Genomic DNA, 57,671 nt, shown 5'->3' with positions numbered 1-57,671 from the left:
ATGTTCCAATTGCAACACTTCTGATAGTTTTTGCAGCATTATTTCGTCCATCAAACATTGTTAGTAAGACACCCATAATTGCAAGATTTGATTCTGTATCTGCACGAAGTGTCTCAGCTACTTTAATAAGATGGCTTACACCAGATAATGCATATGTGTCTTCGACACCTACAGGAATGATCACATAGTCGGTGATAACAAGTGCATTTGTGAGAAGTGTCCCCTCAATAGTTGGTGGGCAGTCAAGGATAATATAGTCGTATTCTTTAAGTGCTGCTTCATCCAATGCTTGTCGAAAGCCAAAAAATCGTTTGATAGAATTAGATAGCGTTCCTACTGTTGCATATACGTTAAGATTTGCAGGGATAATATCTAAATTTTCATATTTTGAGCTTACTGCAGCTGTAGAGAAAGAAAGACCTGTAAAAAGGTTAGCCACAGTTCGTGGTTGTTCATAGGGTGAGATTGTTCCTAGTGTAAGTGATGCATTTCCCTGAGGATCACAGTCTACAACAAGGACACGACGTTTACGTTTTGTAAGACAGTAAGCAACATTTACAGCACTTGCTGTTTTACCAACACCACCCTTATGATTTGCAAAGGCAATAACTTTAGCGAGCATTAATGTCTCCGTAGCTGAACAGTATAAATGTATTTCTCACATGATAGATAAAAAAAGTCAAGAATTACCAGAAGAAAATGTTGTTAGATAGCTTGAATATGAGAACGTAATAAGCTATATATTGTCTGGGTATAGATATTTTTTTTTTTTAAGATATCTATTAAGTATAGAAGTATCCTTAGAATAAAAAGGAATATATATAATATATAATGTTAAGATAGAGGGGGAATAGAAGAAAGTATTTTCTATATAGTAGAAAGATATATCTTTCTTTATGTAAACTTTTTTTGAAAAGATATCTAACAGGCCAGAATTAGTTGTAGCTATATATAAAAATCGTTGCTACTTATCTAGTGTAGATAGTTGAATATAGCTAATAGAGTAAGGATTAGATCGGAGATAATAGTAAATGAGTTCTTTTTAGAGCATTTTTTCTTTGACGAGATAGTTATGTTCCTTGATGAATGTAGAACATGTTTTTAGTAATGAAAGGTGAGGTTAGAGATGGCAAAAAAAGAGGAATCTCCTCTAGCATTACAAAAGAAGAGTACTAAAAATAGTCAACAGATTAGCGCATCTTCACTACATCTTTCCCAAGTAGAGCTTGAAGCATTACGATCATATAATACTATTTTGGCTGTTCAATATGAATCTTGTCAGGAGCACCATACAGAGCTCCCTCCACTACTTGAAGCTGTTATTCGTAACTGGAAGGCTTCAGGATGTCCTACATTAGCAGATATAGGTAGAACACCAGTTGAAGCACCTCAATCTATGTTATCAGTAGCAGAAGCTCAGGGGAGAGAAACCACCAAAGCTGTTGCGACTATTGTTAAAAAAACACCCCCTGAACAAGGAAATCTCTTAGTTTGGTGTGGATATCCTACAAGTATTTCTCGTGTTTCTCCTTTTTTCCCTATGAATAATAAAGAAAAAGGACGAAGAGATATTATTGTAAAGAATTTAAAGGCATCTATTCAGGATAAGTCAAAAATTGTAGAGTCATCTTGCTATCTCATTAATGAGCTTGTTTCTTCAGGTCCATGGGGTGAAATCATATATACAGGGCCAAAGTTGAGTATAGAAGAAGAGGATGCTCTTATGGCTCTATTAGCTATTATTGAGATGGGAAAGTTAGATCGGACACCAACTCGTAAAACTCAAAGACAAAATGATGATGATATGGAGCAGCTTGTGGATGATCTCCCACCAGCTAAACTTTCGCCAGAACAAACAGCAACATTGATTGGTAATAGTAAGAATACACTTCCTCTTTCATTTACATATAGAGGTCCTGTTCTTCCTATTTTACGTCTTATGGGTCATAAGCGGCCAGGAGCAAATCATTATGAGAAGCTTATTACCAGCTTAAAGAGTTTAGCCTTAGGATCGATGCAGCTTTTTGTACGTGAAAAAGGTGAAGACCTCCAATATGATCTTTCTCAAATTATTTCTAACTTACGTCTTCGACCAAAAGATAGAGAAATTTCTGTCACTGTAAATCCTTTTTTCTATCAAATGTATTTGGCGAATAGTCTTACATGGATCAATATTACAAAGCGTTTCCAAATTAGGGGTAGTATTGCTAAGGCAATGTATCGTTTTTGTCAGTCTCATAGAGATAATCCTGTCTTTCGTGGTAATATTATGACATTAGCTTTAGCGTTGAATATGGATCCTCATGTTCCTTTAAAAGAGACACGTCGACAGATTCGAGAGGCTATTGCAGAGCTTGTTGAAAAAAAGGTTCTTGAATCTACAAGTCTTCTTTCACGTACAAACCTTGTATTATTAAATAGAACAGCAGAAGCATTACCTTCTAAGAAGAGAATATCATCACAACACAAGTAATTATGATGGCTCATTACTGTTAATACTAGTCTGGTTACAATTAATGACAGTTAGTAATAATAGCATACTATCATTAGCTATATCTAGTTGTATTAATTTTTTTTAATAAAAAATTATTGATAAAACTAGTTAGATATTAATCGTCTATGACGATTTTTTGATATGTAAAAAGGTGGACATTTTGCCGAAGGATGTCAGTATATATACTAAGTGTTATAGTAATATTTTTCATATATTATGAATCAGATGGTAAAATTCGTCTGTAATTATCTGTTAATGACACCTTATTGCTCTTAAAAACAACTAGTTATAATAACTAACTGTCAATAGATGACTAAGTAATACATTATCTTTATTAACGTATCATTAACTTTAAAAATAGAGCAAACTTTTTTATTCATAAAGAGAAAGAATAGATATACATTTTTGCATATCAAAATTCAATAAAATAAATTATTTTAATAAGTTATTATGTCTTAGTGGTTATTTTGACGAACAATGTCAGTATTTAATCCTTCTATTTCCTAATGACTAAAGGAAATAGTTTGTTCTGTTTTTTATTAAAACAACACTTATGGAAGTATCCTTAGTTATATCTATTGGTGCATCAGGTATTATTAGGTGTCATTATTTATTAGTGTATTTTAGTTTTTTTAAATTTAATTAAATAAATCAAATGATTATATTTGAAGAGTGGTTATTTTGACGACTGATAAATGTCATCTTTTTTACAGATAAAAATAGTTATTGATTGTCATTAGTTATCATTAACTGTAATAGATAGTTCTATTATGAACGTATATGTTATATCTATGTATTATTAATAGGTAAATATGTATTAACTATTACATACACTATACGGTTAGTGATAAAAAGAATGTAATTAAAGAAGTTTTTGGACAATATTGTCACTAGAGAGTGAAAGGTTTTTATACAAATATGAATAGCTAAAAGGGCGCATTATCAAATAACTTGTGAGGTGAAAAACATTTATTTTTAGTTATAGCTAATAGATATGGGGATGTTCTTTCAAAATAGGTGATAATAGATTTAGCTATTGTAGCTTCTAAAAAACAATGGATATGTTTTTGTTTAGAGTATAATGTTGTATTTAGTTATGACAAATTATATATATATTATGTGAATACTAATAGTTATTATATAAATGATAAAAAGTAGTGTTTATATCTGTAAAATTGATATTTTTTATTGTAAGAACTACATGTTAAGATAAAATTTGACTTCTATTTTTTTGTGACTATTATCATTTTAAAGAACAATTCTAATAAATTAGATATTCTTTTGCTATATGTTTTATCTAGAGTTGTTAGGTTATTTATATCCTTCCTTACTTGTGTTGTTTAACGATAACAACATACATCAATATAGCTAATAGGTATCTTTAATATTTACTACATACTAGTCTAAATGTATTTATCCCTATCTAAAAAAATATGTTTTTTAAAGGGTTACTATTCTTAGGTTAATGCCAGATTATTAATGATAGACTATTATTTTTGTATTTATAATTATAGATAACGACGTTAGATAGTATAATTCTACAGTCATAGCCCTGAGACCACACACACACACACACACACACACACACACACACACAATTTTACTTCAGTCTAATACTATTTTTATAACGAGGTCCGTTTTGACTACTATCCCTTTAGCATATTTATCATATATCCATAACCCATCTTTTTCAACGAATATTGCTACTAGCTTGTGTTCACTACAAGAAAGACAGGCACAACTTTTAATTTTTAAACAGGATATAACGACTATAAAAAAGTGTTTGGAAACCGTAACTGTTGGTAACCCTCTTACTATTGAATTACCAGGTTTTCCTGAAGAAAAAAATGAAGATGAAGAGCGTCAAAAAAGAAGGATAGAAAAGGAGCAAATAAGGGAGGAAATAAATAGAAGAGAAGAAGAGAGTAAAGAGATGGAAGATAAAAATAAAGAATATCAAGAGAACAACATAAGAATAGAGCAGCCAATGGTAGAAGTAGATAACGTGCAAAAAGAACATAGACAACACGAAGGAGAATATCTTCATATTCGAAGACAAAACTATTTAAGGTTATGCAATGTTGATTTGGAATATTTGATTCATCAAGTAGAGAGTAAACAAAGGCAAAAAACACTTTTATATGATATACATGATGAATTACAATATTCTATTTTACAATAGTAATAAGTTGGTACAGAAAAATAAATTTATACATACACACACCAGTAGATGGGATAGCAGTTTATACAAATAGAGTAATATATAATAAATTCATATTTATTATACTATATGTATAGCACACAATTATGTTCTAATATGAAAAAAATATTTGTATTATATAACTATAGTATTTAATAATACATTAATTAAAAAGTTATTAAATATTAAAAAGTCTATAAAAATATTATATATATATATTAATATATTATAATTAATATATATTTAATATGTATATTTTGATATATAATTCTAATATATGAATATTAATATGTTTATATTAAAGTATAGATTATATTTATAAATAATAAAATATTAATATTTTTCTATCATAAGTATACAATAATATCTTAATTATAATTATTTGTATAAATTTATATTAATTTTTATATCAAATCTAAATATACATATTTTAAATGTAGAAAAAAATACTTTATATAAGTATATAATTTTATTATATGTATATACTATATTTGTATTATATATTTAATAAAATATAAATAAACTTTATACAATTAAATTTTATAATTATAAAAAATGCAGTACAAAATTTGTATTGCATTTTTTTTAATTATATAAAATAATACTTTATTTTTCTTTTGTGAAAAAATATTGATTAAAGAATATATAAAATATAAAATATATTTTAGTTATATATATATATAGTAAGGGAGTAGGTAATATTATTAAGTATAATTATCTTCTACTATATAAATGTTTAATATTCATACTATAGAATAAGTAGTTAATAAAAGGATAAAAAATGAAAAACTACTCACTAACTATGTGGAATATATATAAAATAATATATATTTATACAGTAGTTATTAGCAAACTATATTTTTATTTTAAAAGTAACTATCAGTATGGCAAACGTTTATTTTTATACTTTCCTATACAGCTGTTAAGCACAGTTAAAAGGTTTCTTATTGTAGCGACATTAGTATGTTTTTGTATTCTTTTTTATAGTAATGAATCTTTTTCTATGAATGGAAGTGAAGAAGAGCGTCAACCTTTATTAAGTTCAACGTCAACAACAAGTTCTTCCTCAACAAGTTCTTCTTCCTCTGGAGCTAATGGCTATTATTCTTACCCATCATATTCACAACCACAATCTACATATCCTGAAGTAAGTGCAGCAGAGGCAGGAACTGCATGTGGTTGTGGTAGTGGTGCAATAGGGTATTCTATGCTGGCAGTTATGAACCCAAGTATGAGTTCATTATGTGGACCAGCTGGGTGGGTCTTAAGTTCTGTAGGTGGTGCATGTGTTGGTGCTGGAGTTTCATTAGCATGTTATTTGTGTGGTTATAACAGATGGATGGGGTGGGAGGATCATAGTACTAGTAACTCTATAAGGACTGGAGGAGAGGGAAGTACAACAATGTATGGTTCTACTGGAACTCATCAACATAGAGAGCCAGAGTCCCCAGATGAAGGTCCTTCTGTAAGTTTCCCTCCTGTAACTGTTCATCAACCAGCAAGTCCAGGTAGTCCAGTTGTTAGTCAACCAGGAGGTAGAGGTCGAAGCTCAAGCTATCTAACTGCAGAAGCATCATTATTAGGACAAATGAGCTCATTACATAGCATGCAGTGTTTATTGAGTAATGGTTCTGAACAAGTATTGACTACATTACGGATGTTGCTTTTAAAAAATTATTCTGATAGCTCTAAATCCCAGGACTTCTCTTTTTTTAAAAAGAATTATATCAATAAAGACAAGGGGAAAGTAGTATCTGTCAAAAGAAAAAGAGGTTCACTATCTACAACAATAGATGTGCCATCCTTTTTACCCTATCGTTTTTTTTCATCTATAAAACCTCAGGATATACATAAAAGAAAAGTATGCTCTGGCCAGATAGGTGTTCTTTTAGACTTCTCTCCAGGTTTAACTTGTGGTTTTGCTTATGACTCCAATAAAAAAGAATCAAAAGAATATAAAGGGATACAACTAGGTTCAACAATAGGTTCAGTGAAGTCTAAAATGGAAACAGAAGGCCTTTCTGCTATTGTTGCTTTGAACCCAGCAAATGCAGGGGTAACAGGTCATTTAGTAAGTTCTTATAATTGGGGGAAAGTAAAGAATACTCGAAAGATTATTCATAAGGGGCAAGAGATTATTACTAAAGGCTCTCCTAAGGTTAATCTTCTGGGTGGATTAGTACAACTAGGATATAATTTTTTTTTATTGAATCAAGTGACATTGGTTCCTTATGTTGAATGTATGTTTTCTAGTGTCAGTTGGAGTTCATATAAAGAGCAGTATTCTCCAGGTGCTTGTAAGTTTGGGAAAAATAAAGAGCAGATATTAGAAAAAAGTATAGGCCTACGGAGTGACATAGGGGTATCAATGAATTCTTCAATGCAACTTTGGGTTGCAGGTATATCTGGATATAGTAAAACAAATAGTTTGATATCTTCTTCATACTTGTCTTCTTATTACAGACATAACCTTTCTACCTATGCTAAGAAGTACCAGTATATTAGAACAGAGCTGGGAGTCTCTTATGATGGTACATTTTCAGATAATGTAAGCGTTAGTCTGAGTGGGCTTTTTCGTCTTAATAAATGGAGTAAAGTTGATAATCAGAATATAGTCGCTCAAGTACAATATACGTATTGAAGTAATAAGAAAATATATACAATAAGATAATTAATACATACTATTTTATAGCTACAAATAGTTATATATGTATATATTGTAGCAACTATCTATCTTTTATTAATTTTATATAAAAGATAGATAGTTGCTTTATATTATTAAGATATAGTATAGGTATTATATAAAATATTCATTTAGAACAATAGATTAAGAAAAAATTTACTATTTTTTATAATAATTTACTATTTTTTATAATAATTTACTATTTTTTATAATAGTGTTTGACGTTATATATTTTTTATAATATAAATACAACCTTGAAGTATATAGTGTCTATCTTGTTATGAATATTTATTAGGTGAATAGAACCTCTCTATTTATTAAAATCAGTATCACACAATTATATTAATTATATAAACATGTTGTAGCAATTGTTACACAATATATCTATATATTAATATTAATTATAATAGGCTATTTTAATTTATATTAGGATCTTATAATAAATAATATATTTATTTTTTATTGTATGAAGTCCTTATCTTTTATTCTTTCTTTATAAAAATCTTATTTAAATAATAAAATCATAACATAATTCTTTTAGAATAGTTTTTATAGTTCTCTATGTTTAGAGTATTGATAGAAGGTATTATATGCTTTTTAAGTTATTTTGGATTACTATAAGTAATGTAAAAAAAATAATACAATGCTTTTCTTTTATATTGTATATATGTTTTTGTGTTGAAGATGTTTTTGCTATGTATAATAATGAAGAATGTGGTGTATCAAATGCACAAAGTGTGTTAGAAAATCCAGCAGTTGCTCATCCTAATACAAGTCCAGAGTTTTTTATAATAACAGAAGATTTTGAGAAAACAGAAGAAGAGGAAAATACAGGATGTTGTCCTACGATATCTAGTGAGATGTATTCTGAAAGTTGTCCTAATCCATTTTGTCACCCTTTAGAATTTTATGGGACAATGAGAAGTTTCTTTTCAGAAGGGTGTCATGCTCAATGTTCTAGTTTTGAAACAGTTCTTACATCAGGATGTATAGTATTTCAATGGGTTGGGAATCTAATTTCTTCATTATTTTCAGAAGAAGATTCTTCAACTGGAGAATGTCAAAGAGAGAAATCATGTTATGAGGAAGGTAACTTTGTTAGTACTCCTGTGATAACCCCTCCTAATCCATTAGGCCAACAGGGAAGTTCTTCACGTTGTTCAAGTGGAAGTAAAATTTTTTCTTCATCATCTGGTCCTATTAAAGAAAGTGTTTTTATTAGTTCAGGCTATAATTATCAAGATCAACGTAATGCATTAGCCAGTATGCGACATGTACTTTTAGATGTGTCTACACAACTATCTATGACATTAAGGGACTTAGTTTTAAAAGGATATCAGGAGAGACTTAATACAGGTGAAGCATATGCCCTAACATACAATAGGGGTGCACGTCTTACAAGAAAGCCAGTAAAGCAGATGAAGTATTTCAGTACTTCTGGAAGTAGCATGCGACATTTTAATGTTTTTCAAGCATTAAAATTGTATCAAGCCAATGGTAGTATAGATAGTCAGAAGTATAGTATTGAAGATAAGATATCTCCAGAACAAGTAGGTTGTATAGTAGATATTACTTCTAATGTATCGTTAGGAATTGTGTATGGTCATCAAAAAGGGAAAGTTAAAGAGTATAAAGGAAACGTTTCGTCAGCATTAGGAATATTAGGTACTACATTAGATGTAGATAGTTTCTCCACGATGGTGATGTTTGATTTAGATAAAGTAGGTATTATGGGAAGTCTTTCAACTTGCTATGGTTGGGGTAAGGCAAAGAATATACGAAGATTTTCACGTGGAGGAAAAGAAGTACATACAAAAGGATCGTCAAGTATTAGTTCTGTAGGTGGACTTATCCACATAGGATATCCTATAGACATACGACATGGTGTATCTATGACGCCATATATTGAATATATGGTTTCAATGGTACAAAGAGGTGGCTATCAAGAAAAGCTAGGATTATTACCATGTTCATTTACTGATGATATGAAGATTATTCATGAAAAACGTATTGGCTTATGTAGTAATTGGAAGCCGACTCCTTTAACGTGTCTTCAAATATGGATTGCAGGTACTTCTGGAATGCAAAAGACAAAAGGAGTGTATTCTACTCTATCAGTTATACCTAACCAATATATGTATACGGTATCTTTTCCTGTCCAAAAGGAACAGTATCTACAGGCAGAGTTTGGATTATCCTATCAAACTGCTTTAACAGAGACTGCCCATTTTTATGTAAATGGAACATCATATATTAAAAAAGTACAAAAAAACTATGGGGGGCAACATGTTTTTTTTCAATTACGCTATACATTTTAATAGAATATATTGTGAGAGTTTTCATAGGGAATGTTGTAAAAACTAGTGGTATTTTATTTTTGATTTTTGATAGTGTAGTATAATTTAGTTTTTTACATCTTATCTTTTACCTTATTCTATAAGGTATTCTACATCCTCTTATATCTATTATTATTATTATTATTATTATTGCTTTTAAATTATTTATCTATTTTGTTTAACTATTAGATATTATAAATCTATAACTTAATGAGGAATTTATATATTATAAAGTGTTATAAAAAATTAGTGATATTTTATTTTGATTTTTGACAATGTAACATAGTTTGTTTGTTTATATCTTATCTTTTATATTATTCTATAAAGTATTTTATATTACATTCATCTATTATTATTGTCTTTAAGTCCTTTATATTTTTTATTTAACTATTATATTGTATATTATTAATACAATAATCTACTAAGGTAGTTTTATATTATGTTAACGATATTTATATACTTTATTCTTATTTTTTTATTCTTTTGTAGAAGATATACTCATATGTATATGTATGAAACTTATTGTATTAAGAGTTTAACATGGGATATGTATGGATTTTATAGTTGGCTAGTTCAATATAGCATAAAAGTTTTTTCTAGAAATAAAGTGTTTATCATTTTTTCCTCTTTTTTATGTGTATATTTGACAGCTGGAGAAGCCTTCTCTATTTCTAGTATTAAAAGGGGTTATAATTCTCCCTCCCCACCCCCTCCATCATTAGTAGATTTATCGTTAGGAGATTCTCAGGATCTTGGCTCAGACTCTTCATCATCAGGTTCATTGTTAGGAAGTTTTCAGGATCTTAGTTCAGAATCAAGTTTTGATGATGGCCATAATCCTTCCCCACCCCCTCCATCATTAGTAGATTTATCGTTAGGAGATTCTCAGGATCTTGGCTCAGACTCTTCATCATCAGGTTCATTGTTAGGAAGTTTTCAGGATCTTAGTTCAGAATCAAGTTTTGATGATGGCCATAATCCTTCCCCACCCCCTCCATCATTAGTAGATTTATCGTTAGGAGATTCTCAGGATCTTGGTTCAGACTCTTCATCATCAGGTTCATTGTTAGGAAGTTTTCAGGATCTTAGTTCAGAATCAAGTTTTGATGATGGCCATAATCCTTCCCCACCCCCTCCATCATTAGTAGATTTATCGTTAGGAGATTCTCAGGATCTTGGCTCAGACTCTTCATCATCAGGTTCATTGTTAGGAAGTTTTCAGGATCTTAGTTCAGAATCAAGTTTTGATGATGGCCATAATCCTTCCCCACCCCCTCCATCATTAGTAGATTTATCGTTAGGAGATTCTCAGGATCTTGGCTCAGACTCTTCATCATCAGGTTCATTGTTAGGAAGTTTTCAGGATCTTAGTTCAGAATCAAGTTTTGATGATGGCCATAATCCTTCCCCACCCCCTCCATCATTAGTAGATTTATCGTTAGGAGATTCTCAGGATCTTGGCTCAGACTCTTCATCATCAGGTTCATTGTTAGGAAGTTTTCAGGATCTTAGTTCAGAATCAAGTTTTGATGATGGCCATAATCCTTCCCCACCCCCTCCATCATTAGTAGATTTATCGTTAGGAGATTCTCAGGATCTTGGTTCAGACTCTTCATCATCAGGTTCATTGTTAGGAAGTTTTCAGGATCTTAGTTCAGAATCAAGTTTTGATGATGGCCATAATCCTTCCCCACCCCCTCCATCATTAGTAGATTTATCGTTAGGAGATTCTCAGGATCTTGGCTCAGACTCTTCATCATCAGGTTCATTGTTAGGAAGTTTTCAGGATCTTAGTTCAGAATCAAGTTTTGATGATGGCCATAATCCTTCCCCACCCCCTCCATCATTAGTAGATTTATCGTTAGGAGATTCTCAGGATCTTGGTTCAGATTTATCGTTAGGGGATTCTCAGTATCTTGGTTCAGACTCTCCATCGTCAGATTTATCGTTAGGGGATTCTCAGTATCTTGGTTCAGACTCTCCATATAGTAGCGATTCTGGTGAGGAAGATAATTCCTCTTTTTCTTATACTCATGATGGGATAAGCCGTCGTCCTTGTATATTATCAGAGTTTGATGGAGTAAATAGTAGTACAAGTAGTATAGATACAGTGGTAGTTACTCAGCCAAAAGGATTTTCTGAAAATCATGCATGTTTAGATACAGTAAAAGCAGTTTGTGTTGGGGCAACAGCTGGAGGAGCCATTGGTTGTGGTATTGATTGGATTTGTAGTTGTCTTGGAATAAGTTCAAATGTGGGTTTATACAGTGCTTGCGGGACTTGTGGCTGCAGTGTTGGAGCAGGTGTTGGGTGTGTTATTTGTTGTGTAGGCCATTATTGGAAGGAACTCTATAAAAAGGATAGGTTGTGTTTAGCCTCGCCTAATTCTGTGCTAGGCAAATGCGATAGTCATACAGATAGTAGATCAAGTGAGGGATCATCAAGTGAAAAGAATCATTCTACTATAACACAGACACAACAATGTAGTAACACAGAAAAAAATAAGTTGCTTGGTGTAGATAAAACTACAGCATTTTTGCTTCCAGGATATAACTATAAGGGACAAGTTTGTTCTTTATTTGGAATACAACATATGTTGCTAGATACGTCTAAACGTATTTCCACTACAGTAAAAATGTTAGGCATGAAAGCATGTAGTTCTAATATAACAGCTAATGAGCATACTAGATTTGGGTCACATTTTCGGCGTTTAGCTTCTAAAAAGTCAAAGCATATTTTTTCTGGAATAACTAATAACATCCCTTATAGAATAACTACATCATTAGATAGTTACTGTTCAAATATGGAATATAAAGCAGCCTCAGGGCAGATGGGAGTTCTTTTTGATCTTTGGCCTACACTGACTGCTGGATTTATTTATGGTCGTCATAACGATAGAGTCCAGAAGACAAATGGGATGCAGGGAGATTTAAAGAGTAGCTCAGTGAGCACAAGAAAGAAGTTAGACAGTCTTTCAGCAGTTGTTGCATGGAACACAAAGAAAAATGGTTTTATAGGACATATTGTAACATACTATGGTTGGGGTACTGTAACAAATATACGCTCTGTTCCCCATGCTGATTGTATGGTCAAGACTAAAGGTACATCAGAGATACAATCAATAGCAGGACTTATTCAACTAGGGTATAATCTACAACTTTCATCAGAAATAGTATGTATTCCTTATGTTGAGTATATGTTTTCATCTATTAGATGTGCAGGTTATCAAGAGTATACAGGGATATTACCTTCGAAGTTTACTAGAAATAATGAACAAACACAGGAAAAAAGTATTGGTTTACGTAGTCAGTACAAAGTAAGTCAAAATTCTCAACTACAAGGATGGATTTCATATGTATCTGGACAGTATCATTTTGCAGAATTTAAATCTACACTTTTAGGAATACCTAATATTAGATATAGTGTTTCTATCCCTTCTTATAAGAAAGAGTATAGTGGAACTGAAATTGGAATGATTCATGAGTCAAAGCTTACCTCTAGATGTACTATAGGAGCACATATGATTATACATTTATATCATAATAGTGTTTATAATATGTATACAGGAGCACAGATACGTTATCATTATTGATTCAGCTTATTGAAAAGAAATAGATATAAATGGAATAAATATACTTATTACAAATAGATTACTACATTATGTAGTTAGTATATATCATAGTAAATTAATATATATTTAGTTGTATTAATAGTTAATTAATACACTCTGTTATAAGAGGATAATACTAGTATTATCCTCTTATTTTATTATATATAGTTATTAATTACTATTAGTTAATAATTAATAACTATATATATATATACAATATTAATATATTGTATGTAATATATATATATATAGTTTTTATATATAAAATATAATTATATATAGTTATTATAATAATTATTACTTATTTTTTATTATATATTATTTTAATATTATAGTATAGTTGAGTATACAAAGATATAATTATAGTTTTTATATAGGTATTCATTTTTGAAAAAATTAATGCAACAAACGATATGTATACAACAAGTAATGAAAGTTTTTTTTCTCTTTCTTTACATTTTATTAGTTGATAGCGTTGAAATATCATTAGCTATGCATAAGCAGGTTGGTTTAGACTTAAGGTTTAGAAGTAGTTTTAGTAGTAATCAATGTTGCTGGTTATCTATCCCTAATATGTATAGTATTCTAAGGAATAGTGTAGAAAAAGACTTACAAATCTGGGAAGAAGAAAGACAATGTTGTAAGGCAAATATGAAGTGGTTAAGGAGTCAAATAAATTTTTTCCATAAAGAAATTTTAATTTTAGAAAGTCAGATTACTTACTGGAGAGAGCAACAACGTTATTGGAATAGCTCTTCAGGAAGAGCATGGCGTAATTCTTTTTTGTTTTGGCAGGATAGAGCTCATCATGGGGACAAATATAAGAGAAGGTTCTATAAAGAACGTTGTACCTTTTCTGAGGATTGCAGAAAAAATACTTGGATAGCCAGTGGTTTTTGTTGGCATTGTGAAATTGATGCAAAAGCAGAAGTAAAAAAACTACAAAAATCCATTGAACAAACACAAAAAAAGATAGTAATGTTAGAGAGTTGTCGTCAGCAACTTAATAATAATGCTTTAAAAGGGTATCTTGAAAGAAAGAAAACATGGAAACAAAGGTTTTGTTTATGGACAGCTGCAGACCAAAGAGCATTAGGTATGTTTCAACAACAATCTGATGATGAAGATGATTTAACTCATGTAGATAGTTCAAGTGATGAGGATAGTAATAGCAGTAGCGATGAGTATGAAAGTTGTGATGAAGAATTTTTTGATGCAGTTGAAGATCTGTCAACAGCAGGTTTACAAGATGAATCTGAAGCACCAGCCAGAGGTATAGTCTTATCTACTCAAGGAAATAAAGAAGGAGCTAAGGATAGTACAACTGATGGTGGTCAGCAGTCATCAGAAGTGAAGTATTCATCTTTGAAGCTGATGGGGCAATCAGCATGTAAAGTTAAAGCAGATTTTATTCCTGGGTATAATTTAGGTGGCCATATAAGTTCATTGATTGGTATGCAGGGAATCCTGCTAGATATTTCCGACCAAGTATCTATCATACTAAAAACATTACCCTTGAAAGCATATGAGTTTTCTGATGATGAGATAGATAATTTCTCTCTTAATAGAAAGAATGCGTTAGTGTTTTTGACAGGTAGGAAGCGGTTGCATAGGTTGTATCCAACATTTAGTAAAAAAGAAAAAGTACATTTTCCTTTGTATCGTACATTTTTTACTGTAGAAGGATATAAGACAAACTTAGAATATAAAACACGTTTAGGTCAGGCCGGAATCATTATAGATAGCTGTTCAGACATGTGTATTGGATTATCATACTATCATCAGGCTAATGAAATGAAGAAATATGGTGAAGTAAGGCTAGGCTCAGGGATAGGTTCTTCAAAAGCTAAAACAGAATTAGAAGCTATTTCAGCAATGATGGTTTGGAATCCAAATAAAAAAGGTATTACTGGTCATATAGTTAGCTTTTATGGATGGGGAAGTATAAAGAATACACGTTCGTTTACCCATATGGATGGTGAGTTGCATGTTAAAGGTAACCCAGAAGCATATTTGATGGGAGGATTGTTACAGGTAGGATATACTATTTTTCAAAGCAATACCTTATCCGTCACGCCATATATAGAACTTATGGCTTCAACTGTTGGTTGGAATGCATTTAAAGAATTTTCAGGATTGCTGCCATGTGAAGTAAGTAGGAATACTGAACGTAAGGTGGAAAAAAGGATAGGGATACGTAGTCATTGGAAGACAACAAACACTTCTCAGCTACAAACATGGATGTCAGCTGTTTTAGGAACACAGCATACAAATAGTATAAGTAGTAAGCCAATTATAGCTCTAACGGATAAATATAAAGCATCTGTCCCAGGGTATAAAAGAAACTATACAAGATTTGAATGTGGTTTTGTGTATTCAATGAAGTTGTCTGAAAGGCTGGAGATGAATCTATCTGGCTTAACTCATATCATGAATACAAAAAGATACACAGAACAGAATATAAACCTTCAATGGACTTATTTTTATTAATTTTTATAATAGGTTTTTATTATACTATTTTTTATTTATTAAACTATACATAGACACATAATCTTACATTTTTTATCTATTAGAAATTGCAGTATATTTTTTAATATATAAATAACTTTTATATATTGTTATATATCTGACTGTATTTTTTAACAGAATATAGATTTTATCCTTATCTATTAATCTACTATTTGTACTAAAGACTTAGTATGTTAATTGACAATACATATATCATTACTATTATATTTTTGACTGGTTATACAAACGGTATTTATTCAAGCAGTATAGGTAGTATTTTTAATAAATCACTATATGATAGTTTATTAAATATTATTATATAGATAAACGTTACTTATATTAATAAGTACTCCTTATTAGAATATCTCATATTATTAATTGCTACATATTATAACTACACGTATTCCCACCGAAATATCGTATTATAGCCTATACAAATAAAAAAATAACACTTCTTTTTTACTTCTAAAAAATAACCTTTTGTTCTTTATAAGGACAAGGTTGGCTAGTGTGGCTATGTATTTTTTTAATATAGTTAGCCAGTTAGCCATATCTATAGTCCAACTTTACTTTCAGCAAGTTTTAGATTTTCTGCCGCTAAATATCCCATCCTTCCAATATAAAATTTTAATTAGTGAAAACTGCTATGAGAAAGGTAGCCTTTGGATTGAACGCTAAACCTCTTATGGCTTCAATAGATGAGTATAGTGTTTCTATTCCATCAAAAAAAAAGACAATATATGAGAACAGAAGTTGTGCTTTCTTATACAGCAAAGCTTACAAAAAGACTTGAAGTTGGAGTAAATGGATTAATGCATTTTGATAAAGTAAAAAAGCTTGAGAGACAAAAATTTGATGTTCAAATGCAATATAAATATTGATACTATATTTGGAATACATAGTGTATCAGTATCAAGATGGAGTTGATACTGAAGAGGTGGACTAAAACGGCCTAATTGTAATAGTTAGGCCGTTCTATTTTTTTATTGTAGAACTTTAGATCATAAATACTTATTAAATACTAGACTACATTAATATTAAATTATTAATGTAGTTTTTTATATATAAACATCATTTTTAAAATTTGTTTATTATTTAATATATTGAAATACATTACTAATTAATTAATATTATTTATTTTAAAATTATATAGTAAAAAAATATTTTATATGTATTTAATTTAACTATTATCTATATACATTTATAATATTATTAATTAGTGTTTCTTTTCTTCATAATGTTTATATACACATTAGTTTTTCTTTTTGAATTATCTATTAATCTTCAAATTATATAATACATAATAAAAAGTATCTATATCTTTTGTATTTTAATCACATAATGAAAAAATATTGTTTACATTAAATGTGTAAACAATATTTATGTATATTCTATACATATAAAATATATAGAAATTATATTTATATTATAAATAATATAAGTTCTATTAACATATTAATATATAGAAATTTGTTTTTATAAAAACAATATATATATATACAATAAGATACAATATAAAAAGTATCTATACATATAAAAGGAAGCTTATCTATGATAAAGGAATATTTTATATATACATATAAAATTATATATATATATAACATGCTTAAAGAAGGTATAGAAAGGTTAATGGGTAACTATAGGTATATATTTAAACAACAAGAGTTTTATAATAAATGTATAATAAAAAATATATTACGGAAAAGTGTTGCAGTAACAATTCTTCCGTTTTTTTTATTAGTAACATCAGTTAACGCATTTGCTATGCCTGGTTTTTCTAGAAATAATGGTTTTAATCCTTTGACTAATTCTGATAGTGAAAGTTCTACTCCTTCGATTAGTTCTAGTTCAATGTTTAGGAATATGTGTAGACGGGGAAATCCTTGCCCTTATCTTACAGTAGGGTGTATTATAGGTGGAGTGTTAGGTACTGTCGCAGGTGTTTTATTTAGTAATATGTTTACTTTCCCTCATTCAAGTGAGCGAGTAGGTGCTGTAGTTACAGGTACTATAGGTGGTTGTTTTGTTGGTTTTTGTGCCGGATTAGGTATATATTATTGTTCTAAGAGATCTTCATGTGTACATGAGAATCCAACTCCAGAGGACGGAATACCATTTTATATTACCTTAGGTGATAATACGAGGGAAGCTAATTTATGCGAATGTTCAGGATCATGTGAATGTCCTTTGTTAGCTCCATCCCAAAGACCTTTTGGTTCTCACCAAACTGATAGCCATAGAGGTAGTGGTAATAGAACTTCATCATGTTTTTTACCAGGATATAATAGAGATGGACAAACAAGTTCGTTACTAGGTATGCAGTGTATTTTAGCTAGTTCGTCTGAACATGTTTTGATGAATCTGAAAGCGTTAACACTGAAAGCACATGAATATTCCCAAGAATCTATGGGCAACATGGAAGATAATTATTTTCCTTTACAGAAGAAGTGGCTCTCTGGACCATCAAGGGGTTTTATAAGTACTTTTAAGAATTATAAGCCTAGCTTTATTTCTTACAGGGTATTTGCATCTATGGATAATTATCAGTCAAACTTGGAATTTAAGGTACGTTCAGGGTCTGCAGGAGTAGTTACTGAACTATTTCCTGGTATAAGTGTTGGCTTAGCATATAACCGTCATACTGACACACGTAAGGAGTATGGAGGGATTCAGTTAAATACAGGCTCAGGTATTGTGCAGTCTAGGTCAAAGACTGAAGCATTATCTGCAGTCGTAGCTTTAAATCCTGAAACAAAAGGTTTTACTGGTCATATTGCTAGTTATTATGGTTGGGGGAAAATGCAAAATAATCGTTCTGTTACACATGGCTATAGTGAAACAACATCTAAAGGTAAACCAGATATGAGTTTAACAGGGCTGGTAGGTCAAGTAGGCTATAATATCCCTATAGCAAAATCTGTGACACTTACTCCTTACGTAGAGTATATGTATACTATGGTTAAGTGGGATGCATATCAAGAATTATCAGGGATTCTCCCATGTGAAATAAGTGGTAATAAAGAACAAATAATAGAAAAAAGTATAGGTTTACGTAGTCACTGGGAAGTAACAAGTGGCTCACAACTGCAAACATGGGTAGCTGGGATTTCAGGTTCTCATAAAAAGAGTGGACTACATAGTAGACCATTAGCGACTTCTATGCCATCTTACAAGGCAGCTGTTCCTGTAAATAAGAAACAATATACAAGGACTGAAGTGGGGTTATCTTACGTAGTCAATATCACAGATATGTTAGAAATCGGATGTAATGGTATACTTCGTTTTAAGCAAGCTAAAAAGATTGATAGCCAATATCTTGCACTTCAGGCACAATATAGGTATTAATCCCTATCTGACCTTTATAAACTAGGGTAATTTGCCCATTTTGATGGGATAATCTTTTCAGGCTTTGACTATAGTCAGAGCCTGAATTCATTTGTATGGGATAACTCATTTTTATTATTGAGAAGTTAAAGAATATTACATTTATAGAGTATGACCCATTGAGAAGTTAAAGAAAATATGTTTTTTTAATATGTTATTACTATTATGTTTATAAAAATAGATAATTGTTTGACTATAAACTAAAGGAATAAAGTAGGTTATGTATGGATAAATGCATCCAACTAACTAAATAATGAATACTATCTTATTTAATTTATATAATTTCATATATATTAAAATAGTTCATAGTATAAAATGTATGTTACGAGCCTATAATAGTCATCCTTTATTGTTTTTACAAATAATGTTTCAAGTTATACAAAAAATAAAAGGTAATTATAGGAAGATAGCTGTCAATGCTATTATTCCATTTTGTATATTTTTTTGTGTTACTGAAGCAGTCGGTATGAATAACAATAATGAACATAGCCCTTCTCCAGTTAATGAAAGAACACCACTACTACAGTCATCACATAGTGTTCAAAGAGTTGGAGTGAACCCTAGAGGGGAAGGGTGTTGTGCTAGGATGAAGCGTAGATGTGGAAGATGTTCAGAAGGGATGTGTAGTTGTGCTATTATTGCTGCAGAGAGTGCTATTTGTGGAGCTGCATCAGGTGTTACTAGTTGTATTGCTACAAAAAAGTTAGAGAGTGAACTATATTGGGCATTAAAAATTACATGTACACAGTTGCCTTCACCAACATATGCAGGTTTAGTAGGTTGTGGAGCTGGGTGTACGTTAGCAGCAGCAGTTTCTGCTACATCTATTGGATGTATGAAGTGTTATCAAACTACCTGTAATCATAGAACAGAAAATACAGATGGAGAGCAGAGCTCAGATAGTGAAGATGAAAATGAAACTAGTTCTCAGATAGCATTACGTGTAATTACAACTCAACCAAGCTCTATAGGTATTTCAAATCCTGCTGTAATAACAAGACAACCAGACTCTAGAGATACAGCTTCTTCTTACTATAGTGGGTTTCTTTCGGAGTTTAATCCTAAAAGCCATATACGTTCATTACTAGGGATGCAGTCTGCATTATTGGATATATCTGAACAGACAGCAAGTGCTTTAAGGCAAGTGGTGTTAAAAACACATGAACATATGCTTATGTCGGAAATGATGTACCAACAAGAAGGATATGTTTATTCAAAAGGTCAAAAGTTTCAATATCCGTCATGTGTAGCTAAAGTAACTGATAGTCTATTCTTAAAAAGATATGTTCATCATTTTGTTACATTTGATAGTTATGAGACTAATTTTGAGCATAGATTAGGTTCTGGTCAAGCAGGGATAGTTGTGGATATGACATCAGGTGTATATCTAGGATTAGTGTATAGGCGCCATAATAATCATGGGGAAATGTATAGTGGTATCCCAAATAATTCTTGGACAGAGATGATAAAAGTTAGGACAAATACAGAGAGCTTATCAACTGGCCTAGCTTTTAATATAGGGAGAACAGGTATTACAGGACATCTTGTAAGTTGTTATGGATGGGGTAAAGCAAAGAATATACGTTCATTTATGCATGGCACTATGGAAGTATGTTCAAAAGGCTCTCCAGATATACGTATAGCAGGAGGGTTAGTACAATTGGGGTATAACCTTTCTGTATCAAAACAAGTAAGATTTACTCCATATATAGAGACAACATGTTCAGTTGTACAGTGTGGCCCTTATAAAGAATCATTAAGTCTTTTTTCTTGTGAACTGACTAAAAATAAAGAACAAGTAATAGAAAAAAGTATAGGTATATGTAGTTACTGGAAACCATCAGATATGTTACAGGTACAATTATGGATAGCTGCTGTTTCAGGCTATCGTGATGTGAAGAGGTTAAGCTGTAACATAGTTAACTCACGTCTAAAACAAGAGATTTCAGTCCCTTTAAAACAGACAAGATATAAAAAAACAGATGTTGGATTATCATATTTAATAAATATTACACCTAGGTTTTGTTTGGAAATGAATGGTATGATGTCTTTTGAAAATATAAAAAAGAGTAAAGAAAAACAGCTAAAACTCTTTTTTACTTATAATTACTAATATATTGTTTATGGATAATACATCATTATCTAAATTAATACAGTATGTTATCCTATCGTTACTACTATTATTATAGAGTAATTGTTAATAGAAATTACTTATAGCATATCTATAGTTTATTTTTTATTATATATTCTATAGTAATAAATTTTTTACATATAAAATGTATATCTTTTTTTATTTTTATACAAAATAATTTTTATCTTTAATTTATTAAAGATCTTATTTCTATAATATAGATGATTACATATATAAATATTTTCTTTGACAAAATATAAATTACTATTATTATAGAAAACCTATTTTTATGAAAATAATAATGAATATTATCTAACAATAATATATTGTTTAATAAATTTATGTCATTATAATTTTTAATAAATAAAAATTTATTATTTATAATTTTTATGGAACAACATAGTAAAATAACTATCTTGTTCCATAAGATTTTATTTTAGTCTTTTTTCTAAATTATGTATAATTATATTAATTAAATTTTTTAAGTAGTTACAATGAAAAAAAATGTATTGTAATAAATGTATTATAATAGTTACTATATTTTTATTTTTATTTTTTGTAGCACTTATGAAGTAGTTGCAATGCATAATAGTGAAAAAGGTCTTTCTAATACACCATCTTTATCTATTAGTTCTTTTTTAAAAAGAAATTGGGAAAAAGCTAAAGTAACATGTGGTGGTGTGTTAGGAAGTTCTGTAGGAATAACAACACTTACTACAGGTTTTACTCTAAGCGCAATAGGTGCAGTCAGTAGAGGGTTAGGAACAAGCAGTCGTGTAGCTTGTTTATCTTTAGGTCTTGCTACAGCAGGTAGTTGTGTGTTGGGAATACTCAGTAAAAAAGAAGAACTACAAAAGATAAAGCTGGAAAGGCAGAAAGAAAAACAAAGAGGAGATCAGGCATGGGTAAACTTACAAAATGTAAAGATGATACAGTTGCTTGATGATATTGAAAAAAGAAAGGATGAAGATCCTAATAGAGATAGAGAGCAAATAGAAAGAATACAGCTTGTTGCTGCGGAGCTTAGGAATGCTTCTTTTTTTATAAGAGAGAGTGGATTTGACTTAGGTATTTGGGATGAAAATGATGAAGATTGGTATATACAAGGTGGAGTTTATAAAATGGTTCCTCCTCCAGGAAAGTTTTGGGATCCCTATGAGTACCCTGACGTTTTTGAAGAGGAAAGTGCTACATCACAGGAGGAGTATACTGGTGGGAAGTACACTTCAGAGGTTGTACCACAACTAAAACCTGTACGGATAGTTTCATGCCCTGCTTCTATCCCAGGATATAGTGAGGCAAGCCATATGAGTTCTCTTATAGGAATACAACAGGCATTATTTAGTACTTCTGAACAAATTTCAACTATGCTAAAATTATTAGGATTAAAGGCACAGGAGAATGTTTGTACACCAGAGACTCAGCTAGAGGGGAGTTTTTACTCAAAGATACAGAAGTTTCAAGGTCCAGTAAAACACATTCAAGAAGAGACTCAAATAAAAACATTAGGTTTGAGTATTTTTAATATTTTTGCCAATATTGATAGCTATAAAACAAACCTAGAACACAAAGTTCGTTCAGGCCAAGCTGGAGTGTTGATTGATGTAATATCTGGTCTTAGTTGTGGTCTTACATATGATTGTCATAAGGGTGATACAAGAGAATATAAAGGCATTCTTTTAGAAAAAGGATCAGGAGAGGTAAAGACAAAGACAGATACAGAAGCTCTATCAGCAGTCATTGTTGCAAATACAAATAATGCAGGCTTTACAGGTCAGCTAATTAGTTCTTATGGTTGGGGTAAGGTTAAGAATATACGTTCATTCACCCATGCTAATAGAGAAGTAAATACTAAAGGATTACCTAATATACGCTTTGCTGGTGAACTAATACAGGTAGGATACAATGTGTTAGTTTCAAAGCATGTAGTAATTACATCTTACGTAGAGACAGTGTTCTCATTGGTGAAATGGGTCCCTTATAAAGAAGTATCAGGACCACTCCCCTGTAAACTGAGTGAGAACAAGGAACAAGTAATAGAGAAAAGTATAGGTTTAAGAAGTCATTGGCAAGCAACAAGTATGTCTCAAATACAGATTTGGATAGCAGGCGTGTCAGGATATATTGAAACAAATAGCATAAAATGTGAGCCAATACAGAAACATGCCTCAAGATATAAAGTATCAGTGCCTAAAAATGAAAGTAGTTACAAAAGGACAGAGTTAGGGATATCATATACAGCAAATTTAACAAATAATCTGGAGTTTGGTATAAATAGTGTGATACGTTTTGAAAATTCCAAAAAATTTGGAGGCCAACAGATGATTCTTTCCTTACGGTATGTATATTAAATAGAACATTTTTTATACATAGTGATTGAAATGAGTATGGGAAAGTAATTTGTTTATTTTGTTGTAGGTTATTTTATACTATATTTGACTTTAACTACAAGTTGATATATGTTATTTTAATAGTCTTACTAATAAGATAGTTATTAAGGTTTTAGGATTACAGTAATACTTTTTTAGTTATATATTTATCTCTACTTAATCTTCCTCATTTCAAAGTTATCTTAAGAAAATGACTGTTTTTTTAACAGAGTATTTTTTACTTAATTAGTAAGTATACTATTAAGTAATCGGTTAATTTACCTCATCTTAATAATTTAATAATAACATCACACAAATATTTCTTATAAGAAATGCGTTTCTAAAATATGTGGTATTTTAAGAAGATATGTATTTAGTAGAGAAAAGAATGAAGTAAAACATAACGTTTTGATAAATAGAGTAGTTCTGTGATATATATATATATTAAATGTATCTTTTATTTCTTTATTAGAAAAAGTCAGCAAAGAAATACAGGCTATAATAAGCAACTAAGGAATAATTTTTATAAAAAGGTTTTTACAGGAGTATTTAGCTTTTTTTTCTTTTTTAGTGTGCTGGGAGAGCCATTTGCTATGAATAATGGTGAAAATGATGGTAGACAGCATTCGTTAAGGAGAAATAGCTTAGGCCAACCTTATGATAGTGAATGTTCAGGAAATGGAAGTGGTGGAGAAGAGCCTACTTCTGATCCTCAATCTGAGGCCCTATTTGCTGCATTTTTGAATGCACACGGAGGAGATACCCTGGCAGATGTATCTTCAAGTTTTAGTTGTCCTTGTTTTGGTCCTACTAAGCGTTGTTGCAAGTCTGTATTTGAGAAATGGTGCTGTATGTTTACTTGCATATCATCATCAATAGGTAGTTTAGTTGGAGGAGGAGTAGGTTGTTGTATAGAACTAGTATCAAAACTAGGTAATATCGCCCCAACTGCTATCCCTACTACTATTACTACTACTGGTTTTTCAGTATCAGCAGCTCCTATTGCTTATGGTCTGGCTGGCTGTATAGTTTGTGGTCCTCTGGGTTGTATTTGTGGTTACTGTACTAGACAAGGGAATACCTTAGATAGGATCGAGAATAGGATGGTTAGACTTAGAGTATTAAGTGCTATTAGAAGTAACATCAGGGAAGAACAGGGACCATATGTAGCATTTAATGTAAGAAGTCAGTCTGTTACTACTCAACCAAGGCCTGTGGGATCTTCTGATAGTACAGGTAGTCCTGTTGTTACCAGTCAACCACCACGAGGAAGTATGTCTAGTGTAGGAGGCAGTTATACCCCTGTAGAACAGCAAAGAGGAGAGGAGGGCAGTTCTTCAGAAGGGTCTGACGAAGAAAGTGGTGATGAGCATATATATGAGACAATAGGTGGTGGTACTGGTGGTGGCGGTGGTGATGAAGAACCTATATATGAGGAGATAGGTTTTTATACGACTAATCTTATTCCAGGGTATAGCTACGAAGGACAAGTAAGTTCACTTTTGGGTATGCAATGCGTTTTGACAGGTGTTTCTATACAGTTTCCTCAAAAGCTACGAAGACTTGCGCTGAAAGCTTATGAAAAAATACCAGAAATGTACCTGTCTACTCGAGGTAATAAAGCATCTTCATCATCTGTTCCCAGTTATGGACAGTTATTAAAAGTAGTAAAAGATCCTGCTAAACAGAAGCAAAGTCATATTCCTTACCATGTATTTGCATTTACAGATGATTATAAGGCAAATCTGGAATGTAAAGTACGTTCAAGCCAAACAGGTGTAATTGCTGAGTTATGTACTGGAGTACACTTTGGTTTGATATATAGTCGTCACAATGATGAAAAGAAAGAATATACAGGGATGCAACTAGATGTAGGTAGAGGTTCTGTCAAAGCAAAGTCAGAGATAGAAAGTATAGCAGCAGTTGTTACATTTAATGCAGATCGTCCAGGAATTACAGGACATTTTGCAAGTTGCTATGGATGGGGAACAGTAAAGAATAAGCGATTTTTTACCCATGCAGGTAGAGAAACATCCTCAAGTGGAAGTCCAGCTATAAGTATAACTGGAGGGTTGGTTCAAATTGGTTATAATTTATATATATCAAAGAGTTGTTTAGTAACGCCATATGTTGAAGGTGTGTTATCAGTGGCAACATGTGAACCTTATAATGAAAAAAGAGGGGTTCTTCCATGTAAACTGAGTGAAAGTAATGAGAGTATATTTGGGAAAAGTATAGGATTGCGAAGTAATTGGAAGCTCTCAGAGGATACTGTCTTACAAATGTGGATCTCAGGAATTTCAGGGACTCAAACATCATCGAATATAAGTTTACAACCGCTTGTAGCACCTATGAAGAGGTATGAAGTTTCTGTCCCGATGAGAAATGAGAATTACTTAAGAACAGAGTGTGGGGCGACATACATATTAAAGATTACAGATAGTCTTTCTACTGGAGCAACAATGTTATGTTCTTTTACAAAAGAACAAAAATTATATAATCAACAACTAAGTGCATGTATACAATATGTATATTAATATTATTTTATACGTAGTTTTTTAAATTCATATATTAAAATAGAAATTTTTTATAGTAGTAAGTATTTTTATAAAATAAACATAACATATTAAAATATATAATTTCTATATAATCTATTACAAAACAAACTATTATATTTAATAGTATACTTTAACTATAGATTATATAGAATAAATTTGACAATAATAATGAACTTTTCCATCTTAAGGATGGTTATAGTATCAGTCTTTATTGATAAGCTAATTACTAATCTTTATAATTATAATCCTATTTTTTATCTATACATTACTTATCCTCATATTTTTTCTTTAACTAATTTTAACTAGATCTTTAATACATCTTCACTACTACTCATTACATAGATATTATTATATTTTATAATTTTATACCACTTTTATCGAACACTAATTACTATTTTAGTATAGTTAGATATATTAACTTTATAATAAAAAGGAAATAGATTTTAATGAATAACATCATTTCATTATGTAATATTATATATATATATGTTACAATAAGTTGTATTATAGTCTGCTATTTATTAGCAAGTAAGTTGCATAAAAAGTATATATGTTACGATAAACAGCAAAAAAGAGCATATTATAAAAAAGTTTTGACAGGTGTATTCAGCTCTTTTTTATTTTTTAGTGTGTTGGCAGAGCCATTTGCTATGAATAATGGTGAAGGTGGTGAACAGATTCCTTTAAGTGAAATTTCCCTAAGTGGTGGACAATCACTTGAAGGTGGAGCTACAGGTGGTGATGGTGTGACTAGTGTCTCACCAGAGTCTATCCCTGACGCATTATATTGTATGTTTTTAGATGAACATGGGAATCAAGATATCGTAACTACTAACTCCTCATCTATTCAGTCTAATTGCTGTAGAAATATTTGTTCTATAGGAATGACTCGTTGTTTGATTACAAACCTAATTGCAGGTGCTTGTGGTGGCCTTGGAGTTGGATTAGGTGGTGTGATAGCAGAATTTACAGACCCATCTATGATGTTAGCCGCTACTAGTGGGGGAGGGTTAGCTTGTTATTTTTTTTCTATGCTTGCTGCTTATTATTATGGTGGTATTATAGTAAGTAAAGAGAAGCGTGAGAATTTAGAAGCAATAGATAGGCGAATGCAAAGCCTAATAGAAGAAAGTATTAGCCGTGGAAGAAGGCGTTCTATACTTGTAGGTCATCAAGGGCAACCAGTTACTACTCAACCTTCAGTAGCAGCAGGACCTTCAGCACACTTAAGAGGCGTAATAGTGACAGAACAGCCAGTAGCAGTGGGTGCTTCAGCTAGTGTAGGAGCTTCCAGTACTAGAGGCAGTATTTTAAGAAGTAGTCAAAGAGGTGACCAAGGAACAGAGGGATTACAAAATAGATCAAGATGGGGAGAGCAAGATACTGATCCAATATATGAAGATGTCTGGACTTACGCAGTTGAATTAATACCAGGGTATAGCTACGAGGGGCAAGTAGGGTCACTTTTGGGTATGCAATGCGTTTTGACAGGCGTTTCTATACAAGTCCCCCAAAAGTTGCGAAGACTGGCGTTAAAAGCTTATGAAAAAATTCCACAAATGTACTTGTCTCTTCAAGGTAATAAAGTATCCTCACCATCTATTGCCAATTATGGAAAACTATTAAAAGCAACAAAAAATTTTGCTAACCAGAAGCAAAAACACATTCCTTACTATGTATTTGCATTTACAGATGATTATAAGGCAAATCTGGAACGTAAAGTACGTTCAGGTCAAGCTGGTATAATTGCTGAGTTATGCAATGGAGTACACTTTGGTTTGACATATAGTCGTCACAATGATGAAAAAAAAGAATATACAGGGATGCAACTAGGTAAAGGTAGAGGTTCTGTTAAAGCAAAGTCAGAGATAGAAAGTATAGCAGCAGTTGTTACATTTAATGCAGATCGTCCAGGAATTACAGGACATTTTGCAAGTTGCTATGGATGGGGAACAGTAAAGAATAAGCGATTTTTTACCCATGCAGGTAGAGAAACATCCTCAAGTGGAAGTCCAGCTATAAGTATAGCTGGAGGGTTGGTTCAAATTGGTTATAATTTATATATATCAAAGAGTTGTTCAGTAACGCCATATGTTGAAGGAGTGTTATCGATAGCAAAGTGGAAGCCTTACAATGAAAAAAGAGGAGATCTTCCATGTAAACTGAGCGAAAGCAGTGAGAGTATATTTGAGAAAAGTATAGGATTGCGAAGTGACTGGAGGGTTTCAGAGAGTTCTATTTTGCAAACATGGATATCAGGCATCTCAGGGTCTCAAACATCATCGAATGTAAGTTTACAACCGCTTGTAGCACCTATGAAGAGGTATGAAGTTTCTGTCCCAATGAGAAATAAGAACTACCTAAGAGCAGAGTGTGGAGCAACCTACGTATCAAAGATTACAGATAGTCTTTTTACGGGAGCAACAATGTTGTTTTCTTTTGTAAAAAGACAAAAGCTACATAATCAACAAATAAATACATATGTACAGTATGTATTTTAACATATTTAATCACTATTATAACTATTACTCTTATATAACTAATTAACATAGTTTGTTAACTTTTATTTATATATTTTATCTATAAATAAAGTAAACATATATCGTTATTTATAAATAATATCTTACATAGAAAATTTTTAATAATTTTATATAGTTAAAAATTTTATACTATAAAAATAGGATAATTAATATGCTTCTAAAATATAGAATAATTATAAAAATATATTGTATAATTATTTATTACATTAAATATATTTATTTATTAGAAAATAAATATAAAAAATATAGTCTAATATATAAGAATACTTATCAGTATTATAATATATATTATAATAAAAAATATCTTACATTAGTTATTTATTGTTTATTTTTATTTATTTTTCTTAGAGATATTCATGCCATGAATAGAGAAAATGAAGAATTTAATTTGTACCATAGAACACTAGGTAACACCGAACAACATAGTGAAGAAGAAACTCCTTGCACAGTAGTAGATATTAAAGGAGTATCTATATCTGCAGATGTATATGAAGACTATATAAAAAAACATAGTTTAGTTGTTATAGATGAGGCAAATAAAAGTATTAACGATTATTGTCCATGTTGTAAAACCTGTTGTAAAAATAAACAAACATATGCAGTTGCAGCAGCCCAAGGAGGATGTTGTGGAGCTATAAGTATAGCTGTTGGTTATGGGGTAGGAAAACTAATAGAATTATGTACTCCAACTGTTGCTCCTACAGAGATGATATTTACGGTCCCTACTCCACTAGCAACTGCTATGACTAGTGGGCATACGTTAACTACTGTTGCATCCTCTATAGAAGGAATAACACAAACAACCGCAATAACAATGGGTTGTTGTGGCCTTACTTGTTGTTTATTGGGTAGTATATTTGGCTACTTAACTAATAAAGTAGAAGAAAAAAATGAACGTATTCATACAGCTCAACAAAGATTAGAATATATGGTATTAAATAGACAATTTTTATCAGATGAAGATGAAGGATATGAACTAGTTGACTTTTCTCATAGACAACAAGTTGTAACTAACCAACCACAACGTATTAATTCTCCAGTAAACAACAATAGTGAACAGGGAGAAGGATCCAGTCGGAGATCTTCTGAAGGAACAGTATATGAAGAGATCTTTTTTCTTCCAGGATATAATCGTGGAGGCCAAATTAGCTCTTTATTAAGTATGCAGTATATCTTAGCAGGTCCATCTGCACAGGTTTCTAGTACTTTAAAGATGTTAGCCCTTAAAGCACATAGAATACCATCTGATGCAGCAGCATCTCTACAATTAGGGAAAAAATCTCAAAAGTTGCAAGGTCCAAATAGGGTACTTAAAGCAGATCTTCAGTTTCAAAACAACCCACAAGGAATATCTATTTGTCGAATGTTTGCCTTTACGGATAAGTATGAGTGCAATTTAGAGAAGAAGATACGATCAGGCCGAGCAGGATTAGTAGCAGAACTTTTCCCTGGAATGACAGCTGGATTAGCCTATACACGTCATAATGAAGGTAGGAAGTCCTTTGAAGGTATTCAGCTAGGTACAGGAAGTGGTTCTGTGACAAGTAAAACAGAGTCTGAAGCACTCTCAGCAGTAATAGCGTTAAATTCAGAAGGTGGAGGAGTGACTGGTCACATAGCAAGTTATCATGGATGGGGTAAGATGAAGACGTCTCGTTCCTTTATCCATGCAGGTAGTAAAATAAGTGCTAAAGGAAAGCCAAATATCTACTTAAATGGAGGACTGATCCAAGTTGGTTATAACATCTCTTTGTCAAAGACCACAATACTGACCCCATACATAGAAGGGATGATGTCTATGGTCAATTGGGATGCCTATACTGAGCGTTCAGGATTGTTACCATGTAAGATAAGTAGAAGTGAAGAGTATGTAGCAGAAAGGAGTGTAGGATTATGCCATCATTGGAAGCCAACAAGTGGATTTCAGATCCAAAGCTGGATAGCTTGTATTTCTGGTGAACGTAGGACAGATGGTGTATCTTGTAGACCTCTAGTAATGCCTATTAAGAAGTATGAATCCTATATTTCGGTACAAGAAAGAAAGTATGTTCATATAGAATTTGGAGCATCATACAGTATGTCAGTTACAGATACTCTGCAGTTAGGCATTGATGGAATGATACATTTAGATAAGGTTCATAAAATAAAAGAAAAAAGTATGAGTCTTTCTTTAATGTATTTACACTAAAAAAGTATCTATACTGTCCAAAAGAGGATAGACTTATTTTATTGAAATACTCTATTTGTAAAAAGTAAGTATAAAAAAGTGTTCTATATTTATTGGAACTCTTTCTTTTTTAAAATGGAAATATGACACATATGTACCTGCTCTAAAAACAGCATATAAAGGCAACAATTGGTATTGCTTAGCATAAAGACTTTATGGATGATGTAGATTTTGGTCTTTATTCTTGGATATGTCTTGAAAAGGAAAACAGGAGAATCAGCAAACAACACTGACTTACTATCTACAGTGTTTATTTTGAATATACAAATTATTTATAATGGCTAAAAAAACAGATTAATTCCAATAAATTAGATCATTTTTTATTTGACAGTTTATTGAAATATCAGTAAATAAAGATATCTTATCTAGTTTCTTTTCTTATATTTTTATTCCTACTTAGATAAGCCTTGTATCTTTTTAAGATACACTAATGTAGTTTGTTATAATTAATAACAGTATCTAGTTTTATTTTACATTATAGAGGCTTTCTCTTGTATAGATATAAAAAAGTAATTCTCTCTCATTAGATACTATTATTAATTACTATAGTAAGTAACAAAAAAGTATTTTTTTATTATAATGATAGTATTTCTTCTGTTTCAAAATTGTATTTTTTCTCATCAAATATATTCACTTTCGTCTTTCTATCTTTTCTTTTGTCATATTATAAAAAGTAAGCGGTGTCATGTCGTCTTTACTTTTTTTGTTTTGTTTTTGCATATGTTAAGCAGCAATGTTTTTTCTATGAACAGAGATGGAAGTGTAAGCTCAAATTCATCAGAGAATATTCCATTATATGTCCGGTTTTATGGTGATCCTGATTTATTACGAGGTAGGACAAGTAGACCACCTGACACTGTAGATGCCATTCAATACGGGCCAATGGAAGACTGTAGTATATGTTATCAAAGTACCTTCTGTGGTTTTTTTGGTGGGATGGCTATAGGTTCTATCGTTGGTAGTTCTGTAGGTGCTGTCGGAGGTGGTGTTGCTGGAGCTTCTGCAGGATGTGTTCTTGGTGCTGGTGTTGGTTCTACTATTGGTGCAGCTTATGGTTGTATGATGGGTGCTTCTACAGCTAGAGATAGTGAGTGTTCAGCAAGGGCAGAGAATAATATAGCCGCAGTGGTTACTCAACAACCAAAACCTTTGTTTAAAGAAGTTTATGATCAAAGTAGAATGAATGGAAGAAGTGTCACAAGTTCTACAAGTAGTCTGACAGAAGTATCTTCTTTAAAAAGTACATGTAGTAGTAGCAGTAGTAGTATTAGTAGTGATACTAGTAGCAACAGTAGTTTCCAGAAATACCTAAAGCTTTGTTTTGTTAGTAGTAGTAGTAGTAGTAGTGAAGAAGAGATAGAAGAGGAAGAGGAAGAGGTATGGATCCCAAGAGGAGAGTGTCTTCTTTCCGAATCTGAGTGTCATGGTAAAAGTGAAAGTCATAACCCACAAGGGAGTGATAAGGGTACTGCAGGGAATAAACAAGATTCAAGTGGTAATAGTCAGTCAGACCAGCAAAAAACTAAGGGAAGTCCTTCAGGGGGGAGTGGGGATGTGTTTTTGGTTCCAGAAAGAGAGACATGCTTTTTTATCCCTGGTTATAGCCATGAAGGTCAAGTAAATTCACTTTTAGGATTGCAAGGAGTATTACTAGGTTCCGCTGAGAAAGTAATAACTACACTACGATTATTAGCATTACAACATACGAATAAACATACTACTGGACAGTCATTAGAAATAGATTCTAGACCAAGAAGTCAGATTGCATCTTCTGACATAATAAGTTCATATGTACAATTACAGAATCCATGTTCTTTAAGATATTTTTCCATAGTTGCAGATAATTATGAATCAAATTTAGAATGTAAAAGTCGTTCAGCTCAATTAGGCTTAACTATGAATCCTACTCCATATGTTCATGTAGGGTTGATGTATCATCGTCAAAATAAATATTTTTCTTTTTCTAAAGAAGTACAGTTAGATTCAGCGTGTGGCATAGCTAAAGCAAAGACAAAAGTAGAAGGGCTTGCAGGTATTGTTACCTTGAATCCAGATAAAGCAGGATTTACAGGACAGTTTGCAAGTTATTATGGCTGGGGTAATACAAAGAACCATCGCTCTATAGGCTACATAGGAAGAGAATTAGAAGCAAAAGGGCGTTCTAAGATTCATTTAAGTGGTGGGCTTGTCCAGCTTGGATATAATTTGCCATTAGCTAACAATTGGTTTTTAACACCTTATATTGAGAATATTTTTTCTGTTGTAACATGGAATGGATACAAAGAAGTACCAAGTCCTTTTGCATGTAGTATAAGTAAAAATAAAGAACAATTATGGCAAAATAGTATAGGGATGAGAGCTATTGGGAAAATAGGAAATAATTCTCAACTGCAAATGTGGACTGCTTATAGTACTGGTTATCATAAAATAGCCGAGTTAACATCTATGTTTCTGTGTGCTCCAATGAAGAAGTATCAGGCAGTTGTACCTGGTATAGATAGAAAGTCTGCACAAGTTGAGGTTGGCATTTCTCATCAAGCAAAAATTACAACTACGTTAATAAGTTACTTGAATGTAATTGCAAAGATTGGCAAGAAAAAGTTGGATAATTCTCACTTGACGTTATCTTTAGCCTACCATTATTAATAAAAAGTAGTGTAGGCTATATAAGTTCTCTTTTTAGGGATGTCTCTATAGTAATGCTTAGTTAGGATAACACTAGTTTAAAAATATTTTTAGCTAATGTTTGAATAGTAAGAAATTTTCTCCACACACACACACACACACACACACACACACACACCTTATTCTTTCAAGAAGAAACTATTTCTAGAACAGCCAATGTTAGGATGGCTTCAGAGGAAGAGTAAACCAATGGTTATTCCTTAAGAAGGCGTATCTAAAGGAGACTCTTATTAAATAAAAGAAGAGTTTTTGCTATGATATAAAGTCTATTTTATTAAATTTTTTTACATTGAACCTTTTTGAATATACAAAATAATACTATAGTAATTATAATATACGTCATTATAAATCATTAGAACAAGTAAAAGTACATTTAAAGGATATGCTTAATAATGTTGATAAAATATTATTATATAACTATAGTACATCATTTAGATATCAATATTTTTTATATAATACTAAATTAGAGTATATTAAAAAACATCATACACGTATCTAAATAAGTAATATAATTTTATAAATGTATTATAATAAAAATTAATTTTATTATAATTTTTATTTTCTAATAATAAGACAATATTTTATTTATTTACAATAAATAAAATATTTTTAATATATTTTTATTACGTTAACTATCTACAAATATATAACTAATTAAAATTTATATACGTTTAATTTAACTATATTAAAAAATATATCCTTATTTATTTAATTATAATAACTATACTTCTACAGTCTAAATAAATAGTACTTTTTTGTACTATGCTTTTAAATACTTTCAAATACATTTCATAAGTTATTCATTCGTAATATCGTTTATCATAATAAAGTTGTAATTACTATAAGTTACATAGTAACAACTATGTAATTTTACTTAATAAATAAAAAATAAATACAATAGTATTGTATACTATTGTGGAGTTTAAATAATGTATAAATTAGTGTCTACTATTTATTTTAATACACAAATACAAAACATTATACATAGATATAATAAATTTTTAAACTTTCTAAAAAGATTAGGACAATGTCATTATAAGTATACAGCAATATTTTTTTTATTAAGCTGGGTTATGTATTTTAATCCTACAGCATTTGCCATGAATGGACAGGACAAACCTAATCCATCAAAAAAGAGTATAAAGAAGTCTCAACAGGAATCTTCTCCAAGCAGTGATGAAGAGAAGTTACAAGGTGCTACAGGAAGTATAAAAGACAGAGCATTTGTTAGGCCAAAAAGTTGGTTTGATAAAATTAAAGATAGAGACTTTGCTAACTTTTTACAGTCGTTAGATATGGGGGGAGAATTAGAAGAGGAAAAACTTAAAAGAAGAGAGGAAGAAGCAATAAGAGAAGCATGGTTAGAACGAGAAGAGTATAGAAGGGAACAAGTAAGAGCAGAGGTTCAAGAAGAAGAAAGAAGGCTAAGAGAAGGAGAAAGAAGATTAAGAGAAGAACGTAGACGAAATGATCAAGTAAGACAGTTAAAATTAGTTAGAGAGAGGTGGGTTAATGGGCACAATAATAGGAACAAGGCAGCATTAAGTGGTGAAAAAATGTCACCTAAGCAGGCGTTTATGGAGGAGAAAAAGAGGATGAAGATTTTAATAAACAATTAAGTGAAGTTAATAGAGCATGCAAAGAAATGTATGATAGAAAGTTTAAGAATGTTAAATACGTATTACAGGAGCCTATTTATCAACATAAAGATGAATACCCTAAAGTATCAAAACAGTTACAGGAAAAAGAAGAAGAGCTAAAAGTTTATGATGCAGAACTAGAAAAAATGTATGGAGCAAGTGTTAAAGTTCTTCAAAAAAAATTGTCAGAAATTCAAAATGTAGGAGGTGAACTAGATAGAGAAATGCTTTGTTTGTTACAAAAATTAGGGGATCGTGATGTAATTACACAGGAAAAGACAGAACTCCAGAGTCGTCTTAGTATAATGAAGATTGACGTAAGCCCTAATGAGTTCAAAATAGATTTAATAGATGATGCAAGCATTCGTTCTCCTGAAATCTATCGTCCCTTTACTCTATATACTAAAAAGAACGCACAAGATTGGGTACAGGAAAAGTCTAGAGAACGCAATATAAAAGAAGCAGCAGAAATAGAGCGTAACTGTAGATTAGTATTGGAGAAAAGGGGGTATGTTGAAGAGGGTGTAAAAAAAGAGACAGTAGCTAAGGTATCATTAGAAGAATGTGAATTTTCTGATGTTGACATTGATGATAGTGAAGATGAAAGCGAGAGTGAAGAACAACCAATAATTAGTAGTCGAGTAACTCAAATTGATAATAGGTATCTTACAAGGATTCATCATCACCCTACTCCTTTAAGAGATGATAGTTTACGACCATGGAATGATAGTACACCTTCTAGTACAACAGGTCAGAAAGAAGAAGAAACAACAGCTACTACTAGTGAAGCAGGGTCTCATTCTTTACCTGATAATGTTTTGGATCAAAGTGGTGAGGGTTCCTCTCAAGCTACAGCATCTGATCAAGAGCAGGAGGTAACTCATCAAGAGTCACCAGGAGAGGTTGGTCCCCAAGAAGATTCACAACAACAACAACAACAACAACAAGTACAGCAAACTCCAGGTAATCAAGCACAAACCTCACAATCAGGAGAGACACAACCTCAGGCAGAGGGGGGAGATTCACATGACTATTCTACAGAAGGAGCACGTCCAAAATTGAGAGGGAAAGATACATCTAGGGGTGGACCAGGAGGTAAAGCAACATTTATCCCAGGGTATAGTCTAGAAGGACATATAAGCTCTCTCTATGGTATGCAAGCTATTTTACTTGATGTATCTGAGCAAGTTGCCTTTACTCTGAAAGGGTTAGCACTAAAAGTACAGAACAATGCTATGGTGAAAGATGATGTTCTTCAGCTGAATGATAGTAGTGCTTCTATAAAAAAGAAGAAACAGATAGGTATGCAAGCATTACAGCAGGAGAGTGCTTTTCAAGAGTTAATGCCATACCAAGTGATTGGGTTTACTGACACTAAAGATACAAATCTGGAATGTAAACTAGGTTCAAGTCAGGTAGGACTTCTTGTAACCCCTAAGGATGGATTAAGTGTTGGATTAGCCTATAATCGATATAAAGATACAGGCAAGGAATATCAAGGAATATCCTTTAGTGCAGGAAGTGGTTCTGCAAAAAGTAAGGCTGAGCTAGATGGACTAAGTATGTTGGTTGCATGGAATCCTAGAGGACAAGGATTTACAGGTCATGTAGTAGGGTACTATGGATGGGGAGAGTTAAAGAACGAACGTTCATTCACCCATGATGGAGCACAAGTAACATCAAAAGGTACTCCAGGGATCAGTTTAAGTGGAGGGCTTATCCAACTTGGTTACACTATTCCAATAACAAAACAAGTGTCATTTACTCCATATGTTGAATGTATGGTTTCAAATGTAACCTGGAATGGATATAAGGAAAACTCAGGACCTTTGCCTTGTGAAGTGAGTAGTAATAGAGAAAAGGTGTTTGAGAAAAGTATAGGATTGCGCAGTCGCTGGGATGTAACTGAAAGAAGTTGTATTCAATCCTGGGTAGCAGGTGTATCTAGCTATCGAAGTACCAACAAGGTACATGTAAAACCACTGATAGCAGCCTATGATTCTAAGTATGAAGCCTCTATTCCATCCCATGGAAGGCAAAGTACAAAAGCAGAATTAGGAATGTCTTATAAATCAAAGGTAACACGAAATGTTGAGATAGGCCTTCAAGGAAAAGCACAACTTGATAAGTCTAACAAGAGGCCTCAACATCAAGTAAATGTACATTTCCAGTATATGTTTTAAGAGTATTAATAGTTTATTATGTGACTATAGTATATTACTACATAGTAATTATGTGTTATACTACAGTATATTGTATGAAATATTTTTATTAATGATAATGATTTGACAGTATAAAGAGGGTAGCTTATTAAGGGTAACATATCTGTTCACTATAATAAGCTACCTAATTGTTTTACTTGAAATTCTTCATATCTCTATTATTACTTTGAGTAATATGTGTTTTAAATAACCCTTTATTATAGATCCTATTAGCGAAGTATCCATTACTTTTTTTTACACTATGTATCTTATTTACATAAGTTGTATAGTTATTATTATTTATGTATATACTTTGTTGTCTTTGTTATTCAAAAATTTTATACAATCTTATTAAGAATTATGTATATCCATTTTAACAATTAACTATAGTCTTATTAAGACACAACATGGAGGACTTTTGTTTTTATAACACTTCCTATAGTTATGTATGTTATATTTTAATGATTCAGCCTCAATAAATAACAATGGTAAGGAACAAGACGAAACTGGAAATCATTCATCACAAGATTTACAATGTGTTTTATTAGGAACCGCTGGATAGTTTTCAATGTATTAAAATTATTAGTTTTAATAACTCAGGATCTTCTGCAAATTAAAACAAATTTTTTTGCTTCAATTATACATCTTGTAGCTAGAAAGAATAGATTTCAAACAATACTTTCTTTAGAATAGAAGAAAAATACAGGAGAAGTTTGTAGCTTATTTGATTCTATAAAAATCTATCATAGAAGTTTAGACTATAAAGTGTAATCTGCTTAATATGGTGTAGTATATGATTTTATACCTAGTATAACAGTTGGGTTTGCATGTAACCACTATAATGAAGAGACAAGATATGTACTATATGGGAAAGGACAATAAATATTTCTGTCAAAGCAAAAACAAAAGTTTTTTCTGTTATTATTTTTTAATATAGATAAATTAGGACCTATAGCAGAGTTAGCTTTTTTGGTTTGGGTGAGGTAAAGAGTTTTCGTTCACTAAATAAAACTAAGGGATAACTTATTTGTAAAGGTACATCTAAGGTATAGTTAATTGGTGAACTTGCTTATTTAGGCTTATTTTTTTAGAAAGCGTATTACTTCTTACAATATAGAATGGAGTTCATACAAAGAGAAGGCTAAGGTCTTGCAAATTAATAGTAACAGCAGTATGGAAGAAGCATTGGTATACGTTATTGTTATAAGCTTACCAATACATCATCATTACAAGTATAGTTTGTAGAAGTATTTGGAAAGCAAAAAGTTAATGGATTAGCATTTAGTACAGTAATATTTCCTCTTTTACATTTTGAAGATTAGTCCTTGATTATAAGAAACAATATAGAAGAGCATAGATAGGTTTATTGCATAATATAAAATTATTCCTTTCTATTAAACTACATAGGAAAACAACTTTTGGAAAAGAAAAAAGTTTGTATATTCAAGTAGGTATTTTCAACAAAACTATATTATAATAGTAATTAGTTGCTGACTTTTTTTAACATAAACTCTTTATATCCGTTATGTATTCTTCATTTACTAAGCATAGCTACGTATTATAGTAATTGTACTCTATAATTAATTTTGGTATTATAGTACATTTTTTTTTGACATATATAAAAATATATTATAATTATTTTTTCCTTATAAACAACTACTACTATAATGTAGTACTTACTATATAAGTAGTTATTTATTATTCAATAGACATTATTCAATAGGCATATTTATTATTTTTATACTTTTATAACGTATTTTTACTTTATAAAAAAGTCACTATCTATTTATAGATACCTTTTAGTATCTATTTAATGTATTTAAAATCTAATCTAAATATTGTATAGAGGAATAGTAAGTGTTATTCAATAAGTTTATGATATATATATATATCACTATATGTTATTCTTATACTTTAACAGTCCTATTTCTTTTTCAAAAAAAATTATTGAAGACGTACTACATTTTTGTAGCAGGGGTCTTTATTTTTTTATGCACAGCTAAGCATGATCATGCTATTGCTATGGATAGGCTAAGTGGCATACCTCAAAGGGATCAAGTAGAAACTGACTCTTCATCTTCAGAAGGTGAAGAAGAAGAGCAAGGTGCTACTGGTATTGATATGGGTTTCTACAATACCCTAGACTCCATTGAGTTTGCTGCTGAGGTTACGGGTAGAAATCATAGTGAAGAATGTAACTATAGATATGAAAATAGACGCTATCGAAAGAAGAAGGAAAGAGAAGAGGAAATACAAGAAGAGAAAAAACGATGTGAAATGATAGAAAAACAATGTAGAGAAGTTACTCATTATCAGAATGTAAAACAGAAAGTTGAAAGTTTTATAGCCTATCCTTCTCTTGTTGCTGAGCAGAAATGTTGGATGGATACATATAAAGAGGAAGCTCTTGATCGACTAAATAACGTTAGTCAGGAGCGACATGAAAAAGAAAGATCTATAGAGGAAAAACAACAACAAATATTGAGGAGTCAAGAAATAAATCAACGACTTATAGCAGAAGGACAAAGTGAATCTTTTTTTAATATCTTTGAACAAAGTGAATCTAGAATTCTACGTCCGGTGTTTAGGACTCGTTTTCAACTACGAGTTAGGAGAGAAGAACTTAACGCATATTTTAATAGAATGATGGATTTTCTATATGGAAGTGATGCATTCCTACAAGAAATTATAGACGAAGAGGAAGAGGCAGAATGTTTGGAAAGAGAAGAGAGAGTAGCATTAGATGCCTTAGAACAGCTACGAGTAGAATTAGAGCATAATTTAGTACAACAACACCAGGAGATGCAAAGAAGAATTCCAGATAACATATTGAATCATCGCGAAGAGTTAATACTACAAGAACTAACATGGAGCTATACAGAAGTATTGTCAAATGCCTTCATAGCATATGATACTCACTGTCAAACCCTCTCTGCTCAACAAAGCAGACCACCCTTTTTCCCTTATCTAGAAGAGGCTATGAGGCAAAAGAGAAGCAAAGCAGAAATAGTAGCAAGTGTAGATATGGCTCTCCTCTCTTTGGATGATAGTAGAGAAGATAGTGAGTCTTCTGAACGAGGGGAAATACATGATGTAAGTTGGTTTGGTGGAAATGCATTACTAGATGAAACTCTTGGAGAAGTAGAAGAAATTGAGCACTCTGAATCCTCAAAAAGTGATGTTAGTCAAAAATCAACAGCATGTACTGAAGGGGAGAGCGAAGAAGCTTCTTCTACTCAACAATCTGAACAGTCTATATCTTTAGAGCAACGCTATCTTTTACAGGGCGCTCGACCAAGGCAACCTTCAAAAGGTGGGGCATCAGATAGTTCTTTGTCATTTATCCCAGGCTTTAGTTTTGGAGGACAAATAAGCTCTCTTCAAAGTATGCAGTACATTTTATGTGATGTTTCTGAAAAAGTTTCAACAGAGTTAAAATCACTTGTGCAACATGCACGACAACAACAGTATGATAAAGACAATGAATGTTGCCTTACAAATTTAATATCAAGAAAGAGATACAGCTCTGTTCCTCAGTATGACACTGTTCAACATACCTATAACATAAGTAGTCCATATAGAGTGTTTGGAGGAGTAGACTCTTACAGTAAAAATTTAGAACATAAAATTCGTTCAAGCCAAGCAGGAGTAATGTTTACTCCTCATAACGGATATACAGTGAAGTTGTTGTATGATCGTCATAAAAAAGATGTTCAAGAACATAGTGGACTACAGCTTGGAACAGCAATAGGTTCTGTTAAAAGTTATATAGATACAGATGGACTTTCTACTATTTTTAGTTGGTATCCTTGTGGTTCAGGCTTTACAGGGCATCTTGCTGGTTATTATGGATGGGGACAGTTAAAGAATACTCGATTTTTTACTCATGCAGACAATCAAGCATGTTCTAAAGGCTCTACAGACATACACCTAAATGGTGGAATGATCCAAATTGGATATATTTTCCTTTTATCAAAAAAGTTAGCCATTATTCCTTATATTGAAAGCATATTATCAAGAGTAGGTTGGCATTCATATAAAGAAACTATAGGTGTACTTCCTTGTACTATTAGTAGTCATAAAGAAGTCTGTTTAGAAAAAAGTATTGGTCTATTTTGTCAGTGGAACATTTCTGCATCTACTCAGCTACAGTGTTGGGGAATAAGGACATCAGGAACATCAAATGTAGATAAAGTTACTTCTCAACCGACTAGAGGTCCAAATACATATACTATTGTAGTTCCAAACTATAAGAAAAAGTATATGAGAACTGAGCTAGGGTTATCATACTCTTCAAAACTTACTGATTTTTTTACTATTGTTTTGAATAGTAACGCCCAATTTAATAGTAATAAACGCCATATACAAAATGCAACAGTTCATCTAAGGTATACATATTGATTATTAAAAGAATATAAAAGTGATAAAAAAGACGGATAGTTACTGTAAATACTATTTATAGTATATAGATTAAAATAAAATATTCAGTAACTATAGAAAGATATAATTTTTTAAGACAGTTGACAATATATAATTTTGTATTATATTTAACACAATTCTAGCTTTATACTAAACCCACTGTTTAATACTTGCTGAATATTCAGTTTTTTATTCCTCTGTAAACCTTCTATTACTGTATTACAATCAGTTAGTATTCTACTTTTATTAGTAGGTTATTAGTGTAATACTAATATTTAATTGTAATTATAATACATAACTTTTTTATATAGATAATATGTTATGATTTTATAATATATTTTACACCTTTATACATGGTTGGTATTTAATGAACTTTTATATTTTATATTTAATAATTATACTATATACATTTTTTTAATTATATTATTTTATAACTATATTAATAGTATAATTTAATTCTTATAATTATAAAAATTTATCTATATAAATATATTATACACTAGCAAAAAATATTAACTTGTTAATAGTTTTTGCTAATAACTATTATATTTTTTTAAAGTAAAAAAGTATTTCATGAGGTTAGTTTAAAATAACTAATGTATAAATTTATTATATTTTATATTATATGTATATATGAAACAATAGCCATATATTTACTCTTAGGTAGTTTTATATCCTATTTTAATAGAGTCTTTCTTAAAAAAGAAGTAAAAATATTAGATACTACTAAAGTAAAAAAGTATGCTAGAATAGGAACATTTATTTTTTTGTATGTAATAATAAGTTCTCAAGTATCGTTATCTCATAATGCTCGTATAGGCTATGAAGATAAAAATAGTGATAGGAAGAGTAAACTGATTTTACATAACAAATTACAAGTAAATGAGTTTGATGAGCTTCGTTCAGATATTGTAGTTACAATGACACCATTAAATATATATACTTCTACTCAGGAAAATAAAATTACAACTATAGAAGCCAACCTTTTAAGATTAGAGGTGATACAGCGAACACAACCTGTGCTTTTAGTAGATGTCGAAAGCAGTCTTCGTGACATATATCTTCTACTGGACGAAGCTGAAGGGTGTAATAGAGAAGTAGAAAGATGTCTTAAAATATGGGAAACAGCTAGTGAACATACAAAAGTACTGCATCGTCAGACTAGGGAGCGTTTATCTAATGCAGTAATAGAGTGTCAACCAGGGTTACCTACTAATAATGAGGGTAAAGTAGTAAGTGTACCAGAAGAAATTGTGGCTTCCATTGAAAATAAGGTGTTACATACAGCAAATCAACAAAGAACTGCACGAAAAATGGAAGTAGCTATATCACGACATAAAAATAAAAATATTTTCTTGGGGAATAAACAAAAACTACTTAGGTATCGAATTGAAGTACTGAAAGCGCGTGTAGAAGGTAATCCTGATCCTCCTATACCTATACTTACACCACAAGTGCTTGAATTACCACTTTTACCTGATCCACCACCATCACCACCACCATTGCCACAGCAGACTTTTCAATTCCCAGATTTTGGAGATCCTCTTCCGGAACCATTGTCTCCTTTAGGAGATGATCCTCCCCAAAATGTACTAAATCAAGAGCCTCAGCCAGGACCATCTTCTGAGATTGTCTCAACTTTACAGCCTTCACCTTCAGTAGAGGATCTATCTAGTTCAGGAGTGACTTTAGAATGTCAAGAAGAGCTTTCTAGCAGTGATGAGGAGATATTAGATGATGAGTGTTTAACCTCTGGCGATGAATCTTCAACATCAGATGGTGAGTCTCAAAGGTCATCACCGCCAACAAAACGTAGGAAGCTAACTCATACTCCACCACCTTCTGATAGAGGCTCTCCTCCAGGGAGTTCTTCTATGCTTATGCCATATTACACATATGGACAAGTCAGTTCTCTTCAAGGATTACAAAGTACGTTAATGAGTTTAGAGGATCAGTTAGCAACACAATTACGACTATCTATTATTAGATCCATTAATGTTTTAGGTGTTTGTTGTAAGGACGACAATCAGTTACAACCTCATACTTTTCAAAGTAAAAAACAGACTAAAATTAAAGGAGGAATAGGAAGAAGTCACTCAACAGATAATGAAATACGTCCAACTTCTGTGAATAATTCATTATTTTTTTCGCAGCAATGGCATGTTATTGCATCTATGGATAGTCGTATATCTAATTTAGAGACTACTATTTCTTCAAGACAAGCAGGGGTTTTTACAACACCTATCGATGGACTCTGTTTATCTTTATTGTATAGTAATAACAAAAAGAAAACTCAAAATTTCTATGGAGTTGTACTAGACTCAGTAGATGGTTCTGCAAAAGCTCAGATAGAAACAGATAACATTTTAGCAACAGTGACATGGAATAAAGAACATCAAGGTTTTTCAGGTCATTTAGCAGGTTGTTATGGGTGGGGGAAAATAACAAATATTCGTACAATACATTTTTTTGATAACGAAAGTGTTTCTAAAGGTATTTCAAGTATACATATGAGTGGTGGATTTATTCAGCTAGGATATAACGTTTTACTAGGAAAAAATTATTTTCTTATTCCATATGTTGAATATATGAGATTAGCAGTAGCATGGGATCCATATGAAGAACATACAGGTCTTATTCCTTGTAAAGTGAGTGGACATAAAGTTCATGTTTGTGAGAAAAGTATAGGTTTGCGTAATCAATGGAAAATTACAGATAATTCCCAGCTACAGTTTTGGGGTTCTCATATTTTTACAAATCATAATACAGGTGAAATAGCTTCTAAACCACTTAGTTTATCTGACTATAGGAATAAAATATCTATTCCTGGTTATAAGAAGCAATATATCCATAGGGAGGCAGGGATTTCTTATGAGTCAAATGTAATGGATACATTATCTATGGAGCTTTATAGTAAGTTAAGGGTAACTAAAAGCATAAAAGATGTTACTAGTTATACAAGTTTTACAATAAGATACGTTTATTAACTGTTGTTAAAAAAATATCTCTTGTTATAAAAGATAAAACAAGTTATGTCTTATAATATAAAGAATATATAATCTCTTCTGGAACTAAAGATAAATAGATTATAACATTTCTTAATCAATACATAAATAAATTTTGTAGTCCGTAACTAAATATTTTTATTACACATTACATTTTTATATTTGTATTGTATCTATTTTTTGTCTATTTTTTTTGATTATATCTTTAGTTATAACTGGATCTATCTTTTTAGTTTTATTTCTTTATTCCATTAGAATTCATATTCTTCTTACATAGGGAAGATATGTTCAATATAGAATTTATTCTAAATATAGAAAAGCTATTTATGAAGTTAACTATATACTACTATAATAGTATATTTATATCTAATATTAATGAAGTAAAATTCTATTAAAATGTAGTATTCATATGTTTTTTAGTACGTTATAAATATAAACTATATAATATAGTTATTTTTATACATACATAATATAGATAAACTATACTTATATGTTTATATAATATTTTTTTGTAATTTAAAAATTTAAAAAAACTGTTATTTTATATGTATATAAATTATAGTGTTTAAAGCTTATACTAATAAGCTCTTATTAAAAAGAAATAGATTTTGATATAGATCAATAACTATTTTAAATTATATTATTTTCCATATAAAATCTATATATTAACACACTTAAATTATAAAATTAATAGTTATTATATATATATATCATTATATTAATATATATATATTAACATGCTATATGTAAATTAATAATATTTAATAAAAAGTATACTATTTAATTGTTTAAATATAGTTACTTTTAAAAGTAATTTACTTAATGATAAAAATACATAATTTATCTTTTTATAATAAAATTATATATATATATTATTAGTTAGAATATGTACTATATTATGTTGCAAAAATATGTTGTACTTTTTTTTACATATAAAAAATATTTTTGAAAAAAATATACATATAGTTTATTACAAATAATAACTATATTCTTATTATTTTCTATTTTTAATGTAAAAGAAACATTTGCTGATGACAGTATAAGTCTTAAACAACAAATGAAATATCAAAAATTTCTTAAAATGAAGAATTTACTAGAATCTTCTAATCAGCAAGCACAAGAAATATTGTCAATTCAGGAATCTTTAAGTGCACGAATGGATGATGATTTAAAGGGACTGGGAGAAACATCTCGTCAATGCACAGAAACATTAAGAAGATTAGAAGAGCAGACTACAGAAATACAAGGAATACGGTCAACTATACTAAGTGCACGTCAGATGAAACCTAAAGATTTAGACAAGATACTACAATCAGCATATAAAACAATTCTTAAAGTTTATTCCCAGGGAAAAGATAGAGCAAGGATACATAGGCAGATTCTATTACAATTGCAACGAGTTAATTTTCATCAATTTCAAGTGAGAGATAGCGAACACTTGGCAGTAGATCAGCTAGAACTTATAGGCAGTACTTTAGAACGGGTAGAAGAAGAAACTTTAAACTTTAGCATACAACCACCTCAACCATATACTAATAGTGTGCTACAACAACAAGTGACATTGATAAATCAGAAGTCAGTAGCAGTATGGAATGGTATAGAAAAAAGAAAGAGACTTCGTTCTTGCTTACAGGCTTTGTATACTGTTGTTGAGAACAAGGCTAGCCAGGTTGAAGAGAAAAACAAGCAACTGGAAGAGATTGTAGCTGAATGCTATCTTATTGTTACAGGAAATAGTAGTCATCAAACTTCACGTCCCCCGTCACCACCACCATCATCTCCAGGGGGGGGGGGGTTGGCTCACTTGAAGGGTCTTCTTTAGGAAGTGCTTCGGCGTCTTTCACAGCTTATGATGTTGAAAGTAACTTTTGTGCTCTTCAAGGATTACAATGTTCTCTAGGAAATACGCTTAATCAAGCTTCAAATCTACTAAGAATGCTATCATTAAAAACTATGGCTATATCTTTAAAGCAAAATTATGCTGAAAGAGAGCTTAATACTATTGTTACTTCTCCTAAGCTGCGCTTTTGTAAGACAGCTATTGAGCAGCCTGTTTCATCATCTCAGCCATCTTTAGATGTGTTTATTCCATTCCAGGGATTTAGTTCAACAGATAAATATAGTTCAAATGGTGAGGACAAACTTTGCTCAGCACAAATAGGATTTGTTATGTGTCCTACAGAAAAGTTTACTATGGGAGTAGGTTATGACTATGTTCATGAAATCCCTAGGAAATATAAAGAAGATTCTACTCTAGTAACAAAGACACGTTCAACAATACATATTTTTTCTTCTATTTTTAGTTGGAATACAAATGGCGTGGGATTTACAGGACACATTACAGGATGTTGTGGATGGGGAGATATAAATAATACACGTTATTTCATACATGGTAGGGGAAAAGCTAGTTCTAAAGGGATGCCTAGAATTAATCTTAGTGGTGGGCTTTTACAAATAGGATATAATTTCCCAATATCAAATGTAATGACGATTACTCCCTATATTGAAGGAATGCTTACAACAGTTGCTTGGAATGCATATCATGAGTCAATAGGCCCTGTCCGTTGTAAAGTTAGTGACTATAGAGAAACTTCTTGTGAGAAAAGTGTAGGTTTACGACATAGCTATACTCCTTCTAGTAAGACACAACTTCAACTATGGATTGCAGGTGTTTTAGGTCAATATAATATAGGTAAACTGCATTCTGATACTTTATTTTCTGATTATAGTTATCATACTACTGTACCACTAAAGAGAAAAAATTATGAACATGCGGAATTAGGTATTAATTATGAAGTGTATGTATCAGACTTATGTACTATTGGACTTTATAGTATTATAATTTTTTCGCATATTCAAAAACCTACAGATAAAACTATGAGAGTTTCTTTACAATATATGTATTAATTCTATATAATTTTTATAACATATACTGTATAAACATAGTATTTACATGTAAAAATTTCATATAAATAGTAACTTTTGATTACTTTATCAGTATACATCATTAGATATGATAAATTACTGTTTTTATTTTTATATATAAAAATTTCATAGTACATAGAGTTAAATAATGAAAAAATTATATAAAATGTTATATAACGTTATATATATGTAACAGTAAATTTATATATTCTTTTACATTAAAGGAAAGATACGTGTATACATACATACATACTATAAATAGTAAATTTTTTTCTATTAAAAAGAACTATTTTAGATTAATTACAATTATTTTTATACTTTTATTTTTATGTTATTATAAAAATTCGTATTCTGAAGATATAGGTAAAAGAGATACATATGATGAATTTAATTGGTGTATGAAACAATTACAATCTATTTCAACATCACTAAATAATTTAATACAATATATGTATGAAGCTCATATAAGAGTAGATACATCAGATGCAATATTAAGAATGACTGAAAGCTATATAGAAACATTTACTATAGTACAGAACGATATATTTAATATGTTAATTAATGAGTCTAGTATGGTAAGAAGATTATTACAAACAGCAACTAACGATATTAAGAATGGAATAGATGTTTCAAAACATATTCATAGTTTAAATAATTTATTAAGTAATACTTATAAATATGAAGTAAAAATAAATCAAATTAAACAAAACCAACAGAAATATATCCATGATAGACATAATGTAATAACAAATTTACTTGCGCTTGAAGAGTCTGTTACAGAAAAGTTGCAGTCCACACAACAACTTATTCTATCCATGGTAATGACAATACCTCAATATGTTAGAATACCTTATTTATTAGAGGCAATACAACAAAGATTAAGTAATGCACAACATCAAATACCACAATTAGAAGCTGCTCTTGATGATTTGAAAAGTAAAATTTCCTCTTGTGCAGGAGGGCATATAAAAAATGTAGAATTAGTGCAGGAGTTGCAAAGTAATTTAGAAAAGGCATTGATGTTACTATTAGAATCAGAAAATGGACTACGTTCAGTTATATTAAAAGGAAAAGACCAAGGACCTAAACCACCACCGCCTTCAGGAGGTGCTTCAGCTTCAATGGCGAATTTTAGTCTAGGGGAAGGGAGTGCAGCTTTTGTTTCAGGTTACGATATATTGGGTAATGTTAGTTCTCTCCAGGAGTTACAATGTATCTTTGGGAATGCAATTACACAAGTCTCGAGTATTTTAAAAATGTGGTCTTTGAGAAATACCTTTTGCATACATGAAACAAAATGTAATATACCTCATTTTTTTCATAGTGATATTTTTAGAAAAAAAGAAAAGAAGATATCTGATTTATCATTACCACAGTTGTCATTATTATCTCACTTATCTGCTCCTTATCATATGTTTTCTTCAGTTGAAGGTTATTATAAAAATTTAGAGTATAAGCCACATGCAATCCAGGCAGGGGTTATTGTTTTTCCTGTAACAGGGTTACAGCTTGGAGTATCATATGATTTTTTAGAAAATAGAATGCTTAAAGTACGACATAACTCTTTTGGTTCAGCTAAGGCAAAAACAACAACAAATATTCTTTCTTTGGCTGCTTCATGGAATGCAGAGCAGACAGGATTGATGGGACAAGCTATAGGTTGTTATGGTTGGGGGTATATGCCCAATACACGATATGTTCCTTTTGTAGGAGAGAAAATCAGTGTTAATAGTAAGCCAGATATTGAATTGAATGGGGGACTTTTTCAATTAGGATATAATATACAGATTTCATCACCTATTAGACTTACTCCTTATGTGGAAGGTATGCTTGTTACTTTGGGATGGAAAAATTATAAGGAACATTATGGAGTAGTGTCTAGTAATATTAGTAATTATAAAGAAGCGTTATGGGAAAGAAGTGTTGGATTACGTGGATATTGGAATATAAATCCACAATCTAACATACAAGCTTGGATTTCAAAAATTTTTGGTCGTTCAAATACAACTAAGCTGAAAGCAACATCATTACTTTTTTCTATCCCTGTGTATAAAATGACTTTACCAGTATTAGAAAAGCGGTTCATAAAAAATGAACTTGGTATGTCTTATTCAATGAAACTTTCTGATAAAATGTGTATGAGTTTAAATAGTATATTCAACTATACTAATAATACATTACATACTCAAAATATCCAATGTTCTTTTCAATATGTCTATTAATATTATTATATAATGATTATAGTAAAACTATTCTATACATTACTATAGTTTTTCATAATTATATATTCCCTAATTAACTCTAAGTAAAAATTATAAAATGTCTACTACTATGTCAATTTTAAAAAATTGTATACTGTATTTTTTACATACATCAAATAAAATTTTTTTATATAGATATATACATAAAAAGTATTATATATTTTTTTTAGCACAGTTATTATCTATGTTATATACTTGTAGTAGTATAGCAAAGGTTAATGAGAAGAGTGTATCTAGCACTAGAATAACACATCAAGAACAACAAAATATAGCTAGTGAATTTATACAAGCACAACAAGAATATATAAATATAAAAAACTTATTAAATATGAATTTTCTATATTTTGACGAATTACAAACATCATATTTAGAAAGTTTAACTACGCAAAATAGTATGATAGATCTTTACTTAAATACAATAAGTAGAGAGGGAGAAGATTCATTTAACTATGAAGAAATACAACGTATGAAGGTGAACCAACAAAGATTAACAGGACAATTAACATACATCTTACAATCAATAACAAGTAGAATGCAAGAGTTGCAAGCAAATATTGTAGCAATAGAAGAAATGCAGTTAATAGTAGGTCAACAAGAAGGAATATCAGAAATTATAGCATTAAATAATGACCATCTTCAACGTATACTAAATAGTCAACAGTTTATATATAATAGTATTTTCAATGAGCACCTTATGTTAAGATTTCGTATAATGCTTGTGGAGAAGATTGAACAAGCTCGACAACAAGGGCATCCTCTACCACCATTCCCTAATAAAGAAATAAGAATGGGAAATTCTATACTACAAGAAGTAATATTAAAGGATCCACCCAAAAAAAGAGAGTCTAGTTTGCGTAAGCGTTGTTTAGAAACAGATTTAAGTAGTTCTTCTGACGAAGAAGCAAAGCTATCTCCTCAACAATTAGTACAAAGACAGATAGGACAATCATCGGACTATGATGCATCAAGTGAAGCTTCTGATGAAGAGTCACAGCCATACCCTCAAAGTTCAAGGTCTGTATATTTGTTCCCACGTAATATTCAGTCATCGAAGGATAGAACATCTTCTTTAGTTGCTATCTATAAAAAAGTTTTACAATTGGAACCTCTATTGGGAGTACAATATGTTTTTCATGATATGTTAGCTCGATTTCCAATAGAGCTTAAGCAGTTAGCAACAACAATAACAAATAATCTATCTGATAAATTATCTAACCATATAGATGAGAAGTTTTTTAATACTCTTGAAAGAACAAGTACAGGACGCATAAAAAAAGATAAGGGGGTTACAGTAATCCCAAACATACCCTTAAGTGATAAGAGGATGCAGTCTATGCTTGGAATGATGAAGGATTGTCCTTTCTGTATATCAACAAGACCACAAACTAGAAAGAGAAGTTATGTTTCAAATACAATTTCAAACATAACTCTTGGTTTAGGGTATGATCATAACAAGTATAATTCTAAAATACACAATGGTATACTTTCATCTATAGCAGCAAAAGTACAGATAAAAGGACTGCTTGCTACACTTTCTTGGGGTAAAAATAAGTGTGGTCTAACAGGTTGTGTCATGGGTGCTCATTACTGGGGGCAAATGCATACCATACAATCAATGCCATTTAATATAACCAAGAAAAAAAGTATACCAGTCAGGTTTAGTGGAGTATTAGCTCAGTTAGGGTACAAGATACCTTTAGGATCTGAACATTCTCTAATGCCATATATTGGCTCATCATATGTAGTAGGAACATCAAATAGTTACTATAAAGAATTAAGTCCGTTTTTCTATCTATCAGATAAACATAAAGAAAGTGTATATGATCATGTTATAGGTCTTTGTCTTTACAGTAAAATTAAAGATTTTTCTTCAATTCAGTTTTGGTTTGAAAAAAATTATAGACAACAGAACCTAAATATATTAAATATATCATCGCTGCTACAATCTAAACCTCTGTATAAATCATATCTACAAGGTTACAAAAAAAACGATATCTATAGTGAAACTGGTATCTCTTTTGAGTACACTATTAATGATGTGCTCACTATACATGCAAGGAATTGTTTTACATTACATAATATGAAAAATATTTTTTATATACAAACACAGTGTAACTTTTTGTACACGTTTTAATATAAGTATACTATATTAGTATGTATAAAAATATTTTTTTCTTTAGTCATTTATTTATATTGAATAATTTAATCTTATAAAAGACGAATAAAATTCTATATTATAGTAATAAGATAGAAGTATTCTTGTTTATACTATTCTTTTTTAAATATAAAGAAATTTTTTTCTTTTTATATAATATAAATTATGCTTTACATAAAAATTTTTATTTAGTTGGGAATAAAAAATGGATTTATCACATCAATATAACATTATACATAATATATATGAACATACTCATAACTATTTATCATTATTCCCTAAAAAATGTAAAAACTACTGTATAATAATATTACTATGTATGTGTTACATTTTATTTAATTATGAGTATTCTTTTTCAGTAAAACCTACACGCCAACTATCTACAAATTCAGATAGTTCAGTAGAACAACAGTCAGAAGAAAGTTCCTCTTCTTCTGAGGAAGAGGAAGGAAATCCTGGTAGTGATAGTCGTAATCAATTTTTATTACTATGGGAACAAGAGACATCAAATGTAAAAGAGCAGGTGTTTCCTCTTCAAGAGGAAAGTAGTTCTTCTAAAGAATTTATAGATAAGGCAGTACAAACTGGTGAAGACTCATCACAATCATCTAGCCAAAGTTCTGAGTCTAGTACATCTTCTACAAGTGCAGCATTAGGTACATCAGAGATGTTTTTTCTTTCGGAAAGTGAAGAGGTACAGGAAGTTATAATAACATCCTCTGAAGAACAAATGCAACAAGAGGTTATTAGCAATTTGAAAAAAAAAGTTAAAAAGTTAAAAGAAAAATTACAGCAAGAAAGAAAAAGACATCAACAGCAGATGGATAAATTAAAAACTTGTGCAGTACGTCAAGTTCAATTTTTACAAAGCATGGTGAAGATGGCTCAACATCAGATTCAGAAAGTAGAAATTGAAAAGCTAGAAGCCCAACAAGTTGCAGCTTTATTTCAAGAAGCCTTACTGGGTCAGGAAGCACAATCACAGTCATCAACAAGTCGTAGCTCTGTAATTATATCTCCTCCTCATGGAGAGGAAAATAAAAGTCCTTGTTCACCATTAAGTAGAGAGGACGAAGGTTCAGATGATTCTATGCCGCCTCTTGAGGGAGAAGAGGGTGACATATGGAGAGATGAGTATGTATCCCAAGAGCAACGTTCTCAATTTTTCTTACAGCAACAACAACAACAATCATCTTCTTTAAGTGAAGTTTCCCAAACAGGTGTAGTTGGTTCTAGTAGAGGGTTACCCACAATTCAAGAAGAGGACGAGGATGGAAGCAGTTGTTCTTCTATTGAAGGATACTTATCAAGCCCAACACCATCTGTTCTTATTGCAGAAGAAGGTTCAGGTTCTGATTTAGAAGAGTCAGTAAAATCTCCATCAGAGCATCCATCAGGAGTAGATAGTGATACGCTAGAAGAAGGAGAGGTGATAGGCGAAGAAGTTCAGGGTCCTTTAACTACTAAACGGCCTGCTCCAAGTTCGTCTTCAGATAGCTCAGATGATGAGTCATTATCGCCAGTAGTTAAGCGTCTAAAGCAAAGTTCTTCTTCACCACCTAAATCTCCAGGTAGTCCATCTTCCAGGGGTGATATGTCATCGATGCTTATACCAGGCTATAATCATGAGTCACAATATGGCTCTTTAAAAGGATTACAATGTGTCTTGTTTGGAGCAGTGGAGCAAATGTCAGCTAATTTAAAGACACTTGTTTTAAAAACAAGTTTATATCAGGCTGAAACAAAGGATAAAAAAACAAGCTCACTAATTGCAAAAGAAAGTAAAAAAGCGTGTATGTCCTTATGTGGAAAAGAAAGGTCTGTTAAAAAGGTTATGAGTGATTCAAGTAACCTATTATCGTTTTTAAATACTTGTCATTTTTTTGGATATACAGATAGCTATCTTGCTAATCAGGAGAATAAAGTATCCTCAGGAAAAGTCGGTCTATTAATGAACCCTATATCAAATGTTAGTATTGGTTTGACATACAATCGTCATAAGAACCATGGTAAAGAATATCATGGAGCACAATTAGGTACGTCTTTTGGATCAGCAAAAGCTAATATGGAACTAGATGGATTTTCTGCAGTTGTAGCTTGGAACTCTGAAGAAAAAGGACTTACAGGATATCTTTCAGGTTGTCATAATTGGGGTCAAATGAAAAATACTCGTCAGGTTATGCAGGCTGGAAAAGAAATGAGGACAAAAGGGAGTCCTGATGTCCAGTTAAGTGGAGTTTTAGGTCAGCTTGGATATACCTTTCCTCTTTCAAAGAAAGTTAGTTGTGTCCCATATATTGAAGCCACACATATAGTTGTAAAATGGAATCAATATAGGGAAGATTCAGGCTCTTTACCATGTGTGATTAGTGGTTACACAGAGAAGTTTCAGGAAAAAACTATAGGTCTGCGAACTTCTATGAAAATTACAGATAAAGCTATATTACAAACATGGGTTGCAGGTGGTACTGTCCAGCATACCACAAGTAATATTACATCTATGCCATTAGCATCTCCATTACTGCTTTATAAGACATCTGTTCCAGGAAATAAGAAGAAATCTTTCTATAGCGAATGTGGTACATTATATGAAATGAATGTGACAGATTTTTGTAAGGTAGACTTACATGGAAGTTTACGATTCAAAAAAGATCAAAAATTAGATGCTGGTCAAATGAGACTTCATTTTCAGTATTTATTCTAAAATATGCAATAGTTATAATTAGTTAATCTATTACTTTTTAGAATTTAGATACTATTATTCATTTAGTTAGATATAGTAAAAAGAAAGTATCTCTTATAAGAGATACTTTCTTTTTTTTAATAACTAGATGTAAAATTTTTATTTTATAACACTATTATTTTTAAATGCATTGTTTCTTTTGAAGCAGAAATAACTAAGACAGAATAAAGAATTAAAGAGTTATCATGATAATAAAGAACATAGAGATATTAAAGTTCAACGGAAAAGAAATAGAAGAAGTTGTACTTTGGCTGCTAAGAGAGTGTGTTTAGAGCCTCCTCCAACTTCCTCCTTCTCCTTTATAGTTTTTTCAGAAGGAGGGTTATAAAGAACTAAAGAATTAAGTCTATCTCAGGAGCATCCTGAAGATAATGTAACATTACAAGATGTAAAAACAACTCTAGATAAGTTGGAAGTGAGTGAACAGACGTCAGTGAATCAAGGACAATCTTCTAGTGCTGTTGAAGAAAAAAGATTACATTTTTATAATATTGATTTTTCGTTTATCCAATTTTCTGATACACAGTGGGATGAAAAAGGATTAGAAGAGGCTACAGAAATTTTATTATATTTATCATTAGGCGAAATAGAAAGTTTGTCTCCGACCTCATTTATTGAAATGCCTCTTCTTGAAGGTGAAGAAAGTGAACTATTGCTTCGTCTTCAATAAATAGACCAAATATGTTTTGAGTCACCACAACTTGTATTAGAAGAACAAGAACAACTATCTTAGGTAGTACAAACAGAAAGTTTACAAGTGTCTCAAGAGCAATCGTTTCAATAGGAGGAACAATAGGTATCCTCTAAGTCACAATAGGTTAGTGTTATACAATATGTTTCCTCTTTATTTTCTTTTTTTAAGCATAGAGAGTAAACGATATTTATACCAATTGAAGAAGAACAATCTCCTTTAGAGCAAATTGAGCAAGGATTTTTCCCTCCTGATGGAAGAACAGCTATTAATTCAGGGTAAAGCTAATGCATCATAAAAATACCACCAACCTGACGTTACTGAGAAAAAACTACTACTTAAAAACCGTCCACTGAAAATTGCTACTCAGTTAGCAGAAAATGTATCTTTGCCTGGTGGTTCATCTGCATAGTTTTTATTTATTCATGAGGCTCAGTTAAGTTTACTACAAAATTTTCAAGGAGTCTTTCAAGGAGAATTAAAGCAGATTAAAGGATCATCAATGGACTTAATAGTACAATAAATAAGTATGCAGTAAGAAAAGAAATGTAATTTGAAGGGAGTATGTCTTCTACAGCAGTTATTTCAGAATAAAAAAATTTAATGGATTATCTCAGCAAAATGTAAAAGAGTTATTGTACAATAAAAGATACTTGAATAATACATATCTGTTTAGAATTATTGATATGTATTCCTTAGGGCTAGAGCATAAAGTTTGTGCAGGTTAAGTTGGTTTTATTATGGAGCCAGTTTGGAATACATATTAGTTGTTATAAAAGACAGATACGTAAACAGGCTAAAATAGCTGAAATACTATTTTTTAGTTTTCACATTCTAATTATTAGGTCATGTGTTTTCAGAAGTAATGGTATATAATCTAAAAGCAAAGGGAGTAACAGGATATATTATAGGAAGTTGTGGATGGGGGTATAAAAAATATAAGTAATATCAGAAATTACATTATATGGTGTACTTGTCAGGCTAGGATATAACACACCTATTTTAAAAAAGTTTTATTTATCTCTTAGGTAGAAAATATACTTGCATAAGTAGGTTTGAATACATATAGTAAAACAAGTGGGATGCTTCCTTGTACAATTAATATTTATAAAGAGAAACTATGGGAGAACAATCTTGGTCTCCATCTAGATTTGAAAGTAAATGTTTCACCTTTCTTCATTCATAGATTACAACAAATCATAAAAGATATACATTAACAAGTTTATCTTCCAATATTTCAGACATCCAACACTTTTGTATCATCAAGAGTTAAAATATAATATTTACAAGAGGTTAGAAGCTCATATGCAATAATCACTGGAGAAAAAACAGATATTTTTTAAAAGGGCGTTCTTTATCTTAATGTTTTTAATAAAATTAATGAACACAATATAAAACTTTGTTATATTATTTTCACTAATAAGGCTAAAGATTATAGATTTTTTATAGTATTTATTTTTTACTATTTTGTCTTACATATTACTATCTATATTTTTCTTTTCTATTATATGTTCCTTTTTCTCACTATATAGAGTTATAGATAATTATCTAGTTATAGAAATAGTAAAATAATTATTTATGGATATAAGTATAAACAAATTCTCATCTTCAACTAAAACCTTCTAGTAGATACATCCATCTCCTATTCTTTTTCTTTAAAAAGAAAACTTATAATTTTTATAGTCTATTAATAGATTATTACAATATGCTTATTACTTAAATAAGTTTTCTAATTAATAAGAAATTATTGGAGTATCTTTATACTAATTACAAAAGAATATTATTTATACAGTTATTTTTTTATTTATACATATCTTAGGTCAATAATATGGAACAAATATTAAAATTCTTTTTATATTTTTATATATTATTTTCTAAATTCATATATGAAGTTAGAAATATATAT

General features: G+C 30.9%; 25 protein-coding genes (1 of these 25 only partly in view). 24 read left to right on the top strand and 1 reads right to left on the bottom strand.

Annotated elements, in window-relative coordinates; genetic code table 11:
- Positions 1 to 622, bottom strand: partial view of a ParA family protein gene (locus tag LI_RS07105; RefSeq protein WP_011527382.1) — the 5' portion only. Its footprint begins 203 nt before the window's first position; 622 of the gene's 825 nt are visible here — the first part of the coding sequence; the start codon lies at positions 620 to 622; its stop codon lies off the left edge, out of view.
- Positions 623 to 1,126: 504 nt separating this feature from the next.
- On the opposite strand from LI_RS07105, the gene LI_RS07100 reads away from it, so the two are divergent.
- The 24 genes from LI_RS07100 to LI_RS06985 all read left to right on the top strand — a co-directional run bounded on the left by LI_RS07100 (position 1,127) and on the right by LI_RS06985 (position 55,744).
- Entirely contained in the window at positions 1,127 to 2,473 is a 1,347-nt protein-coding gene (locus tag LI_RS07100; RefSeq protein WP_223604262.1) for a hypothetical protein, read from the top strand.
- Positions 2,474 to 4,133: 1,660 nt separating this feature from the next.
- Positions 4,134 to 4,676 carry a hypothetical protein gene (locus tag LI_RS07095; protein WP_011527380.1) on the top strand — a complete coding sequence of 181 codons (543 nt, stop codon included), beginning with the start codon at positions 4,134 to 4,136 and terminating at the stop codon, positions 4,674 to 4,676.
- Between the two features lie 1,021 nt (positions 4,677 to 5,697).
- A complete protein-coding gene (locus LI_RS07090; protein ID WP_223604265.1) occupies positions 5,698 to 7,335 on the top strand; it encodes an autotransporter outer membrane beta-barrel domain-containing protein in 1,638 nt (545 codons plus the stop codon).
- Positions 7,336 to 7,967: 632 nt separating this feature from the next.
- A complete protein-coding gene (locus tag LI_RS07085) occupies positions 7,968 to 9,695 on the top strand; it encodes an autotransporter domain-containing protein (protein ID WP_011527378.1) in 1,728 nt (575 codons plus the stop codon).
- A 625-nt stretch (positions 9,696 to 10,320) separates the two neighbouring features.
- Complete coding sequence (locus LI_RS07080) at positions 10,321 to 13,305, top strand: autotransporter domain-containing protein (RefSeq protein ID WP_231850157.1); 2,985 nt, start codon at positions 10,321 to 10,323, stop codon at positions 13,303 to 13,305.
- 405 nt (positions 13,306 to 13,710) lie between these two features.
- Entirely contained in the window at positions 13,711 to 15,813 is a 2,103-nt protein-coding gene (locus tag LI_RS07075; RefSeq protein WP_011527376.1) for an autotransporter outer membrane beta-barrel domain-containing protein, read from the top strand.
- A 716-nt stretch (positions 15,814 to 16,529) separates the two neighbouring features.
- Positions 16,530 to 16,712, top strand: coding sequence for a hypothetical protein (locus LI_RS07070; RefSeq protein ID WP_041817124.1), 183 nt, complete (start codon positions 16,530 to 16,532; stop codon positions 16,710 to 16,712).
- Between the two features lie 721 nt (positions 16,713 to 17,433).
- Entirely contained in the window at positions 17,434 to 19,176 is a 1,743-nt protein-coding gene (locus LI_RS07065; RefSeq protein ID WP_223604217.1) for an autotransporter outer membrane beta-barrel domain-containing protein, read from the top strand.
- A gap of 358 nt (positions 19,177 to 19,534) precedes the next feature.
- Positions 19,535 to 21,328, top strand: coding sequence for an autotransporter domain-containing protein (locus tag LI_RS07060; protein ID WP_223604218.1), 1,794 nt, complete (start codon positions 19,535 to 19,537; stop codon positions 21,326 to 21,328).
- Positions 21,329 to 21,927: 599 nt separating this feature from the next.
- On the top strand, positions 21,928 to 23,697 hold the full coding sequence (locus tag LI_RS07055) for an autotransporter outer membrane beta-barrel domain-containing protein (RefSeq protein WP_223604220.1): 1,770 nt from the start codon (positions 21,928 to 21,930) through the stop codon (positions 23,695 to 23,697).
- A gap of 611 nt (positions 23,698 to 24,308) precedes the next feature.
- The gene (locus LI_RS07050; RefSeq protein WP_223604222.1) at positions 24,309 to 26,252 is read left to right on the top strand and encodes an autotransporter outer membrane beta-barrel domain-containing protein; all 1,944 of its coding nucleotides are present in this window, start codon (positions 24,309 to 24,311) and stop codon (positions 26,250 to 26,252) included.
- A gap of 554 nt (positions 26,253 to 26,806) precedes the next feature.
- Complete coding sequence (locus LI_RS07045) at positions 26,807 to 28,774, top strand: autotransporter domain-containing protein (protein WP_223604224.1); 1,968 nt, start codon at positions 26,807 to 26,809, stop codon at positions 28,772 to 28,774.
- A 400-nt stretch (positions 28,775 to 29,174) separates the two neighbouring features.
- The gene (locus tag LI_RS07040) at positions 29,175 to 31,001 is read left to right on the top strand and encodes an autotransporter outer membrane beta-barrel domain-containing protein (protein WP_223604226.1); all 1,827 of its coding nucleotides are present in this window, start codon (positions 29,175 to 29,177) and stop codon (positions 30,999 to 31,001) included.
- A gap of 783 nt (positions 31,002 to 31,784) precedes the next feature.
- Complete coding sequence (locus tag LI_RS07035) at positions 31,785 to 33,686, top strand: autotransporter outer membrane beta-barrel domain-containing protein (RefSeq protein WP_041817123.1); 1,902 nt, start codon at positions 31,785 to 31,787, stop codon at positions 33,684 to 33,686.
- 1,112 nt (positions 33,687 to 34,798) lie between these two features.
- The gene (locus LI_RS07030; RefSeq protein WP_223604228.1) at positions 34,799 to 35,344 is read left to right on the top strand and encodes a hypothetical protein; all 546 of its coding nucleotides are present in this window, start codon (positions 34,799 to 34,801) and stop codon (positions 35,342 to 35,344) included.
- Positions 35,345 to 35,370: 26 nt separating this feature from the next.
- Positions 35,371 to 37,548, top strand: a complete 2,178-nt coding sequence (locus LI_RS07025; protein ID WP_011527367.1) for an autotransporter outer membrane beta-barrel domain-containing protein — start codon at positions 35,371 to 35,373, stop codon at positions 37,546 to 37,548.
- A gap of 1,965 nt (positions 37,549 to 39,513) precedes the next feature.
- Positions 39,514 to 41,967: an autotransporter outer membrane beta-barrel domain-containing protein gene (locus LI_RS07020; protein ID WP_223604232.1), complete on the top strand. Its 2,454-nt coding sequence runs from the start codon at positions 39,514 to 39,516 to the stop codon at positions 41,965 to 41,967.
- Positions 41,968 to 42,752: 785 nt separating this feature from the next.
- Positions 42,753 to 44,972 (top strand): autotransporter outer membrane beta-barrel domain-containing protein, encoded by a 2,220-nt coding sequence (locus tag LI_RS07015; RefSeq protein WP_223604234.1) that lies wholly within the window; start codon positions 42,753 to 42,755, stop codon positions 44,970 to 44,972.
- A 1,075-nt stretch (positions 44,973 to 46,047) separates the two neighbouring features.
- Complete coding sequence (locus LI_RS07010; RefSeq protein WP_011527364.1) at positions 46,048 to 46,812, top strand: hypothetical protein; 765 nt, start codon at positions 46,048 to 46,050, stop codon at positions 46,810 to 46,812.
- Between the two features lie 131 nt (positions 46,813 to 46,943).
- On the top strand, positions 46,944 to 47,897 hold the full coding sequence (locus tag LI_RS07005; protein ID WP_172633681.1) for an autotransporter domain-containing protein: 954 nt from the start codon (positions 46,944 to 46,946) through the stop codon (positions 47,895 to 47,897).
- Positions 47,898 to 48,313: 416 nt separating this feature from the next.
- On the top strand, positions 48,314 to 50,137 hold the full coding sequence (locus LI_RS07000) for an autotransporter outer membrane beta-barrel domain-containing protein (protein ID WP_223604241.1): 1,824 nt from the start codon (positions 48,314 to 48,316) through the stop codon (positions 50,135 to 50,137).
- Positions 50,138 to 50,360: 223 nt separating this feature from the next.
- Entirely contained in the window at positions 50,361 to 52,310 is a 1,950-nt protein-coding gene (locus tag LI_RS06995; protein ID WP_223604243.1) for a hypothetical protein, read from the top strand.
- Between the two features lie 340 nt (positions 52,311 to 52,650).
- Entirely contained in the window at positions 52,651 to 55,035 is a 2,385-nt protein-coding gene (locus LI_RS06990; protein ID WP_231850158.1) for an autotransporter outer membrane beta-barrel domain-containing protein, read from the top strand.
- A gap of 454 nt (positions 55,036 to 55,489) precedes the next feature.
- Entirely contained in the window at positions 55,490 to 55,744 is a 255-nt protein-coding gene (locus tag LI_RS06985; protein WP_143470716.1) for a hypothetical protein, read from the top strand.
- The last annotated feature ends 1,927 nt before the right edge of the window (positions 55,745 to 57,671 follow it).

It is taken from the genome of Lawsonia intracellularis PHE/MN1-00 (assembly GCF_000055945.1).
GTDB classification, from domain to species: domain Bacteria; phylum Desulfobacterota; class Desulfovibrionia; order Desulfovibrionales; family Desulfovibrionaceae; genus Bilophila; species Bilophila intracellularis.
Note: the sequence above shows the minus strand (reverse complement) of the source record. Positions and strands in the feature narration are given on the sequence as shown.

What these genes read in the sequence shown, in the direction of transcription:
- LI_RS07085 (WP_011527378.1), top strand. Translation starts at nt 7,968, where the DNA reads ATGCTTTTTAAGTTATTTTGGATTACTATAAGTAATGTAAAAAAAATA.
- LI_RS07090 (WP_223604265.1), top strand. Translation starts at nt 5,698, where the DNA reads ATGAATGGAAGTGAAGAAGAGCGTCAACCTTTATTAAGTTCAACGTCA.
- LI_RS06995 (WP_223604243.1), top strand. Translation starts at nt 50,361, where the DNA reads ATGTTATATACTTGTAGTAGTATAGCAAAGGTTAATGAGAAGAGTGTA.
- LI_RS07000 (WP_223604241.1), top strand. Translation starts at nt 48,314, where the DNA reads ATGAAACAATTACAATCTATTTCAACATCACTAAATAATTTAATACAA.
- LI_RS07035 (WP_041817123.1), top strand. Translation starts at nt 31,785, where the DNA reads ATGAACAGAGATGGAAGTGTAAGCTCAAATTCATCAGAGAATATTCCA.
- LI_RS07055 (WP_223604220.1), top strand. Translation starts at nt 21,928, where the DNA reads ATGCATAATAGTGAAAAAGGTCTTTCTAATACACCATCTTTATCTATT.
- LI_RS07050 (WP_223604222.1), top strand. Translation starts at nt 24,309, where the DNA reads ATGAATAATGGTGAAAATGATGGTAGACAGCATTCGTTAAGGAGAAAT.
- LI_RS07025 (WP_011527367.1), top strand. Translation starts at nt 35,371, where the DNA reads ATGTATGATAGAAAGTTTAAGAATGTTAAATACGTATTACAGGAGCCT.
- LI_RS07060 (WP_223604218.1), top strand. Translation starts at nt 19,535, where the DNA reads ATGTTACGAGCCTATAATAGTCATCCTTTATTGTTTTTACAAATAATG.
- LI_RS07070 (WP_041817124.1), top strand. Translation starts at nt 16,530, where the DNA reads ATGAGTATAGTGTTTCTATTCCATCAAAAAAAAAGACAATATATGAGA.
- LI_RS07040 (WP_223604226.1), top strand. Translation starts at nt 29,175, where the DNA reads ATGAATAGAGAAAATGAAGAATTTAATTTGTACCATAGAACACTAGGT.
- LI_RS07065 (WP_223604217.1), top strand. Translation starts at nt 17,434, where the DNA reads ATGCTTAAAGAAGGTATAGAAAGGTTAATGGGTAACTATAGGTATATA.
- LI_RS07010 (WP_011527364.1), top strand. Translation starts at nt 46,048, where the DNA reads ATGAAATATCAAAAATTTCTTAAAATGAAGAATTTACTAGAATCTTCT.
- LI_RS06990 (WP_231850158.1), top strand. Translation starts at nt 52,651, where the DNA reads ATGTGTTACATTTTATTTAATTATGAGTATTCTTTTTCAGTAAAACCT.
- LI_RS07005 (WP_172633681.1), top strand. Translation starts at nt 46,944, where the DNA reads ATGGCTATATCTTTAAAGCAAAATTATGCTGAAAGAGAGCTTAATACT.
- LI_RS07100 (WP_223604262.1), top strand. Translation starts at nt 1,127, where the DNA reads ATGGCAAAAAAAGAGGAATCTCCTCTAGCATTACAAAAGAAGAGTACT.
- LI_RS07030 (WP_223604228.1), top strand. Translation starts at nt 34,799, where the DNA reads ATGTATTTTAATCCTACAGCATTTGCCATGAATGGACAGGACAAACCT.